The organism is Gardnerella sialicivorans subsp. sialicivorans, from assembly GCF_056746795.1.
Map to the genome: position 1 here is coordinate 1 of NZ_JBWPXA010000001.1, position 57,671 is coordinate 57,671.

Annotated in this window: 36 protein-coding genes, 3 tRNA genes and 1 pseudogene (1 of these 40 running past the window's edge); 31 read left to right on the top strand and 9 right to left on the bottom strand. The window is 45.4% G+C overall.

The features are described 5' to 3' along the window. Both AC1EKB_RS00005 and AC1EKB_RS00010 read left to right on the top strand, forming a co-directional pair. Nucleotides 1-1,328 (top strand): annotated as a pseudogene (locus AC1EKB_RS00005) (hypothetical protein); the annotation flags it as partial. Nucleotides 1,329-1,552: 224 nt separating this feature from the next. Then, complete coding sequence (locus AC1EKB_RS00010) at nt 1,553-1,840, top strand: toxin-antitoxin system antitoxin subunit (RefSeq protein ID WP_115761706.1); 288 nt, start codon at nt 1,553-1,555, stop codon at nt 1,838-1,840. 47 nt (nt 1,841-1,887) lie between these two features. Here the strand turns inward: AC1EKB_RS00010 and AC1EKB_RS00015 are convergent, their stop codons facing one another. Continuing rightward, on the bottom strand, nt 1,888-2,829 hold the full coding sequence (locus AC1EKB_RS00015) for an AEC family transporter (RefSeq protein WP_481248473.1): 942 nt from the start codon (nt 2,827-2,829) through the stop codon (nt 1,888-1,890). Nucleotides 2,830-3,117: 288 nt separating this feature from the next. Between AC1EKB_RS00015 and AC1EKB_RS00020 the strand changes: the two genes are divergently transcribed. From AC1EKB_RS00020 to AC1EKB_RS00065, 10 genes are all read left to right on the top strand, one after another. After that, on the top strand, nt 3,118-6,579 hold the full coding sequence (locus tag AC1EKB_RS00020; protein ID WP_481248474.1) for an Rne/Rng family ribonuclease: 3,462 nt from the start codon (nt 3,118-3,120) through the stop codon (nt 6,577-6,579). Between the two features lie 179 nt (nt 6,580-6,758). Continuing rightward, the gene (gene rplU / locus AC1EKB_RS00025) at nt 6,759-7,067 is read left to right on the top strand and encodes a 50S ribosomal protein L21 (RefSeq protein ID WP_004111933.1); all 309 of its coding nucleotides are present in this window, start codon (nt 6,759-6,761) and stop codon (nt 7,065-7,067) included. A gap of 33 nt (nt 7,068-7,100) precedes the next feature. Beyond that, nucleotides 7,101-7,352 (top strand): 50S ribosomal protein L27, encoded by a 252-nt coding sequence (gene rpmA / locus AC1EKB_RS00030; RefSeq protein WP_004106248.1) that lies wholly within the window; start codon nt 7,101-7,103, stop codon nt 7,350-7,352. 94 nt (nt 7,353-7,446) lie between these two features. Continuing rightward, complete coding sequence (obgE, locus tag AC1EKB_RS00035) at nt 7,447-9,111, top strand: GTPase ObgE (RefSeq protein ID WP_481248475.1); 1,665 nt, start codon at nt 7,447-7,449, stop codon at nt 9,109-9,111. Beyond that, nucleotides 9,112-10,257, top strand: a complete 1,146-nt coding sequence (gene proB, locus AC1EKB_RS00040) for a glutamate 5-kinase (protein WP_481248476.1) — start codon at nt 9,112-9,114, stop codon at nt 10,255-10,257. It begins immediately after the preceding gene. Nucleotides 10,258-10,508: 251 nt separating this feature from the next. Continuing rightward, nucleotides 10,509-11,813 carry a pyridoxal phosphate-dependent aminotransferase gene (locus tag AC1EKB_RS00045; protein WP_481248477.1) on the top strand — a complete coding sequence of 435 codons (1,305 nt, stop codon included), beginning with the start codon at nt 10,509-10,511 and terminating at the stop codon, nt 11,811-11,813. A 186-nt stretch (nt 11,814-11,999) separates the two neighbouring features. After that, a tRNA-Trp gene (locus AC1EKB_RS00050) sits at nt 12,000-12,075 on the top strand. Nucleotides 12,076-12,113: 38 nt separating this feature from the next. Continuing rightward, nucleotides 12,114-12,329, top strand: a complete 216-nt coding sequence (gene secE / locus AC1EKB_RS00055) for a preprotein translocase subunit SecE (protein ID WP_004111941.1) — start codon at nt 12,114-12,116, stop codon at nt 12,327-12,329. A 28-nt stretch (nt 12,330-12,357) separates the two neighbouring features. After that, nucleotides 12,358-13,167: a transcription termination/antitermination protein NusG gene (gene nusG / locus AC1EKB_RS00060; RefSeq protein ID WP_415694619.1), complete on the top strand. Its 810-nt coding sequence runs from the start codon at nt 12,358-12,360 to the stop codon at nt 13,165-13,167. A 90-nt stretch (nt 13,168-13,257) separates the two neighbouring features. Beyond that, nucleotides 13,258-14,172 (top strand): biotin--[acetyl-CoA-carboxylase] ligase, encoded by a 915-nt coding sequence (locus tag AC1EKB_RS00065; protein WP_481248478.1) that lies wholly within the window; start codon nt 13,258-13,260, stop codon nt 14,170-14,172. Nucleotides 14,173-14,455: 283 nt separating this feature from the next. On the opposite strand, the gene AC1EKB_RS00070 is transcribed toward AC1EKB_RS00065, so the two are convergent. Further along, nucleotides 14,456-15,109 (bottom strand): biotin transporter BioY, encoded by a 654-nt coding sequence (locus AC1EKB_RS00070; RefSeq protein WP_481248479.1) that lies wholly within the window; start codon nt 15,107-15,109, stop codon nt 14,456-14,458. Between the two features lie 150 nt (nt 15,110-15,259). On the opposite strand from AC1EKB_RS00070, the gene AC1EKB_RS00075 reads away from it, so the two are divergent. The 6 genes from AC1EKB_RS00075 to AC1EKB_RS00100 all read left to right on the top strand — a co-directional run bounded on the left by AC1EKB_RS00075 (nt 15,260) and on the right by AC1EKB_RS00100 (nt 31,636). Further along, a complete protein-coding gene (locus tag AC1EKB_RS00075) occupies nt 15,260-17,107 on the top strand; it encodes an acetyl/propionyl/methylcrotonyl-CoA carboxylase subunit alpha (protein ID WP_481248480.1) in 1,848 nt (615 codons plus the stop codon). Beyond that, entirely contained in the window at nt 17,104-18,765 is a 1,662-nt protein-coding gene (locus AC1EKB_RS00080) for an acyl-CoA carboxylase subunit beta (protein WP_481248481.1), read from the top strand. The genes AC1EKB_RS00075 and AC1EKB_RS00080 overlap by 4 nt, the downstream gene beginning before the upstream one ends. Nucleotides 18,766-18,950: 185 nt before the next feature. Next, on the top strand, nt 18,951-28,535 hold the full coding sequence (locus tag AC1EKB_RS00085) for a fatty acid synthase subunit beta domain-containing protein (protein WP_481248482.1): 9,585 nt from the start codon (nt 18,951-18,953) through the stop codon (nt 28,533-28,535). A 211-nt stretch (nt 28,536-28,746) separates the two neighbouring features. Continuing rightward, on the top strand, nt 28,747-29,220 hold the full coding sequence (locus AC1EKB_RS00090; RefSeq protein ID WP_481248601.1) for a holo-ACP synthase: 474 nt from the start codon (nt 28,747-28,749) through the stop codon (nt 29,218-29,220). Between the two features lie 217 nt (nt 29,221-29,437). Then, nucleotides 29,438-29,511 (top strand) — tRNA-Gly (locus tag AC1EKB_RS00095). A 136-nt stretch (nt 29,512-29,647) separates the two neighbouring features. Continuing rightward, entirely contained in the window at nt 29,648-31,636 is a 1,989-nt protein-coding gene (locus AC1EKB_RS00100) for a GH25 family lysozyme (protein ID WP_481248483.1), read from the top strand. Nucleotides 31,637-31,824: 188 nt separating this feature from the next. On the opposite strand, the gene rfbA is transcribed toward AC1EKB_RS00100, so the two are convergent. From rfbA to AC1EKB_RS00125, 5 genes are all read right to left on the bottom strand, one after another. Then, nucleotides 31,825-32,724, bottom strand: coding sequence for a glucose-1-phosphate thymidylyltransferase RfbA (gene rfbA / locus AC1EKB_RS00105; RefSeq protein ID WP_415694626.1), 900 nt, complete (start codon nt 32,722-32,724; stop codon nt 31,825-31,827). Between the two features lie 14 nt (nt 32,725-32,738). After that, complete coding sequence (locus AC1EKB_RS00110) at nt 32,739-34,181, bottom strand: sugar nucleotide-binding protein (RefSeq protein ID WP_481248484.1); 1,443 nt, start codon at nt 34,179-34,181, stop codon at nt 32,739-32,741. A 163-nt stretch (nt 34,182-34,344) separates the two neighbouring features. Then, the gene (rfbB, locus tag AC1EKB_RS00115; RefSeq protein WP_415694628.1) at nt 34,345-35,379 is read right to left on the bottom strand and encodes a dTDP-glucose 4,6-dehydratase; all 1,035 of its coding nucleotides are present in this window, start codon (nt 35,377-35,379) and stop codon (nt 34,345-34,347) included. Between the two features lie 86 nt (nt 35,380-35,465). After that, on the bottom strand, nt 35,466-36,239 hold the full coding sequence (locus AC1EKB_RS00120) for an ABC transporter ATP-binding protein (protein WP_481248485.1): 774 nt from the start codon (nt 36,237-36,239) through the stop codon (nt 35,466-35,468). Nucleotides 36,240-36,286: 47 nt separating this feature from the next. Then, nucleotides 36,287-37,150 (bottom strand): ABC transporter permease, encoded by an 864-nt coding sequence (locus AC1EKB_RS00125; protein ID WP_481248486.1) that lies wholly within the window; start codon nt 37,148-37,150, stop codon nt 36,287-36,289. 291 nt (nt 37,151-37,441) lie between these two features. Between AC1EKB_RS00125 and AC1EKB_RS00130 the strand changes: the two genes are divergently transcribed. Together AC1EKB_RS00130 and AC1EKB_RS00135 are read left to right on the top strand one after the other, a co-directional pair. Beyond that, complete coding sequence (locus tag AC1EKB_RS00130) at nt 37,442-38,284, top strand: NAD-dependent epimerase/dehydratase family protein (protein WP_481248487.1); 843 nt, start codon at nt 37,442-37,444, stop codon at nt 38,282-38,284. 65 nt (nt 38,285-38,349) lie between these two features. Continuing rightward, the gene (locus tag AC1EKB_RS00135; protein ID WP_481248488.1) at nt 38,350-39,321 is read left to right on the top strand and encodes a glycosyltransferase family 2 protein; all 972 of its coding nucleotides are present in this window, start codon (nt 38,350-38,352) and stop codon (nt 39,319-39,321) included. Nucleotides 39,322-39,346: 25 nt separating this feature from the next. Here the strand turns inward: AC1EKB_RS00135 and AC1EKB_RS00140 are convergent, their stop codons facing one another. After that, the gene (locus AC1EKB_RS00140; RefSeq protein WP_481248489.1) at nt 39,347-41,041 is read right to left on the bottom strand and encodes a glucosyltransferase domain-containing protein; all 1,695 of its coding nucleotides are present in this window, start codon (nt 41,039-41,041) and stop codon (nt 39,347-39,349) included. Nucleotides 41,042-41,202: 161 nt separating this feature from the next. On the opposite strand from AC1EKB_RS00140, the gene AC1EKB_RS00145 reads away from it, so the two are divergent. From AC1EKB_RS00145 to AC1EKB_RS00170, 6 genes are all read left to right on the top strand, one after another. Further along, on the top strand, nt 41,203-42,525 hold the full coding sequence (locus AC1EKB_RS00145) for a glycosyltransferase family 2 protein (RefSeq protein WP_481248490.1): 1,323 nt from the start codon (nt 41,203-41,205) through the stop codon (nt 42,523-42,525). 92 nt (nt 42,526-42,617) lie between these two features. Continuing rightward, a complete protein-coding gene (locus AC1EKB_RS00150) occupies nt 42,618-44,537 on the top strand; it encodes a rhamnan synthesis F family protein (protein WP_415694635.1) in 1,920 nt (639 codons plus the stop codon). Beyond that, nucleotides 44,530-45,681 carry an acyltransferase family protein gene (locus AC1EKB_RS00155; RefSeq protein ID WP_481248491.1) on the top strand — a complete coding sequence of 384 codons (1,152 nt, stop codon included), beginning with the start codon at nt 44,530-44,532 and terminating at the stop codon, nt 45,679-45,681. The genes AC1EKB_RS00150 and AC1EKB_RS00155 overlap by 8 nt, the downstream gene beginning before the upstream one ends. 1 nt (nt 45,682) lies before the next feature. After that, the gene (locus AC1EKB_RS00160; protein ID WP_481248602.1) at nt 45,683-46,594 is read left to right on the top strand and encodes a glycosyltransferase; all 912 of its coding nucleotides are present in this window, start codon (nt 45,683-45,685) and stop codon (nt 46,592-46,594) included. Nucleotides 46,595-46,596: 2 nt separating this feature from the next. Beyond that, entirely contained in the window at nt 46,597-47,739 is a 1,143-nt protein-coding gene (locus AC1EKB_RS00165) for a glycosyltransferase family 2 protein (RefSeq protein WP_481248492.1), read from the top strand. Nucleotides 47,740-47,746: 7 nt separating this feature from the next. Further along, complete coding sequence (locus AC1EKB_RS00170) at nt 47,747-49,000, top strand: UDP-galactopyranose/dTDP-fucopyranose mutase family protein (RefSeq protein ID WP_415694638.1); 1,254 nt, start codon at nt 47,747-47,749, stop codon at nt 48,998-49,000. Nucleotides 49,001-49,092: 92 nt separating this feature from the next. Here AC1EKB_RS00170 and AC1EKB_RS00175 read toward each other — a convergent pair. After that, nucleotides 49,093-49,177, bottom strand: a tRNA-Ser gene (locus tag AC1EKB_RS00175). 582 nt (nt 49,178-49,759) lie between these two features. Here AC1EKB_RS00175 and AC1EKB_RS00180 point away from each other — a divergent pair. The 5 genes from AC1EKB_RS00180 to AC1EKB_RS00200 all read left to right on the top strand — a co-directional run. Next, complete coding sequence (locus tag AC1EKB_RS00180; RefSeq protein WP_481248493.1) at nt 49,760-50,707, top strand: DMT family transporter; 948 nt, start codon at nt 49,760-49,762, stop codon at nt 50,705-50,707. A gap of 80 nt (nt 50,708-50,787) precedes the next feature. Next, entirely contained in the window at nt 50,788-51,426 is a 639-nt protein-coding gene (locus AC1EKB_RS00185; RefSeq protein ID WP_481248603.1) for a tRNA (cytidine(34)-2'-O)-methyltransferase, read from the top strand. 64 nt (nt 51,427-51,490) lie between these two features. Next, the gene (locus AC1EKB_RS00190; RefSeq protein ID WP_481248494.1) at nt 51,491-52,252 is read left to right on the top strand and encodes a peptide ABC transporter permease; all 762 of its coding nucleotides are present in this window, start codon (nt 51,491-51,493) and stop codon (nt 52,250-52,252) included. 200 nt (nt 52,253-52,452) lie between these two features. After that, entirely contained in the window at nt 52,453-56,019 is a 3,567-nt protein-coding gene (gene rpoB, locus AC1EKB_RS00195; protein WP_481248495.1) for a DNA-directed RNA polymerase subunit beta, read from the top strand. Nucleotides 56,020-56,106: 87 nt separating this feature from the next. After that, on the top strand, nt 56,107-57,671 hold the beginning of the coding sequence (locus tag AC1EKB_RS00200) for a DNA-directed RNA polymerase subunit beta' (RefSeq protein WP_481248496.1). 2,455 nt of this gene lie beyond the right edge of the window; the window shows 1,565 of its 4,020 coding nt (coding positions 1-1,565); the start codon lies at nt 56,107-56,109; its stop codon lies beyond the right edge, outside the window.

The window sequence follows — 57,671 nt, forward strand, 5'->3', positions numbered from 1 at the left end:
TTAATGTGTCTGATCATGCTGCTTCTAATAAGGAGCAGACTCCAGAGGCTTTGGCTCACCAAGCTGAGCAGGAGGCTGCGGTAGCTCTTGCTAAGGTTAGTTTCAAGTTTGTGAATGGTAGTAAATCTGTTACTACTCGTGCAGTGAAGGTTTATACCAAGGATGGAAAGTATGGTTTCTCTGAGGATGCTATTACTTCTTCCGCTGCACAGCTTACCGAAGCATTCTTAGCTGATGTAAAAGATAATGATGCAGTTAAAAATGTGAAAGGTGTATCTTATCCGACTGTTATTACTGCTGGTGTGAATACTGTTAATGTGTCTGATCATGCTGCTTCTAATAAGGAGCAGACTCCAGAGGCTTTGGCTCACCAAGCTGAGCAGGAGGCTAAGAATCCAGATGCTACTAAGATTGCTATTGCAGATATAGCTATTAAGGCAAAGGACGAGGGTCTTGGGCGTAAGGTTGTTACTAGCATTCTTAAGGCTAAGACTGTTGAAGAGGCGCGTACTTTGCTTGCCGCTGCTGAGAAGAATGTGGGTCCAGTGAAGCCAAAGCCTCCTGTGACTCCAGTAACTCCTGTGAATCCAACTCCAGTTGTTCCACCAGCTCCAAAGCCAGTGAATCCAACGCCTGTTACTCCTGTGAATCCAACGCCAAATCCAGTGAATCCAGATCATACGACTCCGTCTGAGCCTTCGACGCCGTCTAATCCTTCGACTCCTTCGACGCCGTCGGATGAGACGCCATCCTCTGATGACACTACTCCATCCTCGTCTTCGACTACATCTGTAACAACTCCATCCGCATCGACTCCTGCTGGCGCATCTCAGTCGGCTCCAGCTGCTGTTGCTGCTGGTGTTCCTGCGGCTCCTGCTTCTGTTGCTGACTTGTTGCCAGGATTGAAGGGCATGATTACGGTTGGCGCTAATAATGTTGTTGTTGCTGGCGCTGTGAACAGGGTGGCTTTGAACATTTCTAACCAGGCATTCCTTGATCGCTTGAATCGTGATGGTTCTGCTAAGGCTTATGCGTTCATTTACTCTAGCCCTCGTCTTCTTAAGGGTGCTGATGGTGCTAATTATGTGACTGTTCGCATGGTTAATGGTAAGCCTCAGTTTGATGCCATGTTCCCAGCTGGTTATTCTGGCAAGCATACGGTTGTTCTTGTTGATGAGCAGGGCAATCAGCTTGGTTGGACTGATATTACTATGAAGAGTGGTGTTTCTAATGGTTTGCCTAATAGTGGTGTTGGTGTTGCTTTGACTGCTTTGGCTGCTAGCGTTTTGGCTGGTGCTGGTGCAGCGTTCCGTAAGATTCGCCGCTAAGCTATTTGGCTGCGTTTAGCGCTGAATGGTGCTAAATGCGTAGAAGCTATATGATAAAGGTCTTTGTGCGTAGTACGTGCAAGGGCCTTTTTGTATGCTTTATGCGCACTTTGCGCCAATTTGCATTAGGCTTTTTGTATTCTTTGATTAGTTCGATTAGCCATATTTTGATAATCTCTGGCACAATGTGATAACATTTCGTATACGAAATATTAGGAGTGATTATGGCTAATTTTCGCGGTGAAGGTGGCGTTGACGTTACCGATGAAATGCTTGATAAATGGGAAAATGATGCTGAAAAAGGCATATATCATGGAAAAGCTGGTAATTTGCATATTAAAAAGCCGCTTGGCAGACCGCCTATTTATAAAGAAGCTATGCTGCCTATAACTTTCCGCATATCTGCTGAAGATGCGGAGGCTCTAAAAGCTTCTGCCGATAAGCAGGGTGTGAAAGTTGGGGATGTTGTGCGAGAAGCGTGCAAACTGCTTCTTGCTCAAAAAGCAAGATGATTGCAAAGTGTTGTGATTGCAAAGTTCTACGATTGCGCGCGGCTTAATCACCCCAAAAGTGCTGCGATTAGCGCAATGAAAATCGGACTCGTAATAGTAGAAAACAGGATTCCATCGCGCGCAAAACTCAAACCAACATTGTATCGAGCAGCGTAATTGTACACGTTCTGACCAGTCGGAAGAGCCGCCAGAACAACGCATGCGTAGAGCGTAGCGCCTCTAAAGCCCATAACAAAATAAGCCAGCAAAAACGCAACAATTGGCATAATCAGATTTTTAAGAATCGCAACAGTCGCAATCGCAGCGCGATTAGAATCCTTTTGTAGTGGTTTGCTGCCGTAAAGCGACATTCCAAAAGCCATCAAAATCATAGGAACCGCGGAATCGCCAATCATCTTGATTGGGTCATAAAGAAAATTCGGCACAGGAAAATATCCAACTTTTGCGGAAATTGCCGAAATAATAATTCCTCCAAGTGAACCGATTAAAAGTGGCTGCTTAAGCGGCTGCTGAGCAATGCGTTTAAGCGAGCACTTTCCAGTAGTTGTAACGTCTAAAACCGTTAGCCCAACAGGCGTAAAAACAGCTTGCTGCATAACTAAAATCGGGGCAACAAGCGCGGGATTTCCAAGAATATAAGTTGCAACAGGCAAGCCAATATTATTCGAGTTTAAGTAAAGCGAGTTAAGCGCGCCGATTGTGCAATCCGCTGCAGGAAGGCGGAAAAATAGGCGATTAAGCAGAACAAATGCGATTCCAACAATCATTGCGGAGAAAAACGCAACAAAAATTGACGAGTGGAAAATCTCAAAAATTGGCTCTTTTGCAAGGATTGCAAACATTAAACAAGGACTAGACACAAAGAAGCTTACGCGATTAAGCACCATTTGTGCTTGCGATCCACCGATGCGAAGACGCGCGGTTACGTAGCCTGCGGCAATTACGATGCCGATTACGCAAAAGCCTTGCATAGCGCTGATTAAACCCATGCAAACGATTTTAGCGCTGATTTTGCGATTGGGGTAATGTGAAATGACTTTTAAGAGCGTATGTTGTTTGACGTTGCAATATGGCATACTAGAGAACGGTGGCGCTGCAAGCCGCCAAAGCATTCGACGGCGTCGATCCCCTCGCGCGTTTTATCGCATGATTTTATTGAGGCAGGTGTCCGCTGTCGCGCAGCTAGACTTTATTAACAGCCCGAGGGGTGGCTCGCATAAGCGTGCCCATTCCAGGCTAAGAGCGCGAGACGATTGCAGCGTTTCGCTAGGAGCATTGTGCCCAGAGTAACGCGAGAAAGCTTCACCGTATTTGAAGCAGACGATAATAAAAAAGATAAAAATGAAAATGAAAATGCTAATTCTAGTGCTGGCGTGAAAGCTGGAGCTGATGCTAGCGTGAATTCTAATGCTACTTCCGATCGAGTTGGCGGCGTTGTTAATGTTGTTTCGGGTTCTAAAGATGCTACTAGTGGCGTGCGTCGCAGGCGTGCTGGAAGGCGTGTTGTTAGAGTTGCAGGAGCGGCTGGCGAATCGATGAAGTTGCACGTTGAAGGCGGAGATAATCAGGATTTGCGCGCTGGAGTAGCGGCGGCGGATTCTGCACCTTTTGCTGCGGATTCTGCGGCAGATAGTTCTTATGCGCAGCAGCAATCTCAAGCGCATCTACGCCCAATAACATCGCTTTTGTTCCAAGAGCCAGTTTTGCCTCAGCGCGAGCATTCTGCTGAAAGCCGCGATGTGGATTCGGATTACGAAGATTCAAGCAGTAATAAGCGCGATTCGCACAGCCGTCGTGATTCTCGTGATTCTCGTGATTCTCGTGATTCGCGTGATTCGCGTGATTCGCGTAGCAAAGATGATAGTAGGCGAAATAGCCGAGAGTCACGCAATAATCGCAAGTCAAGCGACAATAGTTTAGATTTTAGCGAATCATTTGAAAACAAAGATGATTTTAATGAAGACACAAATCGCAATTCTAAAAAATCGCGTAAGACTCGCTCGAGTAAGTCTTCTGCCAAAGTTAAAAACAGTCGCGAAACTTTTGACGAGAATTATGATTTGCAAGACGATGATACGCAATTGATTCGCGTGCGTTCTAGAGCAAATCGTGACGAGAAAAACGCTCAAATTGAGCGAGATAAGAATGCAAATCAAGATGAATCGCAAGCAAGTGAGCGCGGCGAGTATGGAAGCCAAAATGGCAGAAAATCGCGCAAAAATCGCAGACTTAACGCTGCAGAGCGCAGAGCTGCTGCCGAGGTTGAGCAAATCGAAGAAGACCTTGAATACGACGATATAACTTATGCTCCAATCGAAAATCGTAAAGCTGGAAAAGCCTCTAGAAGATTTGACTATGGCGATTTTGAGGATGATTTTAGTGACGGATCTGCTCGTAATCGCGTTGATAGTGCTGATAACTTTGATAGCGCTGATAACGCAGATAGAGCAGATAGTGCAGATCGCTATGATCGCGCAGATTCAAATGAAGTCTATGCAAAAGAATACGATTTGCAAGACGACGAGGATGGCGTTGTAACAAAGCGCAGGCGTCGCAGGCGCTCCTCTAGAGTAGATAGGGCAGATAGAGCAGATAATGCCAATAAATCTGCCGAATCCGAAGATTCTTCCTTTAACTCGGCGTCAAGCAAGTACAGCGTAAACGAAATTGAGGTTTCTCAAGAAGACCGCGATTTGATTCCAGACCCAGAAGAATTGCGATCTCAAGACGAAGAAGTTTACACGCGTAGGCGCAGGCGTCGCAGGTCTAAGCTTGCAGATGATTCAAGCACGAGCGAATCACGATTTGACTCTTCGGATACGGATTCGCAAAGTCGAAGGTCTAGAAAACAGCAATATATTGACGAAATCACGGATATTGAAGGCTCCACAAGGCTTGAAGCCAAAAAGCAGCGCCGCCGCGATAATCGCAGGGAGCGCAACCGCCAGAACTTGCTTATGGAGCAAGACTTTTTGGCAAGACGAGAAAACGTTGACAGACTTATGGTTGTGCGCGAGCGCGATCGTCACACGCAAATCTCTGTAATCGAAGACAACATTCTTGTTGAGCATTACGTTTCCGACATTCAAGAAGTTGCAACCGTTGGAAACATTTACCTTGGCCGCGTGCAAAACGTGCTGCCAAGCATGGAAGCTGCGTTCGTAGACATTGGTCAGGCTAGAAACGGCGTGCTTTACGCTGGCGAAGTCAACTGGGATACAACCAGGCTAGAAGGTCAGCCGCGCAGAATGGAGCTTGCTTTTAAGGCGGGAGACCCTGTTTTAGTGCAAGTTACTAAGGATCCGATAGGCCATAAGGGTGCGCGACTAACATCGCAAGTAACGCTTGCAGGCAGGTTCTTGGTGCTTGTGCCTTCTGGAGCAATGACGGGCGTAAGTCGCAAGCTATCCGACCGAGAGCGCAGCAGACTTCGCGCAATCGTAAGCAAAATCGCGCCTAAAGACATGGGCATAATCATTAGAACTGCTGCCGATGGCGCTAGTGAAGATGCGATTGAAAAAGACCTTGAGTCGCTTGTAAAGCAGTGGGAACGAATCGAAGCGAAGCGAGAAGAGTTCTTGCACGGGAAGCGACCAAAGTTGCTGCAAGGCGAGCCAGACGTTGCGATTCGCGTTGTTCGAGACATTTTTAACGATGACTTCCAAAAGATGATTGTGGAAGGCAAGGGCGCGTACGACCGCATTTGCGAATACTTAGAGATGATGGCGCCTGATTTGCGAAGCAAGATTGAGTACTGGGATCCTGCAGAGCATGAAGGTAAAGACGTGTTCGACAAGTGGCAAATCGACAGCCAGCTTAGAAAGGGCATGGAGCGCCAGGTTTATCTTCCTGCAGGCGGTTCGATTGTTATTGACCGAACGGAAGCAATGACAACGATTGATGTGAACACGGGTCGCTTTATTGGTCGCGGAAAGTCGCTGGAAGAGACTGTGACTCGCTGCAATTTGGAAGCTTCTGAAGAGATTGCGCGCCAGCTGCGACTTCGCGATATTGGCGGCATGGTTATGATCGATTACGTAGACATGGTCATGCCAGCAAACCGCGATCTTGTTTTGCGTAGGCTTGTTGAGTGTCTTGCACGCGACCGCACAAAGCATCAAGTTGCGGAAGTTACGTCTCTTGGTCTTGTGCAAATGACGCGTAAGCGCGTTGGGCAGGGACTTGTTGAGGCGTTTTCGGAGGAGTGCCCGACTTGCAAGGGCCGCGGGTTTATTCTTCACGACGAGCCAACAGTGTCTTCGGAGTATGCGGATCCGTATGCGCTTAAGGGCGGAGACCCGTTTATTAAGACCAATAAGCACGGCCACGGAAGTCCTGCGGATTCTGCGCCTACAGTTAAGCAGGAGTCTAGTGCGGATGTTCGCGCTAAGTTGGCTAAGATTGCGGCTGCTGCTGCGTCTTCTGCGTTCTTTGAGGAGTCTTTGCGCAAGAGCTTGGACGGCGATAAGGGCGATGCGGATGATGGCGATGACTTGGCGGATTCTGGGGACGGCGTGGATTCTGCGGATTCGGCGATTAGTGCGGTTGCTGGCGATTTTTCAGTAGATGAGCCAGTGGAAGAGTTGCAAGAATCGCAAGAAACTGTGCATGAATCTTCAGAGGTGGAAAGCGAATCGCAAGCAACCGATGAATCGCCAGTAGAAAACGAAGAGTCAGAAGCAGGCGAGTCGCAAGAAACTGTGGAATCGCAAGAAAAAACAGACGAATCAGAAAACTAAAAACGCATCAAAGTATAAGGCTCGAGTACAATGGTTTCTACTGTTTAACTCGACTTTATAAATTAGCTCTTGACGTTAGTACAGGGGTCGGTGTATTTTTGATAGTCGGTGTCTTGCCGCAGGTTCAATGCTGCGCACAAGGCAAAAGTAAAGCTTTCAATTTAGCTAAGGAACGAATTATGTACGCGATTGTGAAGGCCGGTGGCCATCAAGAGAAGGTTGAGGTTGGAGACGCCATCCTCGTAAACCGTCTCGATGCAAAGAAGGGCGATACCGTGGAATTCCCGGTCGCGCTCGTTGTTGACGGTGCTAAGGTGACCTTAAGCGCTAAGGATCTTGCAAAGATCACAGTTAAGGCAGAAGTTCTTAACGACGAAGCTAAGGGTCCAAAGATTAGCATTATGAAGTATAAGAACAAGACTGGCGTGGCTCGCCGCAAGGGTCATCGTCAGAAGTTGACTCTCGTCAAGATCACGGCCATCGCCTGATTGACGGTGTTATAAACCTGAAAGGATAGCAAGATGGCACATAAGAAGGGTGCGTCTAGCTCGCGCAACGGTCGCGACTCACAGGCGCAATATCTTGGCGTTAAGAAGTTCGGTGGAGAAGCTGTTGTGGCTGGAAACATTATTGTTCGCCAGCGCGGCACCAAGTTCCACGCAGGACAGAACGTTGCTTTGGGCAAGGATCACACGCTGTATGCTTTGGTAGACGGCAATGTGAAGTTTGGCATTCGTCGCGATCGCAAGGTTGTTGACGTAGTTACCGCCTGAGTAACTCATTAATCTTCTAGCCGCACCCTGTTCGGTGCGGCTTTTTTGTTTTCGCAAAGCTGGCGAGTATTGAGCATCAAGTAAGGTAAAAGTTATGAGCGATTTTGTAGATCGAGTAACAGTACATGTTAAAGGCGGCGACGGCGGCAACGGATCCGCAGGCGTGCGTAGAGAAAAATACAAGCCACTTGCAGGGCCAAATGGCGGCAATGGCGGCAATGGCGGAAGCGTTATATTCGTAGCCGATCGCAATGCAAATAGCTTGCTTGATTACCGATTTATGCCTCATCGCGTAGCGCAAAACGGCACAATGGGCTTGGGAGATACAAAAGACGGATCCAAAGGAGAAGATCTTATACTCCCAGTGCCAGTTGGAACCGTGATTTTTGAAGCGAAGGGCGCATCGGGCGCGCAAAAAAGGCCAGGCAACGTTTTGGCGGATTTGCAGCACGTAGGAGACACTTTCGTAGTCGCAGCAGGAGGTGCAGGCGGTCTTGGAAACGCCGCTCTTGCAAACAAGGTGCGTCGCGCTCCAGGATTTGCGCTTCTTGGCGAGCCTGGCGAAGAGCGAGACGTAATCCTAGAGCTAAAGTCAATCGCAGACGTGGCACTAGTTGGATTCCCGTCTGCAGGAAAGTCAAGTCTTGTAGCGTCAATCAGCGCTGCAAAGCCAAAAATCGCAGATTATCCGTTTACAACGCTTGTGCCAAATCTTGGTGTAGTCAGTTTTGGCGAATATCGTTACACAATCGCAGACGTTCCAGGGTTGATTCCAGGTGCTTCCGAAGGAAAGGGCTTGGGGCTTGAGTTTTTGCGTCACATTGAGCGAACGGAAATAATCGCGCACGTAATCGACTGTGCAACGTTGGAGCCAAATCGCGACCCAATCAGCGATTATAATGCTTTGGAACACGAGCTTTCGCAATACGCAAACAAGCTGGATTTGCCGCTTGGAGCAATTCCTATTCCCGAGCGTCCGCGAATTATTGTGCTTAACAAGATTGATGTGCCAGAAGCAAAAGAGTTGGCGGAATTTGTGCGAAGCGACTTTGAAAAAATGGGCTTGCCAGTTTTTGAGATTTCTACTGCATCTCACGAAGGCTTGAAAGAGCTTGGTTTTGCGCTTGGAAAGATGGTTGCTAGTATGCGCGAAAAGCTTGCCGAGCAAGAGGCAGCGCGCGAAGAAGAGCGAGTTGTTATTCAGCCGCTTGAGCAGCCAGCATTAAGACGCAGGCGCGACGATGGACGCGGAAATGCTAGCGACTTTACGATTGAGCGCGAAGAAGACAAAAATGGCGACTTTTGGTTTACTGTTACGGGCGCTAAGCCAGAGCGTTGGGTTGTGCAAACAAACTTCGACAACGACGAGGCAGTGGGCTATTTGGCGGATCGCTTAGCGAAACTTGGTGTAGAAGACGAGTTGCGCAAGAAGGGCGCGCGACCAGGAGACGAGATTAGGATTGGTCGCGGAAACCGCATGGTTTGCTTCGACTGGGATCCAAGCATTGCAGCAGGTGCGGAAGGTTTGGACGGTGCTAGCTTGGGCGCGCGTGGAAAAGACTTGCGACTTGAAGCAAATGATCCGCGTGGTGCAAGGCGCACTAATGCCGAGCGCCGCCGCGACTACCACACTATGATGGACGCAAAGAGCGCTGTGCGAGACGCTATGATGGCGGAACGCAAGCAAGGTCATTGGGCGGATCCATCGGTAGATGACGACAAACACGATGAGCAGAGCCTATTTGGGCGTGGTGAATAGATGGTTAATAAAGCAATTGAGCCTACCGAAAACGGGGTTCGGCGTTCAATTAGCAATGCGCGCACAATAGTCGTAAAAGTGGGGTCTAGCTCGCTAACGGCGCAAAATGGCCATTTAGATGTGCAAAAACTGCGCTCGCTAGTAGACGCCATTAGTCGCGCGCAAATTAACGGAGCGCATGTTGTGCTTGTGTCTTCTGGCGCAATCGCAGCAGGATTTGGGCTTCTGGGCTTTGATTCTAGGCCAAAAGACGTTCCAACGCAGCAAGCTACGGCTTCGGTTGGTCAGGGTTTGCTTATGGCGCAATACGAGCAAGCTTTTGCAAAATATGGCCTAAAAGTTGGTCAAATGCTGCTAACGGCAGACGTTACTATAAGTCCTTCGCGCTACCGCAATGCTCAACGCACAATGCTTAGGCTGCTGGAATTAGGTGTTGTGCCAATCGTAAACGAAAACGATGCTTTGTCTAGCAACGAAATACGTTTTGGAGATAACGATAGGCTTGCGGCGCTTGTGGCGAATATTGTGCGAGCAGATGCGCTGGTTCTTTTAACAGACGTTGACGCGCTTTACACGGCTCCGCCTAGCGAGCCAGGTGCTAAGCGAATTGGCTTTGTTGCAGATGTTACGCGCGCGCTAGACGATGTTAAAGTTGGCGAAAGCGGCTCGGGCGTTGGCACAGGCGGAATGGTGACCAAGATGGATGCGGCGCACGTTGCTGCTGTTTCTGGAATACCAACGCTTTTGACGTGTGCTAGTAACGCGGAGGGTGCGCTATCTGGCGATGCAGTTGGAACCGTGTTTGCGCCACTAAACTCGCGCGCGTCTTCTAGAAGACTTTGGATTGGTTTTGCGTCTAATCCGCATGGCTCGATTATTGTAGATGCTGGTGCTGCTGCAGCTGTTTGCGCAGGGCGAGCGAGCCTGCTGGCTGCTGGAATTGTGGGAGTTACTGGCGACTTTTCTGCAAGCGATCCAGTGTGGATTGACGACGAGCATGGCAACCACTTAGCCAAAGGGCTAGTTGCATTTGATTCAGACGAGATACCGCAGGTAATGGGGCTTACAACGGATGACCTAGAGGCCACTTTGGGGCGTCAATACGCGCATCCTGTGGTTCATCGCGATAATCTTGTGCTTTTATAGCATTTGCTGCGATTTGCGTTTTTCTTACTTGGTATTGCGCGATTCCTATTTGGTATTGCGCGAACGCTATCTCCGCTTTTGTAGCTCTAAGCGGCGTGTCTAACAACAAAAAGCGGAAATAGTTGGCGCATTAAGCAGCTCGAAGTTGTCAATTTTCCCGCGTTTGTTTCCCAAATCGGCTAGTACGTAAACAAATGTGGGCAAAAAGAAACAAAATCGTGAAATAACGTGTAATGGCTAAACTGTAGAGTATGGCAGAAAATATCGCAGCAAATATGGCAGCAAACGAGTCGCAGATCGCAGAAAATGCATCGCAAATCGCAGCAAATACATCAAACTCCCAATGGCGCTCCATGAGCAATCGCATTAACAAAGTGGCACCGAGTGCAACGCTTGCTGTAGATGGCAAAGCAAAAGCGATGAAAGCCGCAGGAATCGACGTTATTAGCTTCGGCGCAGGCGAACCTGATTTTCCAACGCCGCTCTACATTGTGGAAGCAGCAGCCGCCGCATGCAAAGACCCAAAAAACTACAAGTACACAGCTACAGCTGGTCTTCCAGAGCTGCGCGAGGCGATTGCTCGCAAAGTTAAGCGTGATTCTGGCTACGATGTTTCCCCAAATCAAGTTGTTGTAACGAATGGCGGCAAGCAGGCTGTTTACGAAGCATGCCAGATTTTGCTAAACGATGGTGACGAAGTTATAATCCCAGCGCCATATTGGACAAGCTACCCAGAGGCAGTAAAACTTGCAGGCGGCGTGCCAGTGGCGGTTATGTCTGGCGCGGATCGCGGTTTTGAGCCGAATATTGATGCGATTGAGGCGGCTCGCACACCGCGCACGCGTGCGATTATTGTAACTTCGCCTTCTAATCCAACTGGCGCAATTTGGAGCGCGGAAACGATTCGCGCGATTGGCGAATGGGCTGTAAAACACCATATTTGGGTGCTTTCCGACGAGATTTACGAGCACTTGCATTACGACGGCGTAAAAACTTCGTACATTGGCGTGGAAGTGCCAGAAGTGCGCGACCAGCTGCTTGTTTTGAATGGCGTTGCAAAAACTTACGCAATGCCAGGTTGGCGTGTTGGCTGGATGGTTGCGCCGCTTGAGGCCGCAAAAGCCGCGATTAAGCTTCAAAGCCACATGACGTCTAACGTTTCCAATATTTCGCAGCGCGCAGCTCTTGCAGCAGTCGGCGGGCCATTGGACGAAGTTGCAAAAATGCGTGATTCCTTCGACGCTCGCCGCAAGGCGATTGTGCAAGCGCTAAACAGTATGGAAGGCGTAACTTGCCCTTTGTCACACGGCGCTTTCTACGCGTTTGCAAATGTTGAGGCGCTGCTTAATCGCCCATTGGGCAAGGATTCTAGGATTCCAGGCACATCGTCTGCGCTCGCGCAAATGCTTCTTGACGAAGCGCATGTTGCTGCTGTTCCTGGCGAGGCTTTTGGCGCGCCTGGCTACTTGCGATTCTCGTGCGCTTTGGCGGATAGTCAACTTGCAGAGGGCATGAGGCGCATGAAGCAGTGGATTGAAAGCGGCAGCGCGTTTTAAGCGTTGCAGCGCGTTTTCACTAGGCGGCAGCGCGTTTTGCACACGCGGAAAAATCGCCAGCAACCGCGCATTTAGCGACACTCGCTAATCATAATAAAAACCCTTAAATCTTGCCCTTCCGCTATCATGAATATTCGGCGGTTTTGCCAAGTCAACCTTTTTAAGGTATGATTAGCAAGTTCACCTAGGGATGTGGCGCAATTGGTAGCGCAACGGTCTCCAAAACCGTAGGTTGTGGGTTCGAGTCCCGCCGTCCCTGCCAGTTTTATTGTTAACAATTTTCAAACGAAGGATTCAAGCATGGCCAAGGCAAAAGAGAAGAAGCCAAATTTGTTCATGCGTATTGGCATGTTCATTAAGCAAACTATTGACGAGACGCGCAAAGTCGTAGCTCCGCACGGCAAAGAGTTGTTTGCTTGGTCAGCTTCCGTGTTTATTTTTGTTATTTTCTTGATGGTTTTTGTCACTGTTATGGACTTCGGTTTAGGCAAGTCCGTTATGTGGCTGTTTGGCTGATTTAGACGAATTTTGAGGGTGTGCAAATATGACTGACGAGTTGAATCTCGAAAATGTTGAATCCGTAGATAATTCTGTAGAGAATCTAGATAATCTTGCGAATTTAGACGCATCTGCCGATGCGGTGGAGGCGCATGAGCAGGCCGATTCTACGGTTGCTGGCGATTTGCCAGTGGAGAATAACGCTGATTCCGCCGATTCCGCAGACGTAGACCCTACAGACGCTGGCGCAGCCGCTGTTGCAGAATTCTCCAAGACTTTGCGAACTCTTGAAGGTAAGTGGTACGTTCTTCACACCTACTCTGGCTACGAGAAGCGCGTTAAAACTAACGTTGAATCCCGCGTTCAAAGCTTTGGTTTGGAAGATAAGATTTTCCAGATTGAAGTTCCAATGGAAGAAGTCGAAAAGCACACAGACAAGGGCAAGAAGGTTATTACGCGCGTGCGCGTTCCAGGATATGTGCTTATTCGCATGTGGCCAGACGAGAATGCTCGCCGCATTGTGCGCGAGACCGAAGGTGTTACTGGTTTTGTTGGCCCGTCTAAGGAGCCAGCGCCTCTTAGCCGCAAGGAAGTTATTGATATGATGGCTCCTATGATTGCGTCTGAGGCGTTGAAGAAGGCTGGAGATAAGCCTGCAGCAGCTCGTAAGCGCACTGTTGAAGTTGCTTACAAGGTTGGCGATCAAGTTACAGTTACCGACGGCCCATTTGCAACTATGGCTGCCGTTGTTTCGGACGTAGATCCTACAACGCAAAAGCTTACGGTTCTTGTTTCTATCTTTGGCAGAGAGACTCCTGTGGAGCTTGGCTTTAATCAAGTAGAGCCTATTGTTTGATAGCTATTTCTTCGATAGCTGTTGTTTAATAGGTTTAGGCTGTTTAGGCTTTTAGGCGATTTTAATAGATTTTAAGGGATTTAATTCTCGATGAATTTTATCTTTTTAGACTTGGTTGATTCTACGCAAAATATTGCGCGAAAAGAGCTTATTGATTGCGATTTTGAAAGCTCTTCAATCTTGAATCCGCTTGTTTGTGCGATTATTGCAAACAATCAAAGCGCTGGCAGAGGCCGTCTTGGTCGCAAGTGGGTTAGCGAATCGGGGCAAAGTTTTCTAGCGTCTTATGGTGCTGTTTTGCCAAAAAGCGTTGTTATGGATTCAAAATACAACGGTTGGCTGCCTATGATTGTAGGACTTTGCGCAAGAGACGCGTTGATTGGCGCGCTTAAAGAAGTTGGTGCGCGCAAAATCGCAGAAGCCAGCGAAGTCGGAGAAGTCGAAAGTAAAATTTGCGATTTTGGTCAAGAAATAAAAATCAAGTGGCCAAATGACATTTTTATTGGCGATTGCAAAGAAGGCGGAATTTTAACCGAAATCGCAGCACTTGCGAATCATGACTCTTCTGCAAATCATGACTTTTCGCAACAAAATATTGGTGTGATTTTCGGAATCGGCCTTAATCTTAATGTGCCTAAAAGCAATCTTCCAATCGAAAAAGCAACATCTTTACAAATGCATTACGCGAATCTTCCAAATGCGATGCAATTAAGGGATATTATTGCTAAGCGTTTAGCGCAAAACTTAAATAGTAGACTAGCGAGTTTTGTGCAAAATCCTGCAGAAAGCGCATTGTGTGTGCGTAAGGAAGTTAGCGCGGTTTGCTGGACTCTTGGGCGCAAAGTTAGTGTGTATGCACCAGACGTTAATAGCGAGTTAAACAACAGTGAATGCGTAGAAGGCGTTGCGCAGAGCATTACTGATGATGCTTCGCTTTTGATTCTTAAAGACTCGGGAGAATCTGCGATTGTGCACACGGGAGACGTGTGCGCGGTTAGTGTTTGATGCAATCGCACTACATGGCAGGTCGTCGTTCGCGCGGTCTAAGCGCGCTATTCCTCGCGGCTATTGGTAGCCGCTCGGCTGATTTGGCATGTAAAGTCCACTGGACTTTACATGTGAGCCAAATCACGCTTTGAAGGAGCTTGAAATGCGTTATGCAATTTCAAGCTCAGTCAAAGCGCAAACGCGGAAAGCGTTATTGCTTTTTGATACAAAAAAGGCCGCAGCGACGAGACTGCGGTCTTAGAATAGTTAGCGCGTTACGCTTGCGATTAATCACGCATAATCACGCATTGGTGTTGCGCTTAAACGCGCCATATAATCCTGCATAAGCAGCGCTAGCGATTGCAGCTTTAATAATATCGCCCACAATAAAGCCAGTAGAAGCCACGGCGATTGCCCAAACAGGCAAGTGCATCATAAGCGATTGGCCTACAAAACCAAATGCGTAAATCACAAGAGAACCAACAACAGACGCTGCAAAATACGCGCCAAATCGTGCAAATTTCTTAGCAACAGAATCCTCTGGCATAGCAGCATTAACAACGCCTTCGAGAGCAGACTTTACAAGCGCAATCGCAGCCACGCCAAATACGAATCCAACAAGGAATCCAACGCTAGGGCCTGCAAAAGCCACAATGCCACTCTTTCCGCCTGCAAACACTGGCATTCCAGCAGCACCAATCGCAAGGTACATAAGCACAGAGCTAACGGCCTGGCGCCAAGTCAAAGTAAGACCTGCCAAAGCCAAAACCAAAGTTTGCAATGTCACAGGAACAGGAGTTCCAGGAATTGGCAATGCGCCAGCCATAGTTGCAGCACTAATAAGAACAGTAAACAAAAATGCCTTAGCAAATGGAACAGCTAAACGATTAATATCAAATGCCTTAGATGCAACTGCACTAGAGTTTGCGCCAGAGTTCGATTCAAAATTAGCCACGATATCCTTCTTTCGTATTGTTTTTCGTTGCTGAATCAAAGATTAGACAAGAATTGGGCAGCGCGCGTTGGAGAAGTTTACAAAAAATCGCATAATGTTTTGTTCAAATTCACGGATACTATAAGCCAAATTTCCTATAACTTGTAACGTATGGTTACGAATATCAAAAAAATACTTGTGGCAAATCGCGGCGAAATCGCGCTTAGAGTGATTCGCACTGCTCAAGAAATGGGAATCCCGACTGTTGCTATTTATGCGGCATCCGACCGTCAAGCACAGTATGTTGAAATGGCAGACGAAGCGTACGCGCTTTCCGGAGACACGTACAGAGACACTTATTTAAACGAAGACGCGATTATAGACATTTTGCATAAAAGCGGAGCGAATGCTGTACACCCTGGCTACGGATTTTTATCGGAAGTAGCGAGTTTTGCGCAAAAGGTGATTGATGCTGGCGCTGTGTGGATTGGTCCGAAGCCAGAAGCGCTTATTGATTTAGGGGATAAAATAACCGCTCGCCGCGTTGCAACTCGCGCTAAAGTGCCGCCCGTTCCAGGAATCTCGGAGCCTGTAAAAGACATTCGAGAATTGCTGACTTTTGCGCAAACACATGGCTACCCAGTTATGATGAAGCGCACGGATGGCGGCGGCGGCCGCGGAATAACCGTTGTGCACAACGATGACGAGCTTCGCGGATTCTACATGAATCACGACGCTTTGCAAGGCGGCGACCTTGACGAGTACTTTATTGAGCGTTTTATAGACAAGGCTCGCCACGTGGAAACGCAGGTTGGCCGCGATTCACATGGAAACTTCACCATATATTCCACGCGCGATTGCTCGGTGCAGCGCCGAAACCAAAAGTTGGTTGAGGAAGCACCAGCACCATTCCTTACCGATGATGAGAATGCCCAGCTTCACCGATATTCTCGTAACCTATTTGAAGCTGTTGACTACGTTGGTTTGGGCACGTGCGAATATATGGTGACTTCTCAACATAAAGTTTACTTTTTGGAAGTTAATCCACGATTGCAAGTTGAGCACACAGTTAGCGAGGAAGTTAGCGGACTAGATCTTGTGCGCGAACAGCTTACGATTGCTGACGGCGGCGAGCTTACGCAAAATCACCCTTCGCGCGGACACAGTTTTGAACTTAGAATCACTTCGGAAGACCCAGCCACGAATCTTACGCCTAGTGCAGGCACGCTAACAAAAATAGAGTGGCCATCTGGCCCTGGAATTCGCGTGGATTCTGGCGTAGAAGTTGGAGATAGTGTGTCTCCAAAATTCGACTCCATGATGGGCAAGCTTATTGTTAGTGCGCAAAATCGCGATGCGGCAATTGCTCGCGTAAGGCGTGCGCTTAAGGAGCTTTGCATTGAGGGCGTGCCTACTCCTGCTAAGCTTTTTGAGCAAATTTTTAACGACCCTGATTTTACTGCTCAAGATCACGATTTTGATATTTCTACAAAATGGCTTGAACGCAAGTATTTGAACCGCACTGCTGCAGCGGCAAATGGCGGACAGCCTGCTTCTTTGGATTCCAATAAGGCTGGCGAGGAAGCTCAAAATAAGCCAACTAAAATGGAGTCTTTTGTAATAGAAGTAGACAATAAGCGCGTAAAACTTACGATTCCGCAAGACATTGTAGACAATCTTACTGGTTCTGCACGAGTTAGAAGCACGGTTCGCGCATCGCAGCCGCTTAGAGGGCGAGGATTAAGGGGAGATACTCACAAGTCGGAAACGCCGAAGGATGCTCCTGGCGTGATTTCGGCTCCAATGCAAGCTGTGATTACGCGTGTAAACGTTGCGGAAGGTCAGAGCGTAGCCAAAGGCGATTTACTTGCTGTTCTTGAATCCATGAAAATGGAAAACTACGTTTACGCACCTGCAGCTGGCGTAGTTACTGGCATTTTTGTTGGGCCTGGAGATGGTGTAGAAGCAGGCGAAAAGCTTGTAACTATTGACGTGACTAAAGGCGGTAGTGCAAAATGAGTGCGCTTACTAAAGATGATACGCAAGTTGCAAAAGATGTTAATAAAAGCGCTGCACAAGTTAATAAAGACGCGCAAAATGCGCAAGACGCGCAAGCCGCTCAGTCTACGCAGCCTCAGCGCGGAAAAGCAGCCGTAGAACACGCGGCTCGCCTTGCTAGAGACGCAGAGCAAAAGGCTTCAGAGCGCCAGCATGCAAAGGGAAAATCCACTGCAAGAGAGCGCTTGGATTTGCTTTTTGACACGGGCACGTTTGAAGAAATCGGCCGCTTTAATGGCGGAGACATAAATAACGATGTTGCAGGATGCGCTGTAATCACTGGCTTTGGCGAAGTGTACGGCAAAAAAGTGGCAGTTTATGCTCAAGATTTTTCCGTTCGCGGCGGCACGCTTGGTCGCGCGGAAGGCCAGAAAATTTGCCATCTTCTAGACATGGCGTTGCAGCTTGCGGTTCCTGTTGTTGCGCTAATCGACTCGGGCGGCGCTCGCATTCAAGAAGGCGTTAACGCGCTTACGCAATATGGCAGAATCTTCAAAAAAACTTGTGAAGCAAGTGGTTTGATTCCGCAGATTTCCTTGATTTTAGGCCCTTGCGCTGGTGGCGCAGTTTATTGCCCTGCTCTTACGGATTTTATAATCATGACTCGCGAACATTCCAACATGTTTGTAACTGGCCCAGATGTTGTTAAGGCGGCTACTGGCGAGTCGATTAGCATGGACGATTTAGGCGGTGGATATGTGCATAACTCCACTTCGGGCGTTGCTCACTACTTGGGCGAAGACGAGGCGGATGCCATTGACTACGCGCGCACAATCCTCGCTTATTTGCCGCAAAATTGCAATCAAAATCCGCCAACATTCGCATACGCTGCAACGCGCGCAGACAGAGAAACCGCTAAGCAGCTTGCGACTATTGTTCCGAGCAACGATCGCCAGCCGTACGACGTTTTAGACGTTATTCGCGCAATCGTAGATTATGGCGAATTTGTGCAAGTTCAAGAGCTTTACGCGGCGTCCGCAGTGGTTGGTTTTGCTTGCATAGATGGTCATTCTGTTGGAATAGTGGCAAATCAGCCTAAAGTAAATGCTGGAATTTTAGACGTTAATTCTTCCGAAAAAGTAGCGCGATTTGTGCGATTGTGCGACGCGTTTAATCTTCCTGTTGTAACTCTTGTAGACACTCCTGGATACAAGCCAGGGTCTGACCAGGAGCACGCTGGAATTATTCGCAGAGGAGCAAAGGTGATTTACGCGTATGCAAACGCGCAAGTTCCGCTTGTTACTGTGATTTTGCGCAAGGCTTTTGGTGGAGCATACATTGTAATGGGATCAAAGTCGATGGGAGCAGACTTTAACTACGCTTGGCCTACAAGTCAAATAGCGGTTTTGGGCGCTCAAGGAGCTGTGAACATTATTCATCGCAAGGATTTGCAAAAAGCAAAAGAGCGCGGTCAAGATGTTGATGCTTTAAGAAAAAAGCTTGTTGAAGATTACGAAAACACCACTGTAAACGCAAATCTTTCGCTGGAAACTGGTCAGATTGACGCAATGATAGATCCGGAGCAAACAAGAGATGTTATTGCTAATTCTTTGAAGATTTTAAGAAGTAAAAAACGCGTTTCTAGAACGGGGAAGCATCATGGAAACCAGCCAATGTGATTTAAGAATGATTTGAGGGCGATTTTAGATGATTTGAGACGCGCGGATTAATCGCAAGCAGCCGCTGGGCGCGACTAACAACAAGTCACAAATAATCCAAAAACATAAACAATACAAAAGTCACAAATAATCCAAAACACAAATCTTAAAAATAAAACGTAAACCCACAAACAAAGGAAAATAAAATGACAAAATACTTATTTGATGAGCTTGCACAAAATCCACATATTTTAGCTTTTGCAGGGCAATCCACGCCATGGGTTCAAGCGTTAAAAGAAGCGCAAAAAGACGAAGATTTAAGCGCGCAACTACGCGATTACAATAACAGCGCAAAAAATCTTCTAAACAACATATATGCGCAACTTTTAGCGAACGCAGGAAAAGACATAAACGTATTCGACGCTTTAGAATCCACAAATGAGCGCACGCAAGACGCGCAAATAAGCGTTCCAGGAATCGCATTGGCTCAGCTTGCAGCTGTTAGTGATTTTACAAATCTTGGGTACAATTTTGAAGTTTGCAAGCCAATCGCAAGTCTTGGTCATTCTCAAGGCGTGATTGCTGCAAAAATGGTAGAAGCGCGATTAGAGGCTGGTTCTTGGCAGGCAGCGCAAGGCAAAATCGCGGAACTTTTGGCGATTGCATACATAATTGGAGCGGCTGCAGATCGCGAAGCGCGGCTTTTGGAAATAAGCGGAAACGGCTCTGCAACTCCAATGCTTTCGTTAAAAGGTGTAACTCAAAAACAGGCAGAAGTTTTGATTTCGCGCGTGGATCGTAAGCGTGCTGAAGTTTCGATAGCAGTTAAAAATTCGCGAAATCACATGGTGTTATCTGGCTATCCGCAAGACATGGAGGCCGTTTTAAGCGAAGCGCAAAAAGAAGCGGCTCATTCTAAAAAATTACGAGATATGAAGCAGCGCGGAGGGTCGGTTTTTGCGCCAATCGCAGAGTATTTAGACGTTACAGTGCCATTCCATTCGCCAATGATGAGCAAAGCTGTAGATAACGCTGAAAAATGGGCAAAAGAAGCTGGATTAAACGCCGATCTTACTAGAAGTCTTGCAAATCAAGTTTTAGTAGAGCAAGTGGATTGGGCAAGTCAAATCAAAAAAACTTTGGCAAATCTGGGCGAATCTGCTAAAGATTTGTGGGTAATCGACATGGGCCCTGGAGAGGTACTTGGAAAGCTTACAAGCGTGCTGGTTCAGGGAAGTGGCGCTGGAATCGTAGAAGCTGGAACAATGGCGTCTCGCGCTAATGCGTCTACACTGGAGGCTTCTTCCGCAAATTCTTTGCGAACGGGATGCTGGTTGGATTTTGCACCACGCGTAGTAGAAACGCCATTAGGGCGCAAAGTAGTTACAAAGTTTAGCAAGCTAACAGGCAAAGCTCCTGTTCTTCTTGCAGGCATGACTCCAACAACCGTAGACCCGCAAATCGTTGCAGCTGCTGCAAACGCGGGGTACTGGGCAGAGCTTGCAGGCGGTGGCCAAGTAACAGAAGAAGTGTTTAACAAGCACGTGGAAATGCTCCAAAATCAGCTAAAAGAGGGAGCAACTGTAGAATTCAACGCCATGTTTATGGACCGCTACTTGTGGAATTTGCAATTTGGAGCCAAGCGCATAGTTCCAAAAAAGCGCGCTTCGGGAGCGCCAATCGACGGCGTTGTAATATCTGCAGGAATCCCAGAGTTAGACGAAGCGAAGGAACTTGTTAAAACTCTTCAAGAAGACGGATTCCCGTATGTTGCTTTTAAGCCAGGAACAGTAGAGCAGATTCGTCAAGTTATTCGCATTGCAAAAGCTGTTAAGCCAGTAACGATTATTGCGCAAGTAGAAGGCGGATCTGCAGGCGGACACCACTCTTGGGAGTCGCTAGATGATTTGCTTATTAGTACTTATGCTCAAGTGCGCGAATGCAATAATTTGGTTCTTGTAGCAGGTGGCGGAATCGGTACTCCTTCGCGCGCTGCCGACTACATTAGTGGCGAATGGTCCAATAAGTACGATTTGCCAAATATGCCTGTGGATGCCGTAATGATTGGCACTGCCGCAATGACAGCAAAGGAAGCGCACACAAGTCCGCAAGTTAAGCGCATGTTGGTGGAGACGCCTGGAATCACAGAAGCAAATGATGCATGCGTGGAAGGTCTTGGCGCAAGTGACGATCCGTTTGCTCCGATTGGCGAGCGCTGGGTGCCGTCTGGAAAGGTTGTTGGCGGAGTAACAAGCGGATTAAGCCATTTGCACGCAGATATTTACGAGATTGAAAATGCGTCTGCGCGTTGTGGTCGTCTTCTTGTTCACATGATGAAGCATCCAGAAGAGCTTGAATTACGCAAAGATGAGGTTATTGCCGCTCTTAACACAACAGCAAAGCCGTATTTTGGCAATGTTGAAAGCATGACATACCAGCAATTTGCACAACGATTCCTCGACTTGTGCTACCCGTGGGCGGATTCCACATACGCGGATCGCTACGCTCATTTGCTTAAGCGAGTCGAAGCGCGTTTTGCGTTGCAAGATTCTGGCGAATTTGAGTCAAGCTTGCCTTCTGCTAAAAGCATTTTTGAAAATCCTCAAGAAGCTTTGAATAATCTTATTGAAAAGTTCCCAGATGCAGCGCAAACAAACGTTATTCCAATGGATGCTGCATGGTTCCCAACTTTGGTGCGCGAATACCCTAAGCCAATGCCGTTTGTGCCAGTAATCGACAACGATTTGCTTCGCTGGTGGGGTCAGGATCAGCTTTGGCAGTCGGAAGATTCGCGCTACTCTGCGGATGCTGTGCGCGTAATTCCAGGGCCGATTTCTGTTGCTGGAATAACAACAATGGACGAGCCGATTGCGAATATTTTGGGAAGATTTGAAGATGCGGTTATAAAGCGTTCTATGGCTGCTGGCGATTCTAGAGTTTCTCTTGCGCAAAGTGCGTTTAGCCAAATCGCGTGCGCAAAAAACGTTGAAGAATACGTGCGCGCATGCCCGAATATCTCTTGGATTGGTCACCTAACTTCTAATCCTGCTTACAAAACGCAAAATGATAGTGAAAACTACGTTATAAGCGTTGTTAGTGAAGAAGATAGCGTAATTAAGCTCGATTTAGACGTTAAATTAGACACATTCTGGGATGATTTGTGCGCTAACGGTTCAAGCAAGAATGAGAACAGCAATAAGAATCACGCTGTGCGAAACATTATGATTCCGCTTATTGTAGACGCAAATCGCGCAGGAGGCGTGCCAGTAGTAGATAGAGAGCGATTGCCAAAGCACGTTTATAAGATGCTTGCAGCTACAGCAGGCATTGGAAATACTGCGATTACTGGAGATGCTTTAAGCGAAATGCCTAAAGTTGATGAAAGCGAGCAAAGCGAAGAATCGCCATTTGGCGTAGTAAAGTCTTCGTACACGCTTTCTAGAAATCTTGGAATCGATCACGAATCTGCTACAGCTGGGCGACTTTCGGGTGGTCTTCAAGCATCTAAAATCGTGCCAGACGCGCTAGTTGGTCCTGCTTGGCCAACAATTTATTCTGCTTTGGGATCTGTAATGGTAAACGGGTACCCAGTAATCGAAGGATTGCTTAACGCGGTTCATTTAGATCACTTAATAGAGTTAGACGTTTCAAATAGCGATTTGAACAAGCACGTGGGCGAGCGCGTAAACCTTGTTGGTTGGGCGCAAAGTGCGCAAGAGTCTGCTTCTGGACGCGTTGTCACGATTAACGTTGTTCATTTTGCGCAAGACGGAACGCGTTTAGCTCACGAAACAGAGCGATTTGCGATTCGCGGACGCAGCTACAGTTCAGCGCTGCCAAAGCCTGCTGCACAATACGGAGCTGCCGCGGATTTGCACGGATATGATGTGGATGCAACTCCTAGAAGAATGCTTAGAAGAGTTGTTTTGAGCGCGCCTAAAGACATGACGGCGTTTGCGCGCACTTCTGGCGATTTTAACCCAATTCACACTTCTTACAGAGGCGCTGCAATATCTGGGCTTAAGGCTCCGCTTGTACACGGAATGTGGCTTTCGGCGGCAGCTCAGCACGTTGCGCAAGCTGTTGACGAAAAAGGCGCGCGCTACGAGTTGATTGGCTGGACGTACAACATGTACGGCATGGTGCAGCTTAACGACAAAGTTGAGATAACTGTTGAGCGCGTAGGAAAAGTTCGACGCGCAGGGCTTGCGCTAGAAGTAACATGCCGCGTAAATGGGCAAATTGTTTCTAAGGCCAGCGCTCTTACAAGCTCGCCGCGCGCCGCCTTTGTGTACCCAGGCCAGGGTATTCAAAAACAAGGTATGTCGCTAGATGAGCGCGCAAAATCGCCAGCTGTGCGCGAAACTTGGCAGCGCGCAGATAAGCTTACTCGCGAAAAGCTCGGATTCTCAATTCTTGCTGTTGTTCGAGATAATCCTAAGGAACTAACAGCAAATGGCGTAACGTATCGTCACCCAGAAGGCTTGCTTAACTTAACGCAATTTACGCAAGTTGCGCTCGCTACTGTTGCTTTTGCGCAAACTGCTCGCTTGCGTGAAGCTGGATGCGATATTTGGCCAGCTTACTTTGCAGGCCATTCTCTAGGCGAATACAATGCGCTAAGTTCCTTCGCTCAAATTATTCCGCTAGAAACCGTGTTGGAGCTAGTTTTCCACCGCGGATCCACTATGCATCATTTGATTGAGCGAGATGCGCAAGGCAGATCTAACTATAGAATGGGAGCTTTGCGTCCAAATCAGTTTGGCGTAGGAGACGATGGAGTAAACGCGTACGTTGAAGGAATCTCTAAGCAAACTGGCGAATTCTTGCAAATCGTAAACTACAATTTGGCAGGTCAGCAATACGCGATTGCTGGAACAATAAAAGGTCTTAAAGCCTTGGCCGAAGATTCCGCTAAGCGTGCTAAAGAATATGGCGGAAAGCCGCCGTTTATTTTGGTTCCAGGAATTGATGTGCCATTCCATTCCAAGCTGCTTAGAAAAGGTGTGCCAGAGTTCCGAGATAAGCTGGATTCGCTTCTTCCAAAGCATATTGACTACTCGGTTCTTGTTGACCGCTACATTCCAAACTTGGTTGCATGCCCGTTTGAGCTTACGCGCGAATTTGCGCAAAAGATTCTAGACGTTGTGCCTTCAAAGCGAATTGAAGCAGCTTTGCAAGATGATGCAACTTGGGATTCTTATGCAGCTGATGAGCAAAAACTCGGCAGATTGCTTCTTACGGAGCTTCTTTCTTGGCAGTTTGCTTCCCCTGTTCGTTGGATTGAAACGCAAGCGCTTATGTTCTCTAGTGAATCTTGCGGTGGATTAGGCGTAGAAGAATATGTTGAAGTTGGTTTAGCGAATGCTCCAACTTTGGCAAATCTTGGTACAAAAACGCTTGCATTGCCAGAGTTTAGTAGTCAGCGTGTTGCTGTTTATAACGTTGGGCGAGACGAGAGTCGTGTTTATAAAACAGACACAGATTCGCTTGTGCCAGAAGTTTTTGAAGACGATGAAAGCGCGGTTAATGACGCGTCGGTTGCTGGCGATTCTTCCCAAGATGCCGCACAAAAGTCGCAAGCAACCGCAACGGCAAGTGCTGCGTCTGCTTCTGCATCTGCTCAAATAAATGCAAATAATAATGCAAATAATTCTGTGCAAAATGCATCAAATGCAGTGCCAAATGTGCCATCTGGCTCTGTTGCAGATATTGCGTTTAAGGCGTCGGATGCTATTGAAATGCTGATTGCATACAGTGCTAAGATTCGCGCCGACCAAATTGGTGCTGCCGACACAACGGATACGCTAACAAACGGCGTATCTTCTAGGCGAAACCAGCTTTTAATGGACATAAGCTCCGAGCTTGGCGTGCCTAGCGTGGACGGTGCTGCAGAAGCTCCAATGAGCGCTCTTAGCAAGCTAGTAAACTCCGCTGCTCCTCGCTACAAGGCTTTTGGTGCCGTTCTTAGCGACATTGTAAGGCAAAGTTTGAGGTCGCTTTTTGGCGCAGCTGGTGTAAAGCCTGCTCAAGTAGATAAGCGCATTACGGAAGTATATAAGCTTGGCGAAGGCTGGCGCGCGCACGTTTTGGCGGCTCTTGTTTTGCAAACGCGATCTGGCGCAAGCGTTCGCGGAGGCGATTTGGCTCAGCTTTCTACAGAGCCAGCAAAGAACGCTTCTGCAGCTCAAGCGTTGATTGATTCTGCGATTAATCAAGTTGCTAAACAGCACGGAATTACTCTTGCTCAGCCAGGTTCTGCAGGATCTGGCGCTGCAGGTGGCGCAGTTGTTGATTCTGCAGCGCTTGACGCTTTTGCGCAACAGGTTGTTGGCGCGGATGGCGTTTTGGCTGCTACTGCTAAGTTTGTGCTAGCAAAGCTTGGTGTTGAAGAGCCTAAAGTGCAAGATGAAGCGGATGAAAATGCGGCTGTTGTTGCAGCTGTAGAAGCTGAGCTTGGAGCAGATTGGCCAAAGCAAGTAGAGCCTCGATTTGATGAGCGCAAGGCGATTCTTTTCGACGATCGATGGGCTAGCGCTCGCGAAGATTTGGCGCGTATCTACTACAATTCTGAGTATAATTCTTGCGCAAATAATTCCGAAGATCTTAAGCAAGTTAGCGAAATTTTGAACCGCTACGGTAGCTTTGTTGGTTTAGGGCGCGCAATTTCTAGCGAAGCTGAGTGGTTTGCTAAAAAGTGCAAGGATAATAAGAGCAACGATAATAAGTTCAGCGTATTGTCTTCTATTTTTGAGCAAGTTGCAAAAGATGCGCTAAAGTCTACTGGCGATTTGCCAAAGTCGCGTAATCATGAGCATTATGGAGACGATTCGCAAATCTTCTCCAATTGCTTTGAAGGAGATGTTGCTGTTGTAACAGGCGTTGCGCCAAATTCGATTGCAGCACGAGTTGTGACTGGTCTTCTAGAAGGTGGAGCTACGGTTATTGCCACTTCTCACAGCTTTAAGCCGAGTGTAAAAAAGTGGGCTAAAGAAGCTTACAGACTTCACGCAACCGCTTCAGCTAAATTGTGGCTTGTTCCAGCAAACTTGTCTAGTTACCGAGATGTTGACGCTCTTGTAAAGTGGGTTGGCACAGTTTCTAAGAAGGTTAGCGGAGCAACAACCACCATTTTGAAGCTTGCTTATAACCCAACTCTGTTCTTCCCATTTGCAGCTCCGCCAGTTAGTGGAACTTTGGCGGATTCTGGTGCGCTTTTTGAATCTCAATCCAGGCTTATGCTTTGGGGTGTTGAGCGCGCAATCGCAGGATTTGCGCAAATCGGAGCAGACACAGATGTAAAGCATTGTATGCACGTTGTGTTGCCAGGATCGCCTAATCGCGGTATTTTTGGCGGCGACGGAGCTTATGGCGAAGTCAAGAGCGCATTTGACGCTATTGTGAACCGCGCGCATGCCGAAAAAGTGTGGTCGAATCGCGTAACGTTTGCTCATCCAAAGATTGGCTGGGTGCGCGGAACTGGCTTAATGGGAGGCAATGATCCTCTTGTGGAAGCTGTTGAAAGTCGTGGCTTAAAAACCTTTACAACAAGCCAGATGGCGAATCTTTTGCTTGATTTGTGCACTAAAGATGCGCGTAATCTTGCTGCAAAAGCGCCTCTAGACGTTGATTTAACAGGTGGATTAGGCTCGGAGCCGCTTGACTTGAACGAGCTTAAAGCTCAAGCTTTGCAAGAGAATAGTCGCAAGCAGGCTAATCAGGATGCTTCAAACAAGTCTGAAGTCAAGTCTGAAGTCAAGTCTCTAAATAAGGCGCTTCCATCTCCAAATATTCCAACTCAAGCAAGAGTTAATTTGGAAGATTGGAAGAACGTAACAGCAAAGCCTAAAGACCAAATCGTTATAGTTTCTGTTGGCGAGATTGGTCCGTGGGGCTCTGGCCGTACGCGCTTTAGTGCTGAGCAGTCAATCCAAGATAACGGAACGGTTTCGCTTTGTGCAGGAGCTGTTTTGGAATTGGCTTGGAGCATGGGATTGCTCACTTGGCAAGACTCGCCAAAGCCAGGCTGGTACGATGCCGAAGGCACGCTTGTGCCAGAAGAAGACATTGCAGAAAAGTATCGCGACGAAGTAGTGGCTCGCTCGGGAATTAGGCCGTTTGAAACTGGCATGGGCGGCGACTACAAAGACGGAGCAAACGAAGAAGAAGCCGAAATCTTCCTAGATCACGATGTATCTTTCAACGTTGCTACAGAGCAAATTGCGCGCGAATACGTGGCGCTAGACGAAGAGCACACCGAGATTTCTAGCGACCAAGAGTCGGGAGAGTGGATTGTTACGCGTAAAGCTGGATCCATGATTCGCGTGCCAAGACGAGCAGCCATGACTCGCACTGTTGGTGGGCAATTGCCTAAGGGCTTCGACCCATTAAAGTGGGGTATTCCAGCTTCGATGGTTGGAAGCGTGGACCCGATTGCGCTTTGGAACATAGTCGCTACTGTTGACGCGTACATTTGCGCAGGATTTACGCCTTCGGAAATCTTGCAAGCTGTGCATCCTTCCCTTGTGGCATCAACACAAGGTACTGGATTTGGCGGAATGACGTCTATGCGAAAGCTGTATTTGGATCGATTCCTAAATCACGAGATTCCTACAGACGTGCTTCAAGAAGCGCTTCCAAATGTTGTTGCAGCGCACGTAATGCAAACGTATATTGGCGGATATGGAAACATGATTCAGCCAGTTTCGGCATGTGCAACTGCTGCAGTTTCGCTAGAAGAAGGCGTTGATAAGATTGCGCTCGGCAAAGCCGACTTTGTTGTAACGGGTGCGATTGACGATATTGGCGTGGAATCCGTGGTTGGTTTTGGCAATATGAACGCCACTGCAAACAGCAAGGAAATGTACGAAAAAGGCATAAATCCGCGATTCTTCTCGCGTGCGAATGATCGCAGGCGCGGAGGATTCTTGGAAGCGCAAGGCGGCGGCACGATTCTTATTACGCGAGGAGATATTGCGCTTAAGCTTGGCTTGCCTGTTGCTGGCGTAGTTGGATTTATTCACTCATACGCGGATGGTATTCACACTTCGATTCCAGCTCCAGGATTGGGCGCGCTCGCTGCAGGATTGGGCGGCCGCGATTCCAAGCTTGTGCGCGATTTGGCGGCGCTTGGCGTTACTCCAGACGATATTGCTGTTGTTTCTAAGCACGATACGTCTACAAACGCAAACGACCCGAACGAGTCTGAGTTACACAATACGCTTGCTCACGCGATTGGGCGCACAAGCGGAAATCCGCTATTTGTGATTAGCCAAAAGTCGCTTACTGGCCACGCAAAGGGTGGCGCATGTGTGTTCCAGATTAATGGCTTGACTCAGCTGTTTAGAAGTGGGTGGGTTCCAATCAACGCTTCGCTTGATTGCGTGGATCCTAAGCTTGCGCGCGATGACCACATGGTTTGGTTGCGAAATAGGATTCACATTGGCTCTGTTAAAGCGGCTCTTGCTACATCGCTTGGATTCGGGCACGTTAGCGGATTTGTGGCTCTTGTGCATCCTGGCGCGTTTGAGGCTGCTGTGGCTTCTAGCGCTGGTGTGGATGCGCTTAACGAGTGGCGAACAAAGGCAAATGCGCGCTTGGCTGCAGGTCAGCGACTTTTGCAAGAGGGCATGATGGGCCATGTGCAACTGTTTGAGCCTGTGCAAAATCGCCGTTTGCTTAAAGACGGCACGCGCATGCCAGATGGGTCGCGTTACGATGGTCATGAAGCAGAAAAAGCTATGCTGCTAAACCCAGATGCTCGCTTAGATGCAAGTGGCTATTATTGCTAACGAATTGACTTGCCTTCGCGTGCTAAGCTTTGAACGCGAAGGCAGGTCGTGTCGTTCGCGCGGTCTGAGCGCTCGAACGTCTTCGCTTGCGTTGAAAGCACACCGTGCTTTCAACTTTAAGCAAGCTCAGCGCTACGAATTGCCTTTTCGCGCTACGCTCTAAGCAAAAAGGCAGGTCGTCGCGCTCTATCGTAGTTAGGAAGTGAGTTCAATGATTGCAGGCATTGGTTGCGATGTTGTTAATGTTGCGGATTTTGCGCAGCAGATGCAAGATGGCAATGGGTGGCGCTCGCTATTTTCTACGCGTGAGCTTAGGCAATGTGCTATGCGCGCGAATGCTAAGAACGACTCACAAGCGATTCATATTGCGGCTCGCTGGGCTGGTAAAGAGGCGGTTATAAAAGCGTGGTGCGAGGCGATGAGCGCTCTTGGTTTGCAATATCCGTATACTTTAGACAACACGCCTTGGGCAAGCATTGAGATTTTAGACGATTCGCATGGATGCCCAAGCGTTCATCTTGATACTGCTGTTAACGAGAAGCTTATGCAATCTTTGAGCACGGTTCCTATGATTAAGACGCAGAATGGTCTTTCTATTAGATGGCATGTTTCTTTGAGTCACGATGGTTTGCTTGAAAACGCATCCGCAATCGCCTCTGCGTTTGTGATTCTAGAAATAGCTTAGATATTTTGCGATTTGCACTGCCTGGTTTTGTTTCTTTTTCCCGCGTTTGTTCCTTTTTTGGTCAGGTGGTAAACAAAAGCAGGCATGTTATCGTGTGCTACAACGCTCTTGAGTATCTAAGTGGAGTGTCGAAAGTTGCTTTAGGTCTAAACAGTCTGTATAATTAATCGAGTTGCTGTTTTGCAGGGCGATTAATAGCTTGCAAAATTTGCATATTGCGGATGTAGCTCAATGGTAGAGTATCAGTCTTCCAAACTGATGACGCGGGTCCGATTCCCGTCATCCGCTCCATTTTTGTTGCATTTTCATTCGCTTTTCATTCCTGTTTTATTTCGTTCTTGCTTTAGTACACACATGTTTTAAGCTGTTTGCGCATGTTGGTATTGTTGTAACAGTTAAACACGTAAAACATGTGTCTGGAGGGATTTTGGGACAGTTTATTGTACGTGTAATTGCAAGTTTAGTTTCTGTAGCAACAGCTCTTGTTGTAAATTCTGCTCCTGCGTTTAAGGTAGAAAATCGTTGGGATTTTAAGAATGTTGCTTCCAAAGTCGCAGATGTTGCAGATGGTGCAAATAATGCGGAATTGTCAGATAATGGCGCTAACACTGTTGAAGAAGATCAATTAAATGCGCTTTCTAATGGCAATTCAAGTAATGCATCTAAGTTGCCTAAAAAAGTGGCATCTTCCTTTACAAACAAAGACGAAGTTGTGTCTTCAAAGTATGCGATTGCAGATAATGGAGAATTAAAGTCACTTAAAACTGGCCAAACTATTACTGATTCTAAGCTTGTTGGAACTAAAGATAAGCAGCCAGATCCACTTGCTAAAAGTAACGGTGAGCGTTTTACGCCTATAACTGTTGGTGATTTGCGAAAAGAGATAAAACGCGAAAATTCAAGCAGTGCTAATTCAAGCAGTGCTAATTCAGATGTCACTAATCTTGATTCTTCTAGCACCAATAACACTCAGATTTCTAGCAAAAAGCGTGTTGAAAATAAGCGTTCTCTTAGAAAAAACAAGGTTGTTCTTGTAAGCTCTAATCAAAAAAATCCCCAAGAAGCTGATTCAAACGAAAAAAGCCAGGAGTCGCAAGCTTTGGAATCTAGAACATCTACGTATACAACTTATGGTTCTGTGCGTAAGATTTCTTTGCCAACAAACGGCTTTGGCACTAGGTGGGGAGACTACAACGGAACTCAGGCCTTTTACGATGGCAATGGAAGCCTGTTCGCATACAACGCTAGTGGCGTGATTGATGTTTCCGAACATCAAAAAGAAATCGACTGGGCTGCAGCTAAGGCAGCTGGCGTAGAAGGCGCGATTATACGAATTAGCTACGGATGGGAAAATGGCTACGATAAATACGCTTTGCGCAATATTAGAGAGTGCAAGCGTTTAGGCATTCCATTTGGAATCTACATGTATTCTTACGCCGAAAAACCAGAAGATGGCGCTAACGAGGGCGCAGACGTTGCAAGTCTTCTTAGGCGTGCAGGCGTTAGCCCAGGGGACCTTTCTTATCCTGTTTACTACGATCTTGAAAAATGGGTTTGGACTGGTCACACCGCTCCAACTAGCCCATATGTTTACCAAAACATTGTTTCGTCTTGGTGGAATCAGTTGTATAACGCAGGATACACAAATCTTGGCATTTACTCATATGCAAACTATTTGAAAGGCCCGCTTAATTCGCAATACATTCACGATCGCGCAAGTTGGGTCGCTAGCTACGGTGCAACTCCGCTATTTAACATTAGAACGGCGTTGCGCGGATGGCAGTACACGTCTAAGGCTTGCATATCTGGTATTGATGGAAATGTTGACGTTAGCGCATTTGGAACTGGTCCAAATTCTCCAGTAACGCAAACTAACGTAGACTTTACATGGATTATTCGTAATAACGATATTGCTGTTGGAGCTGCTGTTACAGGCAATTTGAATAGACGCTTGGAATATCGTTGGCTTTCTTACGATTTATATAACAAGCAATGGCGTACAATCTCTGATTGGAGTGTTGGCAATTGGGCATCTTGGGTAACAAGCAATGGCGATTATTGGCTTCATTGCGAGGTTCGCGATGCTTACACTTATAAGTCTCTTGGAACTAAAACAATTGCTTTCCACTACCAAGTAAACAATCCTCTTGAGCATGAGGCAGACGAAAAAACGGTTGTTTCTGGCACTTATGCAGCTTGGCAAGGGAATAGAGTTCTTTTGGGAGCTGTAACAAATAATCCTAAGGGATATACGATTATTAAGATTTACGATTATAACGCCAAGCAATGGGTAAGCCAATTTAAGGGTCCATGGGCATTGTGGAATCCTAAACCAGGGATTTATTGGACACATTTTGAAGCTTATTCAGAAAATGGCACGCTTAGGGATAGCAAAACTTACGCCTTTGGTGTATAATTAAAGAACTTCTTCTATCCCTAACAAGGGGCCAGATGCATTACGCATCTGACCCCTTGTCTTTTGTGATTTATCTCTTGTTATTTATCGTGCGGTTGCTTGTGATTTGCCACTAATCCGCGTGAATAATCCGCGCGAATAGTGCGCGCGAATAATGGAGAATCGCAAACAAACCTTTTTAATCCGTTTTACTCCGCAAACAAATCTTTAGATATAATAATGCGATTTTCCGCAACCTGCTTTAAGTGCTTGCCATAATTGCTTTTGCCATACTTTTGCGCCGACTCAAGCAAACGCTCGCGACTAATCCATTGATTCTCGTACGCAATCTCCTCAAGCACTGCGATTGGCAGCCCTTGCGCTCGCTCTATTGTGCGCACAAATTCGCCAGCTTCGTAAAGCGAGTCCATTGTGCCAGTGTCTAGCCATGCGTATCCGCGACCAAGCGTCATAACGTTTAGCGAGCCATTTTCTAAGTACATTTTGTTAAGGTCTGTAATCTCAAGCTCTCCGCGCGCACTCGGCTTAACTTGTTTTGCAAACTCTGTAACTCTGGAATCGTAGAAGTACAAGCCTGTAACAGCATAGTTTGATGCTGGGTGTTCTGGTTTTTCTACTATGCTAACGGCTTTGTGATTTTCGTCAAATTCTACAACGCCGTACCTTTCTGGGTCGTCTACGTAGTAGCCAAACACTGTAGCGCCGTGTTCTACGCTTGCAGCGTGCTTTAGAATTGCTCCCAAGCCATTTCCGTAGAATATATTGTCTCCAAGCACGAGCGCGCAAGAATCGCCGTTTATAAACTCTTCTCCGAGTATAAATGCTTGAGCAAGTCCGTCTGGAGATGGTTGAACTTTGTAAGATAAGTTGATTCCAAATTGCTCTCCGCTTCCAAGCAGCCTTTCAAAATTCGGCAAGTCTTGAGGAGTAGAAATCACAAGAATATCTCGTATTCCAGCCATCATAAGCACGCTAAGAGGGTAGTACACCATTGGCTTGTCGTACACTGGCAAAAGCTGCTTAGACGTTACGGTAGTAAGTGGGTATAGGCGTGTGCCAGAACCGCCAGCAAGAATAATGCCTTTCATCTTTGAAACATCCTTTACTTGTTGTTTTGTTCAATTCTATTTACGTAAGATTCAAGCAAATCTTCCCAATCGCCTGGCGTAAATCCTGTGGACTCGATTTTTTGTAAGTCAAGCGCGCACTTGTGTGGTCTAGGAGAACCATTAGATGTTCGCGTGTAATCGTCTACTCTGTTTGCTTCGATTTTGCTTGTGTCTACATTAAGTTGTGTAAATACTTTTTTAGCAATATCGTGCCAAGACGCGATTCTGCCAGATCCTGTAAGATTGTATGTTCCGTATTGTGCTTGCGTGTTTAGAAGATGGAACATGCCTTTTACTAAGTCGCTTGCAAAAGTGAGTCTGCCAGTTTGGTCTATTGGAGCTTGAACGCTAACAGATTCGCCATTTTTGCAACGGTTTGCAAAGTCAATCATGCGCGTTACAAAGTTTCGTCCTTGCCCAACAATCCAACTTGAGCGAATAATATAATGCTGTGGAACGTTTGCTACTAGAGAATCCGCTGCAGCTTTTGTTTCGCCGTACACTCCTAGTGGTGCAAAATCTTCGTTTTCTTTGTGATTTTCTTGAGTGCCGTCAAAAACATAGTCGCTTGAGATGTGCACAAGAGTAATGTGGTGTTCTTGCGCTATTTTTGCAAGATTTGCCACTCCTTTAACGTTGCTATTCCACGCGGCTCTTCGCCCTTGTGGCGTTTGTGCGCCATCTACAGACGTGTATGCTGCTGTGTTAATAATCGTTCCGTACAAATCCCAGTCATAGTGGCTGTAATCGTCTTTATTCGCTATATCGAAGCTATCTAAGTCTACGTACTCAAATCCTTCTAAATCATGCTCTTTAGCATAGTTTTGTATTGCACAACCAAGTTGACCTTTGCATCCAGTTACAAGAGTGCGTTTTGGCGCCATTGGCTTTGCGTCTTTTAGCATTGGATGGTGTAAGTCAGCTTCGCTTCGTTCGGATTCTTCTAAAGGTATTGGCCAATTAATGTGTAAATCTGGGTCTGCAAGGTTTACAAAAGTGTATGTTTTCTTTTGCTCTAGCGACCAATGTGCGTTTACTAAGTAAGTGTATGCTGTGCCATCTTGCAAAGCTTGGAAGCTGTTTCCTACGCCTCTAGGCACGTAGATTGCTTTGCTAGGGTTTAGTGTGGTTGTGTACACTTGGCCGAAGCTTTCACCTGGTCTTAAATCTACCCATGCTCCAAATACTTCTCCAGTAGCAATGCTTATGTATTTATCCCATGGTTCTGCGTGGATGCCTCTGGTTACTCCGCGTTTTTCGTTGAACGAGATGTTGTTTTGTACGGGTCCAAAGTCTGGGAGTCCTAGAGCCGTCATTTTTGCGCGCTGCCAGTTTTCTTTGAACCATCCGCGGTTATCTCCGTGTACTGGAAGATTAAACACGATTAAACCTGGAATATTGGTTTTTGTAACGCTTAGTTCTTTTTCAAATTCCATAGCATCCTACAAATTCTTTATTTTTGATTAGATTTGCGACTAGATTTTTTTGTTAGATTTGCAAACTATTGCATACAAGCTGCATATAAGCAGACTTGACTTTTGCAAACCTAAAAAAGCTTACAAACCCTGACTTTACAAAGTTTGTAAGCTTTTAGACGATTCACTGACCTTGAGCTTTGTACTTTGCTTCCGTCGCGCTTTTAGCGCCTTCCCACCACGCGCGATTTTCTGTGTACCATTTAATTGTTTGCTCTAAGCCTGTTGTAAAGTCTGTGTGCTTTGGCTTCCATCCGAGTTGCGTTTGTAGCTTTGTGCTGTCAATCGCGTAGCGGCGGTCGTGACCTGGGCGGTCTTTTACAAGCTCAAAGTCGTTTGCATCTTTGCCCATCATTTCTAGAATCATGCGCAAAACTGTTATATTGTTTTTCTCGCCATTTGCGCCAATCAAGTAGGTGTTTCCAAGTTCTCCCTTTGTTAGGATTGTCCAAACAGCACTACTGTGGTCTTCTGTGTGAATCCAATCTCGAACGTTTAAGCCTTGACCATACAGCTTTGGCTTAATGCCTTCTAGAATATTTGTGATTTGTCGCGGAATAAACTTTTCAACATGCTGATATGGCCCATAGTTGTTTGAGCAATTGCTGATTGTTGTGTGCAAACCGTATGTGCGAGTCCATGCGCGTACCAACATATCGCTTGCTGCTTTTGTTGAGCTGTATGGGCTTGATGGGTGGTATGGCGTTTCTTCCGTAAATTTAGCTGGGTCGTCTAATGCCAAATCTCCGTACACTTCATCGGTGGAAATGTGGTGGTAGCGAATCCCGTATTTTCTAACTGCTTCTAGTAGTCTAAAAGTGCCTTCAACGTTTGTTTTAAGGAATGGTTCTGGGTTTGCAATGCTGTTGTCGTTGTGCGATTCTGCAGCGTAGTGCACAATCGCGTCGTGCCCTGGAACAATCTTATCTAAAAGCTCGGCATCGCAAATATTGCCGTGCACAAAGTCAACTCTATCTTCTGGCAATCCTGCAATGTTTTCAATATTTCCTGCGTATGTTAACGCGTCTAATACTGTTACGTGTGTTTCTGGGTGATTGTTCACTACATAGTGCACAAAATTAGACCCAATAAAGCCGCATCCGCCAGTTACAATTATGTTTTTTGGCTCAAAGTTTGTTGTGTTACTCATGCTTTCCATAATATCCTCTTATATGCCTTTTGCCTTTTTTAGTTTTGATTATTGTTTATGTTTTTTTTTTAAGTTTTATTGCTTAAGATTTTCGTTTAAGCTTTATTGTTTAAGCTTTCGCGCATTACGTTAAACGCTGGTTCGGTTTGGCCATCGTAAATCATGTGCGAATGAGACAGCACTATGCAACGGGAGCAAAGTTGCTTAATTTGATCTTCGCTGTGAGAAACAATCACCATTGTTTGCCCGCGTTTTTGCTGCTCTTTAAGCCTTGTTATGCACTTGTGTTGAAAAGCTTCGTCTCCAACTGCAAGAATTTCGTCGATTAAGAAAATGTCTGGATCGCTGTGCGCTGCTACAGAAAACGCCAATCTAAGGAACATTCCCGAAGAGTAGAACTTAACCTCTGTATCCATAAAAGGCTCTATTTCGCTAAAGTCTACTATTGATTGGTATTTATCGTCTATTTCTTCTTTTGTCATTCCAAGTATTGCGCCGTTAAGATACACGTTTTCGCGACCAGTTAAGTCGGCAGCAAATCCTGCTCCAACTTCGATTAGTCCTGCGATTCTTCCGCGCGCAAAAACTTCGCCTTCGTCTGGTTGCATAACTCCAGAAAGCATTTTAAGCATAGTGGACTTTCCGGAGCCATTCATGCCTATTAGTCCAACGGTTTCGCCGCGTTTAATATTAAAACTAACATTGCTTAAAGCTGTAAAGTTTTGTGTCTCGTGCTTTTTAGATGGCGGTGTTAGCAAGTTTACAATCGACTCTTTAATCGAATGATTTGCTCGCAGCGAGAATCGTTTAGTAACGTTAGAAACGCTTAACACAACGTCTTCTGGAAGTGTGTTGGAAGACTTATTCATATATAACTCCTGCTGCTTTTAAAAGTAAAATCCAAATCTTAGTAAGCTTAAATTTCTTGAGCAAACTTGCCTTCAAGATGTCTAAATGTAACTTCGCCAATAAGTAGTACAGCAAACGCAACTACAAGGCTTTCGCAAAGTCTTAAAGACCAAGATCCTGCAAATTGGAAAGTGTGATCTGTGGCATTTAGCCAGAATCCGCGGTGGAATGCTTCAACGCTTATTGCAATAGGATTTGCATAATACATCTCTAAAACCCATCGTGGTGCGTGAGCTGCAACCATTTGCCACGTGTAGAAGCACGGTGCAAGCCATACAGCAACCATTGCTACCAAGTCTGTAATATTTTCTGCATCTCGGTAAAAAACGTTGATTGCTCCAAAGAATAATCCAAGACCAAACGCAAACGTGCATACGCTAATAAATCCGATTATTGCCACTATTATGCCTGCAAAATCTGGGATCCACCCCATGCATAAAGCTCCGATTATAAGCACGATTACTTGTGGGAAAAAGTGTACAAAAGCAACTCGTAGCGATGCAAGTGGGAATAGCTCTCTAGGAAGATAGATTTTTTGTATTAAGCCAGCATTAGAAAGTATTGATCTTGTGCAATTAGAGAATGCTTCTACAAAAAAGTTTGTTACTATGATTCCGCTAAAAAGGTACAGTGGGTAGGCTTGAATTCCGCCTCCGCGGCCAAGTCCTAAGAAAATCCCCATTGCAACGTAGAACACTACAAATTGCGTTATTGGCTTTACATACGTCCAAGCCATACCGAGCCAAGAACCGCGATATCTTATGCGTACTTCTTTTTTTACAAGTAAGTCAAGTAAATAAAGGTATCTTGGAACGTCAATCAGACCTTTGCTTCTACCAGGGTGATAGATGGCGTCAGACTTTGTTGTCATCGCTGCCTTTCTTACAAATTTGCAGTGTGTATGCACATATAACTTTGTTAAGTTTACATTTGGGGATTGATTTGATTCAATATTTGACTCAATATTTGGTCAAATATTCGGTTAAGTTATGCGCAATATTATACGTGATGTTATACGCAGCATAACATGTAATAATTTTAGCTTTTAGATTAATTGTTAATTTGATTATGATGTACTTTTTATGTGATTATTTTGTGATTATCTTGTTCTATTTATTTTGGCATGTTTGAAAGTTTTTATACGCTGCTAAACTGAAAAATTATGAGTAAGCGAATTCTTGTTACTGGTGCTGGTGGGTATATTGGTCGTCACGTTGTTAAAGCTCTTTTAGATGCAGGCGCTAGCGTAATTGCTTCCGACTTGCGTTTAGACGGTGTTGATGAGCGTGCAACGCGTATTGAAGCGAATATTTTTAGCGATGATGCTGATTTGTTCACAAAGCTTGGTTCCCCAGACGTTTGCTTGCACATGGCTTGGCGCAACGGTTTTAAGCATGCTGCAGACACTCACATGGAAGATTTATCGAACCATTACCGCTTTATTCGTCTTATGCTTCAAGGTGGCTTAAAGCAGATTGCCGTTATGGGCTCTATGCACGAAGTTGGCTACTGGGAGGGCGCTATTGACGAGAACACGCCTTGCAAGCCAGCTTCTATGTATGGCATTTCTAAGAACGCTTTGCGTGAAGCTACTTTGCTTTTGGGCAAAGAGTATGACGCTACTGTTCAATGGATTCGCGCGTACTACATTGTGGGCGACGACGCTCGTGGAAACTCTATTTTCTCTAAGCTTCTTCAAGCTGCTCAAGATGGCAAGAAGACTTTTCCGTTTACTACTGGCAAAAACAAGTACGACTTTATTAATGTAGACGTGTTAGCTAAGCAAATTGCTGCAACCGTTTTGCAAGATAAAGTAAATGGCGTTATTAATTGCTGCACGGGGGAGCCTGTTTCGCTTGCAGATCGCGTTGAGCGCTACATTCGCGAGAATAATCTTGATATTTCGCTTGAGTATGGTGCATTCCCAGATAGACCATACGATTCTCCAGCAGTTTGGGGAGATAATAGCAAAATCCAAAAGATTATGAGTGATTTTCTAAAATAGTTATTGAAAATCGTCACTTTTCTGGATTTTTAATGCTAAATTATGGTTTTTAGAAAGGATTAACGTTGCGTGAAACATTGCAAAACGGCAAACGTCCATGCATATATTTTGTTCTTCCTTGCTACAACGAGGAGCCTGTTCTTCCGCAAACTTCTAGTATTCTTTTAAGCAAAGTTACTTTTCTTATTGAAAATAAGATTATTTCGAATTCTAGCCGTATTCTTTTTGTGGATGATGGCTCTAGAGATTCAACTTGGAATATTATTTGCGATTTACACCAGTCGAATCCTTCGCTTTTTGGCGGTGTAAAGCTTGCGCATAATCGTGGTCATCAAAATGCTTTGCTTGCTGGATTAACTACAGCATATAAATCGGGTTGCGATGCTGCAATTTCCATGGACGCTGATTTGCAAGACGATGTTGATGTTGTTGATCAATTTATTGCAAAATATGTGGAAGGCTACGAGGTTGTGTATGGCGTTCGCTCGTCTAGAGAAACAGACACGTGGTTTAAGCGCAACACTGCATTAGCTTTTTACAGTGTTTTTAAGTGGATGGGTGCAGAAACCGTTCCAAATCATGCCGATTATAGACTTATGGGCAAGAATGCGTTGAAAGCTCTTTTGGAATACAAAGAAGTTAATCTTTTCTTGCGTGGTATAGTGCCATCGATTGGCTTTAAGTCAACAAAAGTTGAGTATGTGCGTGGTAAGCGCAAAGCTGGTGTGTCTAAGTATCCGCTTAAAAAGATGATTTCGTTTGCTATAGATGGCATTACGTCTTTTTCTACTAAGCCTTTGAGTTTTGTAACATTTGCAGGATTCGCGTCTATTTTAGTTTCGCTATGTGTATTTGTTTACGTAATAGCTTCCGTTTTGCAAGGAAAAGCAGTTGCTGGCTGGGGTTCTGTTATGTTCTCAATGTGGTTTATTGGCGGATTGATTATGCTTTCAATCGGCATTGTGGGCGAATACATTGGAAAGATTTACATGGAATCTAAGCATCGCCCACGTTACGAGATTGAAACTACTATTTAGTAATATCTAAATATCTAACTCCTACTTAATGCTTATTTTGCACTGGTTCAGAGAATTTTACGACTATATACTTGTTATCTAAAACAGTAGTGCATTTATTCGAAGGCCAAGAAGGCAGATTTTGTACGGCCTCTTCTGCGTTTATATAAGCGGATTCTAATACAGGAGTTTCCATCTTAAATCCAGTAGCTGAGCGTATAAAACCAGCTTTTACCCATGTGCCGTGAAGAGTTGAGAATCCAATCTCAAACATTGATCGCCCAATAAGTTCAAGCTGATCTGACTTAAATTCGCTAGGATTGTAGTCCGATATGTGATTGCCAACAAATATTACTTTAAGCGGATTTTTATGATTTGCTTGTAGTACTTCTATTCTTCTAGCAACATCTTGAGCAATGTAATAGTCTCGGTTGTAAGTCATGTATTCCGTGTAATACAAGCGATTTACTGTAAACGACTGACTTAATCCAATAATTGCAAGAAGAACGCACGCAATAATCGTTGTTAAAGTCTTTTTACTAAATTGCGTAATGTAATGTAACAAATACATGCATGCAAAAGCGCCAGCAAGCGGGTATGTTAGTTCCGTTCGCGCTATTCCAGATGTGCCAAGTATTACGCTCATCATCATAGGGCTTGCAACTATAGCAATAGCAAAAATAATAGTAAAAGCGTTAAGCTCTTTACGAATCACTTGAACAATAGTTAATAACACTAAAGAGATTAATGCAATTGTTATAAATGCGCTATGGAATATTGTTCTTCCTAGATACATGTTTTTTGCATGCGAAAGTATAGTATGAATGATTTTTGTTATAGGGTCTTTACCCCAACGCATTTGTTCTTTAATGTACGGATCTGTGAATGTGTGGTTGGCGGCTATAACAATTTTGTTCAAAATCACATAGCATGCATAGCTTGCTATAAACACGCAAATATACGTAAAAACGTAGCTTACTATGTTCTTGAATTTGCACGCATAGTCTCCTTTAATCATTAGTGCAATCATGGCTGTTCCAGCAACAAAAACAGTAGTCATTGCTAAGTAGAGAGTAAAACCAAAAATTGCAAAAATCAGAGCCATTAATGCGTACGTTAAAAGAGTCTTAAGTTGCTTGCGATTTTGGTACGCGTTATGCGCACACATAAGCGATATGCTAACAAACATTAGCGCACAAGCTACGTCATCTCCCATAAGCAAGAATCCAAGCATTTCTGCAAGAATAGGAGCGCTTATAAACGGAATCATAAATAAAGCTGGGTGGAATTTTGCGCCTAAATTGTGCGCTTTGCTAAACAAATATGCCCATGTTGTTGCGGAGGCAAAAAGTGCAAGAATCATTAAGATTCCAGCTAATGAATTGTTATACCAGTACCTTCCTGTAACGTACTTAAAAGCTAGCAATCCAAAGCGTTCTAGGCGAATCCAAGAATTGTAAAGAGCCTTAGATCTAGAGATCATCTCTTCTGTGTCTATAGAAAAAGTGTTAGAAAAAGCTTTTTGACCGTATGCAATAATCAAGAAAATCGCGCTTATTGCAAGTTCTGCAACATTAGATTTGCAAAAATCAAGAAAGCCGTTAAAAGAATACGTTTTTTCTATAATTGCTCCAGTTGCGCTAGTTGCGTTGCTTTTTTTGCCGCATTTTTCGAGTGTAGCTGAATCTTGTAGTTGATTAGTGTTTAATTCTTTAATGCAACTAGAGTCTGCTTGATTCATACTACAATCCTTCTATGCGTTTAATCTACATGCGCTACTTACAATTGTATTATAAGATTCTAAAGATTCTATACATGTTCAACAAGCTATAAGGATTACGTTTAGTAGTACAATAGATATGATTTGTGCTGTTTTACCGATTAGTGTGCAATGGAGACGATATGAATCCTGCAATTTCCATAGTGGTTCCTGCTTACAACAAAGAACCGTATATTAAGCAGTGCATGGATTCTCTTATTAATCAAACTCTTAAAAACATTGAGATTATTGTTGTTGACGATGCTAGTACAGATAATACTTTGCAAATTTTGCGCGATTACGAAAAGAAAGATTCCAGAGTAAAAATTATTGCTAAAGAACATAATTGCGGCAGACATGTTGCGCGTAAAACTGGTGTTCAGGAAACTATTGGGGATTACGTTCTTTTTGTTGATGCAGATGATGAGATTGAGATTAAAGCTTGCGAAGTTCTTTACTCGTACGTTAGTAGTCATCCTGCAGATATATTGCATTTTGGTGTTTCTATTCATCCAGAAGGCAAAGCGGACGAGGATTTTGCATACAGCTACGATCAAATGTATGCGCAAAATAATGGTGACCAAACTGGCGATAATATTATTAAATCAACGTTTTCTAGTGATTTTCCGCATTGGACACCTTGGAATGTTATAACAGCGCTTTTTAAGGGCGATTTAGTTAGAGATGCGTTCAAAAAAACAGTTTCAACACGACTTTCTAAAGCAGAAGATGCTTACGAATATTTTGCTATTGTAGCTTTTGCTCAAACGCTAAAAGACTTAACAGCTTTCCGCGCGCTTAAATACCATATTGGCAGAGGAATTTCTGGAAGATCTAAAATAAGCGTTGAAAAATTCACTGTAGAACAACGAAGTGTTAAAGATGTTGTAAGCGCTGTTTACGATTTTGCTGGTGATTTTGTTAACGATTCCAACGGTGCTTTTGTTAATGATTCTTTCGACGATTGCGCGCTGAAAAGTCACAAGCAAACCGTTAAAGAAGCTGCAAAATGGTTTGATAATCGTGGATTAAAAATAGTAAAAGATGAGTTCTTTACACGCCTAAAAGTCGAGGATTTTCAAGAAGCAATAAACGCTGTTATTGAAACATGGGGATTAGAACGCGCGTGCTCGATTGTGCTAGAAGAGCTTGTAGACCTTATGAATCAGGTTGTAGAAAGCGATTGCATAATAAAACACGGTTCAGTGTGTGATGTTCTTCTTAACGTTTACCGAAACATTAAACCAGATAGTTTTAATAACCCACAGAACGCAACTTATGCTGAGCAAGTAGACTTAATGTCTTTGCATATTATGCAGGTGAATCAACAAAAATATGAAGAAGAGCAAAAGCGTTTGCAAATTGAAGAGCAAAAACGTTACGATGCGATGCCAGCTTATAAGCGTTTTGCAAAAAAGATAAAAAATATGATTAAAAACTTAACTAAACCAAAGAGTGATAAGTAAAAGTTAAGAAATAAATAAATTTGCGATTAAACAAATTACAAAATTACACAATAGAATAATCAAGGATAATTAAAGGTAAATCAGGAGATAACATGATTTTGGAAAATCCAAAGCGCTTGGGCATTTTCTTCTTTTACGATGCACAAGGTCACGCAGACCACTATGTGTCTACGCTGCTTGACGGATTCAAACCATTCTTTAACGAGCTTGCGATTGTAGTAAACGGCAAAATCGACGAGCCAAGCAAAGCGATGCTTAAAAGCTATGCGAACAAGTTTATTTTGCGCGAAAACAAAGGTTTTGACGTGTGGGCGTACAAAACCGCAATGGACTCTTACGGTTGGGCAGAGTTGGAAAAGTTTGACGAAGTAGTGTTATTTAACGCAACAATTATGGGTCCTGTGTACCCATTTAGTGAAATGTTTAACGCTATGAACGCAAAAGACCTTGATTTTTGGGGCATAACAAAGTTTCATAAGGTTAATGGAGACCCGTTTGGATACAGTCCGTACGGATATTTGCCAGAACATATTCAATCGCATTTTCACGCATACAGAAAAAGCTTTGTTCAATCTAAAGATTTTCAGGATTATTGGAATAATCTTCCACCAATCAACAGCTACTTTGAGTCGGTTGGATTGCATGAATCTGTGTTTACAAAGCGATTTGCAGATAAGGGTTACAAGTGGTCTGTATACGTTGATACGAGTGATTTAGAAGGCTATTCTTATGGTCCAATAACGTATGCTGCAAGGCAGATTGTGGAATACAAGAGATGCCCGATTTTTAAGCGCAGGTCTTTCTTCCACGATTACTCCGATGTTTCTACGCAATCCGTTGGAAACCCAGCATTAGACTTATACGAGTATTTGCGTGACCACACGGATTACAACACGGATTTGATTTGGGAAAATGCTTTACGAAGCATGAATATGGCAGATTTGATGAAGAATCTTCATTTGCGATACATTTTGCCACAAAATCAGATTGTAGAAAGCTCATCAACAGCTACATCTAAGCCAAAAGTCGCGTTGTGCATGCACTTGTATTACATGGATTTGCTTGAAAAAACGATTCAATATGTGCAATCTATGCCAGAAGGATCGGATATTATCCTAACTGTAGGATCGAAAGAAAATCAACAAATCGTGAAACAACGCGTGAAACATCTTCCATATAATGTGGATGTTCGATTGATTGAAAATCGTGGTAGAGATGTAAGCGCATTTTTAGTTGGCGGCGGTGCGGACCTTATGAAGTACGATTACGTATGCTTTGCTCACGATAAAAAAGTTACGCAATTATCGCCTAGAAGCATAGGCGATGGCTTTGCGTACAAGTGCTTTGAGAATATTCTTGCAAGCAAAGAGTATGTGCAAAACGTTATAAATCTGTTTGAAACGCATCCGCGACTTGGAATGGCAATGCCAACGCCGCCAAACCACGCAGACTACTTCCCAGGATTTACGTACACTTGGGGTCCAAACTTTGAAGGCACAAAGAAGTTCCTAGAAAAAAAGTTAGGAATTAGCGTTCCGCTAGACGAAAATAAAGACGCTATAGCTCCACTTGGCACAATGTTTTGGTTCCGCACAAAAGCTATGCGAGGACTATTGGATAGAAAGTGGACTTACGAAGATTTTCCAGCAGAACCGCTAAAAATAGACGGAACGTTGTTGCACTTTATAGAACGAGCATACGGATATGTGCCGCAAGCCAACGGATATTATGACGCATACATATTTTCGGACCACTTTGCGCGAATAGAAATGACGAATCTCGAATTCGATGTGCGAGAACTCACGAAATCTGTGAGCACGCCATGGATTAGACGCAACTTGGAAGAAACTTGTAGAGAAATAATGCGCGGAAAGCGCTTCCGCTACGCTGCTTTAAGAGTGTTAAGAAGTATGGCAAAACGTGTATTTTATAAGACTTTGTACATAGCTCAAAGAATTGTGCACATTGGTCGTAAAGGTAACGTTGGTAGTGAAGGTAAAGAAGATGAGTGATATAAGCGTAAATACAGACGTGCAAAAATGCGCTCGCGCGCGCGCAAGAAAACCGCGACTTTTCTATTTGGATTGGATTCGCGCAATAGCTGCGATTTTGATTGTTGTAACTCATTTTAACAATCCGTATTTGGAGCCAATGCGGTTCTTTGTAAATAGACCGTTTGGAATCTACATTGGTGGATTAGGAGTATCGCTATTTTTGATTATTTCTGGCGCTGCTCTTATGTACAACTATGGCGATAGAGAAAGTCTTGATTTGCGCACATTCTACACAAAGCGCGCAAAAACGTTGTATCCAATGTTTTGGGTGGCATTTGTTGTGGCGAATATTTTACTGTTTATTCGCAATAATGGCTATATTTTTGTACCAAGGCATAAAATAACAGCAATTTTTTCGCTTTTTGGAATGGATGGTTATGCTGCTGCATTCGGTGTAGGGACTTTTTATATTCTAGGCGAATGGTTCTTAGGATTCATAATACTGTTTTACATAGTGTTCCCTCTTTTAAGAGTTGGCGTAAACAAAATGCCAATAACAACTGTGTGCATTGTGTTGGCTCTATATGCTGTAACAGTTGTGTTCTTTATGTTTTACCAGATTCCACGAGTGCCGTCCGACATTCTTTTAACAACAAGATTGCCAGAATTAGTATTTGGCATGATTTTTGTAAAGTTCATTAAAAAAGTTCCGCATTGGCTTGCTGCAGTATCTTTTGTGATTCTTGCAGCACAACAATTAACGCACGTTTTGCAAGGCAATATTGCCGTTACGATTGTAGGAATATTTGCTTTCTTGCTGCTTTCTTATATTGGTGAACTTGTTAAAAGTTTTAAGCCATTAAGCGCGTGTACAAAGTTTATATCCGCATATTCGTACCCGATTTTTTTGGTACACCATGTGTTGATAATGCAAGTGTTTACAGTAATATACCCAGTGTGGCTTAATCGCTGGCAAGCGTACGGATTGCTAATCGCAGAGTTTGCGGTGATCCTTGTGCTCTCTGTAATACTCAAGCGTTTTACAAACTTGATTGTTGGTTTTGCGAGCAAATGTTGCGTGAAAAGTGGTAGCAAGAATCGTGTTGAAAGTGCTGTGAGAAATCGCAGTGATAGTAGCAGCACGAATCGCAGTTTGGACTAAGATGCGTATTTGTTCTGGAATAATCACCTATAATCCAACTTTAACAGACGTAAGCACGTGTTTAGAAGCTCTATGCAGTCAAGTAGAGCGTGTAATAATCGTAGACAATGCGTCTAAAAATGTTAAAAGTTTGCAAGAAGTTGTAAGCAAATACGCAAACGTGACTTTAGTTAAAAACAGTCAAAATATTGGTTTTGCAAAAGCATTAACGCAAGTGTTTGAATGGGCAAAATCGCAAGGATTTGACTGGGTGCTAACGCTTAACGACGATTCTGTTGTGCCAAGCAACATGATTAGCGAATACAAGAAAATCCTGGAAAATCAGGGAAATCTTGAAAATGCAAAAAATGCAAAAGTCGCAATTGTATGCTCTTTGCTAAAAAACCGTTTAGACGGCACGATTTTACACAGCAAATGCCACGAAGACGAATGTATAACGTCTGGAAGCTTAACAAGCGTAGAAGCGTGGGCTAAAATCGGCGGATTTGACGAATGGCTAGAAATTGACGGAGTAGACTTCGACTTTTCAAGGCGACTTGCGCGCGCTGGCTGGAAAATCGTAGAGTGCCAAAACGTTATAATGGAACACCAAATCGGCAAAGCGCGTTCAATAAACTTGATTATAAAACACCCAATCGTGTGGAACCACAACGCAAATCGCAAGTATTACATAGCGCGAAATATGCAAGTAGTGGACTACAAAATGGGAACATATTCGTATGCTAAGTCGTTGCGTGCGGTTGTGCGAGATATGATTTTCGTTGCGTTGTGGGAAAAGAATAAATTTGCTAAGATTCGCGCGATGATACGCGGATTTAAGGATGGGCAGAAAAAGATTCGTCAAATGCGCAAAATCTCATCTAGCAAAATCTCATCTTGTAAAGCAGAGCAGAACGCGGTTTTGAAAGGATAGCAATGGAAAATTACGCTAAAAACGAAAATCCGCTAGTTTCTATAATCGTGCCAGTTTATAATTCTGCAAAGTATTTGAGCGGATGCGTGGACTCGATTCTTGCGCAAACGTACAAAAACATAGAGCTGATTTTGGTAGACGATGGGTCAAAAGACGACTCGGGCAAAATTTGCGATTCATACGCATCAAAAGATTCGCGAGTTAAAGTAATACACCAACAAAACGGCGGAATATCGCGCGCGCAGAACGCAGGGCTTGATGCAGCGAGTGGGGAATTTATAGCGTTTGCAGACAATGACGATATTCTAGATTGCAAAAATATTGAGATTTTGCTAAACGCTATTTTGCAAAGTGGAGCCAGTATGAGCAAAGCGAAATGGCAGCAATTCGGACTAAGTAGTTTAGAGCAGATTAAAAAAGAAGCTGGCTTGGGTGCGCGTGGCTTGGATGCGAGTGACTTGCGTGCGGAAAAATCGCCAGCAACCGAGCGTTTAGAGAACGCGACTCAAATAAAAATCGTAAAAAATCCTCTAAAAGCGTATCAAACTGTATTTTGCAAAATATTTAGAATAATCGGAAACAAGCTCGGCAAAAATAGCGAAGCGCGCTACTTTAACGAAGCGAATTGGTGCAGGCTGTACAAGCGAGAAATCTGGGATGGAGTGCGATTCCCCGAAGGAAAGTTTGCGCAAGACACGGCAATGGCAAGCGTTCTGTACTCGCGCATGAATTGCGTTGTGCATGTGGATGCAGTGCTGTATTACTGGTTGCAGCGCGCGGATTCCGTAACGCATAAAATGCGAGACGCAGGTTTTTATCACGATCATATTGATGCCGTTCGAGCAAATTGGGATTTATGCTTAGAACACAATGTTGTGCCAGCAAGAAGCTACTACACAATGGTTGGAAACTTGAGGTATGAGCGATGCGCGCTGAAAAGTGGGGAAAATACGCTTGATGGCGGAAAAAATAGCGACGCAGAACTCCAAAAAATATACGAAAAAAATTATGCTAAAGACGTAAAATTTGCTAAATCAGCTGTTAAAAAGCTTACGATTTTACAGCGCGCGCAATGTTTTACTATGGCGTGTGTTAGGAATCTTGAAAAAATAATCTACGATTACAAAATCAAAAATATGAAGTAGGCGCAAAATGAACGAAAAAAATAATGCAAAGTTGCAAGAATATCCAGATTTAGTAGTTGTTGGAGCAGGATTGTTCGGCTTAACCGTAGCTCAGCAGGCTGCAGAACGCGCTGGCGCTCGCGTTGAGATTATTGACGTGCGTAATCACATTGGCGGCAACGCTTACTCGTATTTTGACGAGCGAACGGGAATCGAAATTCACAAGTATGGCGCGCATCTTTTCCACACAAGCAATAAGCGCGTGTGGGATTATGTGAACCGCTTTACAACGTTTACTAACTACGTGCATCGCGTTTATGCAACTCACAATGGCGAAGTGTATTCGTTGCCAATCAACTTAGGTACGATTAACCAGTTTTTCCATGCGCACTACACTCCAGAAGAAGCAAAGGCGCTTATTGCAAGCCAAGCGGGGGAGTTTGCTGGCAAAGATCCGCAAAATTTGAACGATAAGGGTATTAGCCTAATTGGGCGCCCGCTTTACGAGGCGTTTATTAAGAATTACACAGCAAAACAGTGGCAAACGGATCCTTCTAAGCTGCCTGCTGGAATTATTAAGCGTTTGCCTGTGCGATTTAACTACAATAATCGCTACTTTAAAGACACTTGGGAAGGCTTGCCAACGGACGGATATACGGCTTGGATGCAGCGCATGATTGATAATCCGCTAATTCATGTTTCGCTTGGCGTGGACTTTTTCGACGAGTCTCAGCCGTTTAACAAGCGCGCGCTGGCGGAAGCTGGAGTGCCAGTGGTTTATACGGGGCCAGTGGACAGGTATTTTGATTACGCGCTTGGCGAGTTAAAGTGGCGTACCGTTGACTTTAAGGAAGTGCGTTACAAGGAGAGCGACCATTTTGGCTGCCCAGTTATGAACTATTCAGATGCTGATGTTCCGTTTACGCGCGCGATTGAGTTTAAGAACTTTAATCCAGAGCGCGAGGAGGTTGGCGATTGCGAGGCTGGCGGCGTTGCTAGCTGCGATGCTGATTTTGTGCCAGGTAAAAGCGTTAAAGCTGGGGAGACTGTTGTTTGGCAGGAGTATTCTCGCGCTGCAACTCGCGACGACGAGCCGTATTATCCAGTGAATACTGAGGAAGATAAAGCCTTGTATGCGCGCTATGCAGAGCTTGCAGCTGCTGAGCCGAACACTGTTTTTGGTGGGCGATTGGGAACGTACAGTTACTACGATATGCACAATGTGATTGATATGGCTTTGCGCGCTTACGAATCGCAAGTAGCGCCACTTATTGCGCGTTAAGCGTAAATAAGGCTGGTATAAATAAAGCTGTGCAAAGTATATAAGTACGAAAAAGGGTTCCAACCAACAGTACTGGCTAGAACCCCTACTCGCGGAGAATACGAGATTCGAACTCGTGAGGCTGTTACACCAACACGCTTTCCAAGCGTGCGCCATAGACCACTAGGCGAATTCTCCACATCAATCATTGTGCTAAACACACAACAAAAGACAACTTAAATAAGATAACATAGTGTGCGGATAATGCAAAATCGCGCGTTGCGCGACGACCTGCCTTCGCGTTTGGAACGTAGCGCGAAGGCAATTCGGAGCGCTGAGCAGCTCAAACGTAAAGTCCAGTGGACTTTACGTGCGGCGAAGACGTTAGCGCGCTTAGACCGCGCTAACGACAGGACCTGCCTTTTCGCTTAAAGCGTAGCTCGCTAACGACATTTGTAACGTTTTTTGACCGAAATTCGTTATATTTGTCTTGTCCGTGAGACATTTGTAACGTTTTTTGGCTGATTTTCGTTAGATTTGCCTCATTGGTGAGACGTTTGTAACGTTTTTGCGATTCTCAAATCACCTCAATAGATTTATTGCACATACAATCCTTGCAATTGCGTGTTGTTGATTATGTGCGTGTTGTTGATTATGTGATAGTGTAGATTTTTTATATGTAGTAAGCGATTTGCGATTTGTGATTTGCGACTTACTACATACGCGCAAAACTACAGGATTATTAGCAAATACAGGATTTAAGTTTAGAAGGTGTTTAGCATGGATGTTGGTTTTGTAAAGAATATCCAAAAAATAAAGCCTAAAAAGCCAAATCCTGCGGTGGATCATAGTCCGCGCACAATGATGATTGGCATAATCTTAACGATTCTTGGTGGCGCGCTTTGGGGCACAAACGCTACTGTTTCTAAGATTCTAATGTCGCAATACCTTGTAAGCCCGTTGCAAATCGCGTGCGTTCGTCAGCTTGCTGCAGGAGTGCTTTTTGTAATCGTTGCGGCAATGGTTAATCGCAAGCAACTCGTTGGCGCATTAAGTACAAAAAAATCATGGCCAATGTTAGTCGTAACAGGCATTGTGTGTGTGCTTTTAACGCAAGTTGCGTATCTTTTTACAATCGACTGGACTAACTCTGGCACAGCTACTGTTTTGCAAAGTCTGAATTTGCTTTTTGTGCTTGTTTACGTGTGTTTGAGATCAAAGAGAACTCCGACTTTGCGCGAAAACATTGGTGTTTTGCTGGCTTTTGCAGGAACTGCGCTTATGGCAACGGGTGGCAATTTTAGCTCTCTTTCGTTGCCGTTGATGGGACTTTTGTGGGGATTAGCAGATGCTGCGAGTACGGCGGCGCTTGCGATTATGCCAGTTAAATTGATTGCAAAATGGGGAAATCTTACTGTAAACGGAATCACGTTTATTATTGCAGGTCTTATTATGATGCCATTTGTGAAGCCATGGCAAACAATGCCGCCTTTGGATTTGCGCGCGTATTTGCTGTTTACTTTTACAATTGTTGGCGGAACTTTTGGCGCATATTGGATGTTTTTGGCTGGCATTATGCGAGTTGGATCTGTGCGCGGAACGCTTTTGGGTGCGAGCGAGCCTGTTATGGCTGCAATCACGGCTGTTGTGTTTACGGGAGCTGTGTTCTCGTGGGCTGATTTTGCAGGATTTGCGCTTATTTTTATTATGATGATTTTATTGAGGTGATCATGGTGATCATGAAGAATATGCAAGACAAAAGTAAAGAAGACAAAAGTAAAGAAGATAAAAGTAAAGAAGATAAAAGTATGCAAGACGCACAAAACCCAGTCAATCGCGTAGAGCAGATGTATGAGTACGGCTACCGAAAGTCAAATTACGGCCCAGACGAGCTTGTAACAGACGCGCACGGAAATCCAATCAGCGTTATGGATGCTATGCTAAGCGCGCAAGATGCAAGCACTGCGCAAACTCAAACTCCGCACTTGTGCTTCTACTCGCCTAGAATCCCAGGAAACACAGGCTCTGCGATTCGCCTTTGCGCGGTAACGGGCACAATTTTGCATCTTGTAGAGCCGCTTGGATTTAATCTTCAAGACACAAAGCTTCGTCGCGCGGGTCTTGATTATCACGATATGGCACACGTTGTTATGCATCCGAATTTTGAAAACCTTGTTGAGTCAATGCCAAATTCTCGCATAATCGCGTTTACTGCAAACGCCACAAAACTTTACACAGATGTTGAGTATAAGCCGAATGATATTTTGCTTTTTGGGCCAGAGCCAGGAGATATTCCAGACCCAATGGATATTATGGCAGGCCCGCATGTTGCGGAACAGGTTCGCTTGCCAATGCGACCTTCGCTTAGAAGCTTAAATCTTACGAATTGCGCATCAATCGCCATTTATGAGGCGTGGCGTCAGCTTGGATTTGAGGGCGGGAAGTAGCAAAAAATAGTCAAAAATGGCAAAAAATAGCCAAAAATAGTCTTAAAACTACTCATGCATTACAATGGTTAATATGCCTGTGTTAAAACGTAAACCTAAGCGGAAGATTAGTGCTGCGCGCCGCCGCATGTACATTCGCCGCCGAATCGTAGTTTGCGTGGGGCTGCTGGCTGTTTTAGCATTCTGCATCTTTTGCATAGTCAGCATTTTTAAGGGCATTAGCGCAATCGGAACCGCTATAAACAAACATTCAGACGTTACTCTATCTAAACAACTTGTGCCAGATCCAAGGCCTGTTGGAATCATAAAAAAATGCAGTGCAAAAGACGTTAGAATTGAGCTATCTTCTTCGTCTCAAGCTGTTCCAATGGGTGGAACTTTAGAGTTTAATGCTCATATTGTTTACGAAGGCGATGATTCATGCAGGATTGACGCTTCGAGCGGAAGAATGGTGTTGACTGTAGGCCAAAGTGTAAGCGATTCATCGCAAGCGGCTTTCGATTCTTTTGGCGCAAAAGGTAGTAAGTCAAATAAGCAAAATAAATCGTCTAAAACTAAAACAAAAGAGAAACCGCAAGCAGTTGTTCCGCAATGGCAGTCAGATATGTGCGTAATTCCGCTAAAGCCGCTGCTTATGGCAAAAGGCGATTCGTACGATAAAAAGTTTACTTGGAATGCAAACGCTACGATTGGCACGCCGAGTGGAGAAAATTGCGCTAACGACTCCGATTTGCCTAAGGTTTCGCGCGGAACGTACATTGCGCAAATCGAGCATAAAGACGTAGCAGGGTTGCAAAGTAATCCCGTGATTATTTCTGTTCGCTAGTGCCTGCATAAATGACGATAAAAAGTCGAAGCGAAGGGGTAGAATTGTTTCTTTGTACACGGTGTGTCATATAGCGGGCATACTCAAGGAACTGAAGAAGGCGCCCGCAAACCCAAAATCGTTGATTTTAAGCGCGTTTGCCGCGATTTTCTAAAGCTCCCAAGGATTAAGAAAACTAGCTAGCGATAAAGGAACGTCCATTGGCTGCTGAACAAGCTACGACGAACACCACCAAAGTCATCGCGCGTGCCGACGAACACGACATTAAATTGCACAAAGCGTCGGATCGTGTGAATTTCGGCTCCATTTGTGAGCCAATCGATGTGCCATACCTCCTCGGTGTGCAAACCGACAGCTTTGACTGGCTGATCGGCTCCGAGCGTTGGAAGAAGCGCGTCGAAGAAGATGAGGCAAATGGCACTCACACTGTGCCACACGTCTCTGGTCTGGAAGAAGTGTTCCAAGAGATTTCTCCAATCGAGAATTTTGCTGAGACAATGAGCCTCACATTCTCGGATCCATATTTTGAAGAGCCACGTCACACTGTGCTTGAGTGCAAAGAGAAGGATTACACATATTCCGCTCCTTTGTATGTAAATGCAGAGTTTGAAAACGGCGAAACTGGCGAGATTAAGAGCCAGACTGTTTTTATGGGTGATTTCCCATTACAAACCCCACACGGAACATTCATTATTGGCGGAACTGAGCGCGTAATCGTGTCTCAGCTTGTGCGTTCCCCAGGCGTGTACTTCGATCGCGCGCAAGATCGCACTTCCGATAAAGACGTTTTTGGCGCAAAAATCATTCCAAGTCGCGGCGCGTGGCTTGAGTTCGAGATTGATAAGCGCGATGTTCTTGGCGTGCGCGTAGATCGCAAGCGCAAGCAGTCTGCAATCGTATTCTTAATGGCAATCGGCATGACTAAGTCAGAAATTGCCGAAGCATTTCAGGGTTATCCTCTTGTTCTCGACGCTCTAGAAAAAGAGCCAATCGATACTCAAGACGATGCTCTTACAGACTTGTACAGAAAGATTCGTCCAGCAGATACCGCAACTCCAGACGCGGGTCGCAATTTGCTCGAATCCTTCTACTTCAACACAAAGCGCTACGATTTGGCGCGCGTTGGTCGCTACAAGATTAATCGCAAGCTTGGTTTGGAAGCGGATTACAACGATCGCAGCTTGAATCGCGAAGACATTATTGCCACAATCAAGTATTTGGTTACTTTGCATGCTGGCGAAAAGACTTTCCCAGGAAAGCGCGATGGCGAAGATGTGCAGTTGCGTGTAGACGTAGACGATATTGATCACTTTGGAAACCGCCGAATCCGTCAGGTTGGCGAGCTTGTACAGAATCAGATTCGTACTGGCTTAAGCCGCATGGAGCGCGTTGTGCGCGAGCGCATGACAACGCAAGACGCTGAGGCGATTACACCACAGTCGTTGATTAACATTCGACCAGTTAACGCTACGATTAAGGAGTTCTTCGGAACTTCTCAGCTTAGCCAGTTTATGGATCAGAACAATCCTTTGGCAGGCGTTACAAATAAGCGTCGTCTTTCTGCGCTTGGTCCTGGTGGTCTTTCTAGAGACCGCGCATCTATGGAAGTTCGAGACGTGCACCCATCCCACTTTGGTCGTATGTGCCCAATCGAATCCCCAGAAGGTCCAAACATCGGTCTTATCGGCTCTCTTGCAACCTTTGGTCGCATCAACCCATTCGGCTTTATTGAAACGCCTTATCGCAAGGTTGTTAATGGTCATGTGACTAACGAAGTCGAATATATGACTGCAGATCGCGAAGCCGAGCACGTTATTGCCCAGGCAAACCAGGAGCTTGACGAAAATGGCAACTTTGTTGGCACTCAGGCTCTTGCTCGCGTGGACGAAGAAGAGGCAGTCGATGTGCCTGTTAGCACTGTTGACTACATGGATGTTTCCCCACGTCAGATGGTTTCTCTTGGCGCAAGCTTGATTCCATTCTTGGAGCACGATGAAGGACACCGTGCTTTGATGGGTACCAACATGCAGCGCCAGGCCGTGCCTCTTATTAAGTCGGAGCGTCCACTTGTTGGTACGGGTTCCGAATGGCGTGCTGCAGTTGATTCTGGAGACGTGATTCTTTCCGAAAAGCCAGGCGTTGTAACCTACGTTTCTGCGGATATTATTCGCGTTATGAACGACGATGGAACTCAGTCCAGCTACAAGCTTTCTAAGTTCCAGCGTTCCAACCAAACTACCTGCTACAACCAAGTGCCGCTTATTAAAGACGGTGAGCGAGTAGAAGCTGGTACTGTACTTGCAGACGGTCCTGCAACTGAAAAGGGTGAACTTGCATTGGGTAAGAATTTGCTCGTTGCATTCATGCCTTGGAACGGTTACAACTACGAGGATGCTGTGATTATTTCCCAGCGTCTTGTGCAAGACGATACGCTTTCTTCCATCCATATTGAAGAGTACGAAATCGACGCTCGCGAAACTAAGTTGGGTGCTGAAGAAATCACGCGCGACTTACCAAACGTTGGCGAAGATGCTATTGCAAATCTCGACGAGCGCGGTATTATTCGCATTGGTGCCGAGGTAGAAGCTGGCGATATTTTGGTTGGTAAGGTAACGCCTAAGGGTGAGACCGAGCTTACTCCAGAAGAGCGCTTACTTCGTGCAATCTTTGGCGAAAAGAGCCGCGAAGTGCGCGATACTTCGTTGCGCGTGCCACACGGCGAAACTGGTACCGTGATTGCTGTTAAGGAAATCACTCGTGAAGACGCTGAAGACGATGGCGATGAGCTTCCAAATGGCGTGAACCAAATGATTCGCGTTTACATTGCTCAGCATCGTAAGATTACGCAAGGCGATAAGCTTTCCGGTCGTCACGGCAACAAGGGTGTTATTTCCCGCATTCTTCCAGAAGAAGATATGCCATTCTTGGCTGACGGTACTCCAGTAGACATTATGCTTAACCCGTTGGGTGTGCCTTCTCGAATGAATTTGGGCCAGGTGCTCGAGCTTCACTTGGGTTGGATTGCTCACGCAGGCTGGGATATTAATTTGGATCCAGACCTTGAGGCTGCTTGGAAGAAGTACGTTCCGCAGGGTGCTGAACATGGTGATCCTGGTACTCCAGTTGCAACGCCAGTATTCGACGGCGTGCGCCCGGAGACTTTGAAGGGTCTTTTGAGCACGACTCTTACCGATCGCGACGGCAATAAGCTTGTTGGTTCCGACGGTAAGGCAACATTGTTCGATGGTCGCACTGGTGAGCCATTCCCTAAGCCAATTTCTGTTGGCTACATGTACATCTTGAAGCTGCATCACTTGGTTGATGATAAGATTCACGCTCGTTCCACTGGTCCTTACTCTATGATTACCCAGCAGCCATTGGGTGGTAAGGCGCAGTTCGGCGGCCAGCGCTTCGGCGAAATGGAAGTATGGGCCCTTGAGGCTTATGGTGCTGCGTACACATTGCACGAAATGATGACTACAAAGTCTGATGACGTTGACGGTCGCGTGCGCGTGTATGGCGCTATTGTTAAGGGCGATAATCTTCCACCTGCTGGTATTCCTGAGTCCTTTAAGGTGTTGCTCAAGGAAATGCAGTCACTCTCCTTGAATGTTGAAGTGCTTAACTCCGAAGGAGTGGCAATCGACATGAAGGATGAAGATGATGATCCGGTGTCGTCTTCTGAAAATTTGGGCTTTAATATTGGTGCACGACCAGATTCGTCTGCCAAAGAAGACCAAGTTATTCAAGAACCTGAATACCAGTGATACTAGTGATTAGAAATGACTTAATCACTAATCACTAATCACTTTAAGAAACTTAGAAAAACAATTTCATGAGACAGGACGATAATAGTGCTGGACGTCAACGCATTTGACAAACTGAGGATTGGACTGGCCACTGCCGAAGACATCCGTAGCTGGAGCCACGGCGAAGTTAAGAAGCCAGAAACCATTAATTACCGTACCCTTAAGCCAGAGAAGGATGGTCTGTTCGGTGAGCAGATTTTCGGTCCTACTCGCGATTGGGAGTGCGCGTGCGGTAAGTATAAGCGCGTGCGCTTTAAGGGAATCGTGTGCGAGCGATGCGGCGTGGAAGTTACACGCAGCCGCGTTCGCCGCGAACGCATGGGTCATATTGAGCTTGCGGCTCCTGTAACACACATTTGGTTCTTCAAGGGTGTGCCAAGCCGCTTGGGATATTTGCTCGACATTGCTCCAAAAGACTTGGAAAAAGTCATCTACTTTGCAGCTTACATGGTTACTAAGGTAGACGAAGAGCAGCGTCACCAGGATCTTCCAGACTTGCAAGACGAGTTTGATACCGAAATTGGCAATCTTCGTAAGCGCCGCGACAATGAGATTGAAGCTCGCGCAAAGAAGGCAGAAGAAGATCTTCACGAGCTAGAAGAATCGGGCGAGGCAAAAGGTAGCGCAAAGTCTAAGTTGCGTGCTGGAGCTGAGCGCGAAATGTCTGCTATCCGTACTCGCTACGACGAGCAAATTCAGCGTTTGAACGCAGTTTTCGATCGCTTTAAGGGCTTGCGTGCAGGAGATATGGAAGGCGATGTTGATCTTTGGCGAGAGATGGAAGATCGCTATGGCGACTACTTTGAAGGATGCATGGGCGCGGAAGCAATCAAGAAGCGCTTGCAAGACTTCGATCTTAAGTCGGCTGCTGTAGAACTTCGCGAAGAAATCGACAATGGTACTGGTCAGCGCAAGGCGCGCGCTTTGAAGCGACTTAAGGTTGTGAATGCGTTCTTGACTACTGGAAACAAGCCAGAAGCAATGGTTTTGGACGTTATTCCAGTAATCCCACCAGACTTGCGACCAATGGTTCAGCTTGATGGTGGCCGCTTTGCAACATCCGATTTGAACGATTTGTATCGACGCGTAATCAACCGTAACAATCGTTTGAAGAGGCTGATTGAGCTTGGCGCTCCTGAAATCATGCTTAATAACGAAAAGCGCATGCTTCAGGAAGCTGTTGATTCGCTGTTCGACAATGGTCGCCGTGGCCGCCCAGTAACTGGCGCATCTAACAGGCCACTAAAGTCGCTTTCCGATATGCTTAAAGGTAAGCAGGGCCGATTCCGCCAGAACTTGCTCGGTAAGCGAGTTGATTATTCTGGCCGTTCCGTAATCGTTGTTGGTCCAAGCCTTCGCATGCATCAATGCGGTTTGCCTAAGCCAATGGCGTTGGAGCTGTTTAAGCCATTCGTTATTAAGCGTTTGGTAGATCAGGGCTTTGCACAGAATATGAAGAGCGCCAAGCGCCTTGTGGATCGCGGAGATTCCGAGGTTTGGGGCGTGCTCGAGGAAGTCATCTCCGAGCATCCTGTTCTTCTTAACCGCGCACCTACGCTTCACCGCTTGGGTATTCAAGCATTTGAGCCAATCTTGGTTGAAGGTAAGGC

What these genes read in the sequence shown, in the direction of transcription:
- AC1EKB_RS00010 (WP_115761706.1), top strand. Translation starts at nt 1,553, where the DNA reads ATGGCTAATTTTCGCGGTGAAGGTGGCGTTGACGTTACCGATGAAATG.
- AC1EKB_RS00015 (WP_481248473.1), bottom strand. Translation starts at nt 2,829, where the DNA reads ATGGGTTTAATCAGCGCTATGCAAGGCTTTTGCGTAATCGGCATCGTA.
- rplU (WP_004111933.1), top strand. Translation starts at nt 6,759, where the DNA reads ATGTACGCGATTGTGAAGGCCGGTGGCCATCAAGAGAAGGTTGAGGTT.
- rpmA (WP_004106248.1), top strand. Translation starts at nt 7,101, where the DNA reads ATGGCACATAAGAAGGGTGCGTCTAGCTCGCGCAACGGTCGCGACTCA.
- obgE (WP_481248475.1), top strand. Translation starts at nt 7,447, where the DNA reads ATGAGCGATTTTGTAGATCGAGTAACAGTACATGTTAAAGGCGGCGAC.
- proB (WP_481248476.1), top strand. Translation starts at nt 9,112, where the DNA reads ATGGTTAATAAAGCAATTGAGCCTACCGAAAACGGGGTTCGGCGTTCA.
- AC1EKB_RS00045 (WP_481248477.1), top strand. Translation starts at nt 10,509, where the DNA reads ATGGCAGAAAATATCGCAGCAAATATGGCAGCAAACGAGTCGCAGATC.
- secE (WP_004111941.1), top strand. Translation starts at nt 12,114, where the DNA reads ATGGCCAAGGCAAAAGAGAAGAAGCCAAATTTGTTCATGCGTATTGGC.
- nusG (WP_415694619.1), top strand. Translation starts at nt 12,358, where the DNA reads ATGACTGACGAGTTGAATCTCGAAAATGTTGAATCCGTAGATAATTCT.
- AC1EKB_RS00065 (WP_481248478.1), top strand. Translation starts at nt 13,258, where the DNA reads ATGAATTTTATCTTTTTAGACTTGGTTGATTCTACGCAAAATATTGCG.
- AC1EKB_RS00075 (WP_481248480.1), top strand. Translation starts at nt 15,260, where the DNA reads ATGGTTACGAATATCAAAAAAATACTTGTGGCAAATCGCGGCGAAATC.
- AC1EKB_RS00080 (WP_481248481.1), top strand. Translation starts at nt 17,104, where the DNA reads ATGAGTGCGCTTACTAAAGATGATACGCAAGTTGCAAAAGATGTTAAT.
- AC1EKB_RS00085 (WP_481248482.1), top strand. Translation starts at nt 18,951, where the DNA reads ATGACAAAATACTTATTTGATGAGCTTGCACAAAATCCACATATTTTA.
- AC1EKB_RS00090 (WP_481248601.1), top strand. Translation starts at nt 28,747, where the DNA reads ATGATTGCAGGCATTGGTTGCGATGTTGTTAATGTTGCGGATTTTGCG.
- rfbA (WP_415694626.1), bottom strand. Translation starts at nt 32,724, where the DNA reads ATGAAAGGCATTATTCTTGCTGGCGGTTCTGGCACACGCCTATACCCA.
- AC1EKB_RS00110 (WP_481248484.1), bottom strand. Translation starts at nt 34,181, where the DNA reads ATGGAATTTGAAAAAGAACTAAGCGTTACAAAAACCAATATTCCAGGT.
- rfbB (WP_415694628.1), bottom strand. Translation starts at nt 35,379, where the DNA reads ATGGAAAGCATGAGTAACACAACAAACTTTGAGCCAAAAAACATAATT.
- AC1EKB_RS00120 (WP_481248485.1), bottom strand. Translation starts at nt 36,239, where the DNA reads ATGAATAAGTCTTCCAACACACTTCCAGAAGACGTTGTGTTAAGCGTT.
- AC1EKB_RS00125 (WP_481248486.1), bottom strand. Translation starts at nt 37,150, where the DNA reads ATGACAACAAAGTCTGACGCCATCTATCACCCTGGTAGAAGCAAAGGT.
- AC1EKB_RS00130 (WP_481248487.1), top strand. Translation starts at nt 37,442, where the DNA reads ATGAGTAAGCGAATTCTTGTTACTGGTGCTGGTGGGTATATTGGTCGT.
- AC1EKB_RS00140 (WP_481248489.1), bottom strand. Translation starts at nt 41,041, where the DNA reads ATGAATCAAGCAGACTCTAGTTGCATTAAAGAATTAAACACTAATCAA.
- AC1EKB_RS00145 (WP_481248490.1), top strand. Translation starts at nt 41,203, where the DNA reads ATGAATCCTGCAATTTCCATAGTGGTTCCTGCTTACAACAAAGAACCG.
- AC1EKB_RS00150 (WP_415694635.1), top strand. Translation starts at nt 42,618, where the DNA reads ATGATTTTGGAAAATCCAAAGCGCTTGGGCATTTTCTTCTTTTACGAT.
- AC1EKB_RS00155 (WP_481248491.1), top strand. Translation starts at nt 44,530, where the DNA reads ATGAGTGATATAAGCGTAAATACAGACGTGCAAAAATGCGCTCGCGCG.
- AC1EKB_RS00160 (WP_481248602.1), top strand. Translation starts at nt 45,683, where the DNA reads ATGCGTATTTGTTCTGGAATAATCACCTATAATCCAACTTTAACAGAC.
- AC1EKB_RS00165 (WP_481248492.1), top strand. Translation starts at nt 46,597, where the DNA reads ATGGAAAATTACGCTAAAAACGAAAATCCGCTAGTTTCTATAATCGTG.
- AC1EKB_RS00170 (WP_415694638.1), top strand. Translation starts at nt 47,747, where the DNA reads ATGAACGAAAAAAATAATGCAAAGTTGCAAGAATATCCAGATTTAGTA.
- AC1EKB_RS00180 (WP_481248493.1), top strand. Translation starts at nt 49,760, where the DNA reads ATGGATGTTGGTTTTGTAAAGAATATCCAAAAAATAAAGCCTAAAAAG.
- AC1EKB_RS00185 (WP_481248603.1), top strand. Translation starts at nt 50,788, where the DNA reads ATGCAAGACGCACAAAACCCAGTCAATCGCGTAGAGCAGATGTATGAG.
- AC1EKB_RS00190 (WP_481248494.1), top strand. Translation starts at nt 51,491, where the DNA reads ATGGTTAATATGCCTGTGTTAAAACGTAAACCTAAGCGGAAGATTAGT.